The organism is Micromonospora sp. NPDC093244 (assembly GCF_040683695.1).
In the GTDB taxonomy this organism is placed as follows: domain Bacteria; phylum Actinomycetota; class Actinomycetes; order Mycobacteriales; family Micromonosporaceae; genus Micromonospora.
In genome coordinates, this window is record NZ_JBFBEO010000001.1 from 1,048,868 (window position 1) to 1,106,538 (window position 57,671).

The 57,671-nt window shown below is 70.2% G+C and carries 47 protein-coding genes (1 of these 47 cut by a window edge); 27 read left to right on the plus strand and 20 right to left on the minus strand.

Translation table 11 applies throughout. The features are described from left to right. Positions 1-22: 22 nt before the first annotated feature. The 3 genes from AB0N27_RS04685 to AB0N27_RS04695 are packed head-to-tail and all read left to right on the plus strand — an operon-like array spanning position 23 to position 3,040. The gene (locus AB0N27_RS04685) at positions 23-553 is read left to right on the plus strand and encodes a DUF5987 family protein (protein WP_364366065.1); all 531 of its coding nucleotides are present in this window, start codon (positions 23-25) and stop codon (positions 551-553) included. Continuing rightward, entirely contained in the window at positions 550-2,223 is a 1,674-nt protein-coding gene (locus tag AB0N27_RS04690; RefSeq protein WP_364363097.1) for a GMC family oxidoreductase, read from the plus strand. The genes AB0N27_RS04685 and AB0N27_RS04690 overlap by 4 nt, the downstream gene beginning before the upstream one ends. Positions 2,224-2,242: 19 nt before the next feature. Then, entirely contained in the window at positions 2,243-3,040 is a 798-nt protein-coding gene (locus tag AB0N27_RS04695) for a TIGR03084 family metal-binding protein (protein ID WP_364363100.1), read from the plus strand. Positions 3,041-3,185: 145 nt separating this feature from the next. Here the strand turns inward: AB0N27_RS04695 and AB0N27_RS04700 are convergent, their stop codons facing one another. Further along, positions 3,186-3,983, minus strand: a complete 798-nt coding sequence (locus AB0N27_RS04700; RefSeq protein ID WP_364363103.1) for a helix-turn-helix transcriptional regulator — start codon at positions 3,981-3,983, stop codon at positions 3,186-3,188. Between the two features lie 365 nt (positions 3,984-4,348). On the opposite strand from AB0N27_RS04700, the gene AB0N27_RS04705 reads away from it, so the two are divergent. From AB0N27_RS04705 to AB0N27_RS04725, 5 genes are all read left to right on the plus strand, one after another. Then, positions 4,349-4,729 (plus strand): YciI family protein, encoded by a 381-nt coding sequence (locus AB0N27_RS04705; RefSeq protein WP_364363106.1) that lies wholly within the window; start codon positions 4,349-4,351, stop codon positions 4,727-4,729. Then, positions 4,726-5,121 carry a YciI family protein gene (locus tag AB0N27_RS04710; RefSeq protein WP_364363109.1) on the plus strand — a complete coding sequence of 132 codons (396 nt, stop codon included), beginning with the start codon at positions 4,726-4,728 and terminating at the stop codon, positions 5,119-5,121. The genes AB0N27_RS04705 and AB0N27_RS04710 overlap by 4 nt, the downstream gene beginning before the upstream one ends. Beyond that, complete coding sequence (locus AB0N27_RS04715) at positions 5,118-6,362, plus strand: DUF6596 domain-containing protein (RefSeq protein ID WP_364363112.1); 1,245 nt, start codon at positions 5,118-5,120, stop codon at positions 6,360-6,362. The genes AB0N27_RS04710 and AB0N27_RS04715 overlap by 4 nt, the downstream gene beginning before the upstream one ends. A gap of 113 nt (positions 6,363-6,475) precedes the next feature. Beyond that, the gene (locus AB0N27_RS04720) at positions 6,476-7,162 is read left to right on the plus strand and encodes a DUF899 family protein (protein WP_364363114.1); all 687 of its coding nucleotides are present in this window, start codon (positions 6,476-6,478) and stop codon (positions 7,160-7,162) included. A gap of 176 nt (positions 7,163-7,338) precedes the next feature. Further along, a complete protein-coding gene (locus tag AB0N27_RS04725) occupies positions 7,339-8,535 on the plus strand; it encodes an MFS transporter (protein WP_364363117.1) in 1,197 nt (398 codons plus the stop codon). 259 nt (positions 8,536-8,794) lie between these two features. On the opposite strand, the gene AB0N27_RS04730 is transcribed toward AB0N27_RS04725, so the two are convergent. Continuing rightward, positions 8,795-9,598, minus strand: coding sequence for an alpha/beta fold hydrolase (locus tag AB0N27_RS04730; RefSeq protein WP_364363120.1), 804 nt, complete (start codon positions 9,596-9,598; stop codon positions 8,795-8,797). Between the two features lie 372 nt (positions 9,599-9,970). On the opposite strand from AB0N27_RS04730, the gene AB0N27_RS04735 reads away from it, so the two are divergent. The 3 genes from AB0N27_RS04735 (at position 9,971) to AB0N27_RS04745 (ending at position 13,036) form a co-directional block, all read left to right on the plus strand. After that, complete coding sequence (locus AB0N27_RS04735) at positions 9,971-11,347, plus strand: FAD-dependent monooxygenase (RefSeq protein WP_364363123.1); 1,377 nt, start codon at positions 9,971-9,973, stop codon at positions 11,345-11,347. A gap of 15 nt (positions 11,348-11,362) precedes the next feature. Next, the gene (locus AB0N27_RS04740) at positions 11,363-12,523 is read left to right on the plus strand and encodes an epoxide hydrolase family protein (RefSeq protein WP_364363126.1); all 1,161 of its coding nucleotides are present in this window, start codon (positions 11,363-11,365) and stop codon (positions 12,521-12,523) included. Positions 12,524-12,610: 87 nt separating this feature from the next. Further along, positions 12,611-13,036, plus strand: a complete 426-nt coding sequence (locus AB0N27_RS04745; protein WP_364363129.1) for an SgcJ/EcaC family oxidoreductase — start codon at positions 12,611-12,613, stop codon at positions 13,034-13,036. Between the two features lie 330 nt (positions 13,037-13,366). On the opposite strand, the gene dpgB is transcribed toward AB0N27_RS04745, so the two are convergent. From dpgB to AB0N27_RS04780, 7 genes are all read right to left on the minus strand, one after another. Beyond that, entirely contained in the window at positions 13,367-14,080 is a 714-nt protein-coding gene (dpgB, locus tag AB0N27_RS04750; protein WP_364363132.1) for an enoyl-CoA-hydratase DpgB, read from the minus strand. After that, a complete protein-coding gene (dpgA, locus tag AB0N27_RS04755; RefSeq protein WP_364363136.1) occupies positions 14,077-15,219 on the minus strand; it encodes a 3,5-dihydroxyphenylacetyl-CoA synthase DpgA in 1,143 nt (380 codons plus the stop codon). The genes dpgB and dpgA overlap by 4 nt, the downstream gene beginning before the upstream one ends. A 411-nt stretch (positions 15,220-15,630) precedes the next feature. Further along, positions 15,631-16,137: a pyridoxamine 5'-phosphate oxidase family protein gene (locus AB0N27_RS04760; RefSeq protein ID WP_364363139.1), complete on the minus strand. Its 507-nt coding sequence runs from the start codon at positions 16,135-16,137 to the stop codon at positions 15,631-15,633. A 178-nt stretch (positions 16,138-16,315) separates the two neighbouring features. Beyond that, a complete protein-coding gene (locus AB0N27_RS04765; protein WP_364363142.1) occupies positions 16,316-17,506 on the minus strand; it encodes a serine hydrolase domain-containing protein in 1,191 nt (396 codons plus the stop codon). Between the two features lie 172 nt (positions 17,507-17,678). Beyond that, the gene (locus AB0N27_RS04770; RefSeq protein WP_364363145.1) at positions 17,679-18,662 is read right to left on the minus strand and encodes an LLM class F420-dependent oxidoreductase; all 984 of its coding nucleotides are present in this window, start codon (positions 18,660-18,662) and stop codon (positions 17,679-17,681) included. Between the two features lie 50 nt (positions 18,663-18,712). After that, positions 18,713-20,077, minus strand: coding sequence for a condensation domain-containing protein (locus AB0N27_RS04775; protein ID WP_364363148.1), 1,365 nt, complete (start codon positions 20,075-20,077; stop codon positions 18,713-18,715). Continuing rightward, positions 20,074-20,454 (minus strand): phosphopantetheine-binding protein, encoded by a 381-nt coding sequence (locus tag AB0N27_RS04780; RefSeq protein WP_364363151.1) that lies wholly within the window; start codon positions 20,452-20,454, stop codon positions 20,074-20,076. The genes AB0N27_RS04775 and AB0N27_RS04780 overlap by 4 nt, the downstream gene beginning before the upstream one ends. 232 nt (positions 20,455-20,686) lie before the next feature. Here AB0N27_RS04780 and AB0N27_RS04785 point away from each other — a divergent pair, with 232 nt between their 5' ends. Continuing rightward, entirely contained in the window at positions 20,687-22,339 is a 1,653-nt protein-coding gene (locus tag AB0N27_RS04785) for a condensation domain-containing protein (protein ID WP_364363154.1), read from the plus strand. A 406-nt stretch (positions 22,340-22,745) separates the two neighbouring features. Here AB0N27_RS04785 and AB0N27_RS04790 read toward each other — a convergent pair whose 3' ends face one another. The 7 genes from AB0N27_RS04790 to AB0N27_RS04820 form a co-directional block, all read right to left on the minus strand. Beyond that, positions 22,746-23,981, minus strand: a complete 1,236-nt coding sequence (locus AB0N27_RS04790; RefSeq protein WP_364363157.1) for an acyl-CoA dehydrogenase family protein — start codon at positions 23,979-23,981, stop codon at positions 22,746-22,748. Positions 23,982-24,160: 179 nt separating this feature from the next. Continuing rightward, positions 24,161-27,709: an amino acid adenylation domain-containing protein gene (locus AB0N27_RS04795; protein ID WP_364363160.1), complete on the minus strand. Its 3,549-nt coding sequence runs from the start codon at positions 27,707-27,709 to the stop codon at positions 24,161-24,163. A 147-nt stretch (positions 27,710-27,856) separates the two neighbouring features. Beyond that, positions 27,857-29,107, minus strand: a complete 1,251-nt coding sequence (locus AB0N27_RS04800) for a PLP-dependent aminotransferase family protein (protein WP_364363163.1) — start codon at positions 29,105-29,107, stop codon at positions 27,857-27,859. 41 nt (positions 29,108-29,148) lie between these two features. After that, positions 29,149-30,384, minus strand: a complete 1,236-nt coding sequence (locus AB0N27_RS04805; RefSeq protein ID WP_364363166.1) for an enoyl-CoA hydratase/isomerase family protein — start codon at positions 30,382-30,384, stop codon at positions 29,149-29,151. Positions 30,385-30,449: 65 nt separating this feature from the next. Beyond that, the gene (locus tag AB0N27_RS04810; RefSeq protein WP_364363169.1) at positions 30,450-31,694 is read right to left on the minus strand and encodes a cytochrome P450; all 1,245 of its coding nucleotides are present in this window, start codon (positions 31,692-31,694) and stop codon (positions 30,450-30,452) included. A 195-nt stretch (positions 31,695-31,889) separates the two neighbouring features. Beyond that, positions 31,890-32,906 (minus strand): alcohol dehydrogenase catalytic domain-containing protein, encoded by a 1,017-nt coding sequence (locus tag AB0N27_RS04815; protein WP_364366068.1) that lies wholly within the window; start codon positions 32,904-32,906, stop codon positions 31,890-31,892. A gap of 272 nt (positions 32,907-33,178) precedes the next feature. Continuing rightward, on the minus strand, positions 33,179-34,360 hold the full coding sequence (locus AB0N27_RS04820; protein WP_364363172.1) for an acyl-CoA dehydrogenase family protein: 1,182 nt from the start codon (positions 34,358-34,360) through the stop codon (positions 33,179-33,181). A 408-nt stretch (positions 34,361-34,768) separates the two neighbouring features. Between AB0N27_RS04820 and AB0N27_RS04825 the strand changes: the two genes are divergently transcribed. The 12 genes from AB0N27_RS04825 (at position 34,769) to AB0N27_RS04880 (ending at position 50,352) form a co-directional block, all read left to right on the plus strand. Continuing rightward, entirely contained in the window at positions 34,769-38,026 is a 3,258-nt protein-coding gene (locus AB0N27_RS04825) for a condensation domain-containing protein (RefSeq protein ID WP_364363175.1), read from the plus strand. Positions 38,027-38,075: 49 nt separating this feature from the next. Beyond that, positions 38,076-38,366 carry a phosphopantetheine-binding protein gene (locus tag AB0N27_RS04830; RefSeq protein WP_364363178.1) on the plus strand — a complete coding sequence of 97 codons (291 nt, stop codon included), beginning with the start codon at positions 38,076-38,078 and terminating at the stop codon, positions 38,364-38,366. Next, on the plus strand, positions 38,363-39,946 hold the full coding sequence (locus AB0N27_RS04835) for an amino acid adenylation domain-containing protein (protein WP_364363180.1): 1,584 nt from the start codon (positions 38,363-38,365) through the stop codon (positions 39,944-39,946). The genes AB0N27_RS04830 and AB0N27_RS04835 overlap by 4 nt, the downstream gene beginning before the upstream one ends. Further along, positions 39,936-41,351, plus strand: a complete 1,416-nt coding sequence (locus AB0N27_RS04840; RefSeq protein ID WP_364363183.1) for a condensation domain-containing protein — start codon at positions 39,936-39,938, stop codon at positions 41,349-41,351. The genes AB0N27_RS04835 and AB0N27_RS04840 overlap by 11 nt, the downstream gene beginning before the upstream one ends. Then, positions 41,344-42,117: a thioesterase domain-containing protein gene (locus tag AB0N27_RS04845; protein ID WP_364363186.1), complete on the plus strand. Its 774-nt coding sequence runs from the start codon at positions 41,344-41,346 to the stop codon at positions 42,115-42,117. The genes AB0N27_RS04840 and AB0N27_RS04845 overlap by 8 nt, the downstream gene beginning before the upstream one ends. Before the next feature lie 196 nt (positions 42,118-42,313). Further along, on the plus strand, positions 42,314-44,176 hold the full coding sequence (locus tag AB0N27_RS04850; RefSeq protein ID WP_364363189.1) for an FAD/NAD(P)-binding protein: 1,863 nt from the start codon (positions 42,314-42,316) through the stop codon (positions 44,174-44,176). Beyond that, complete coding sequence (locus tag AB0N27_RS04855; RefSeq protein ID WP_364363192.1) at positions 44,173-45,756, plus strand: AMP-binding protein; 1,584 nt, start codon at positions 44,173-44,175, stop codon at positions 45,754-45,756. Before AB0N27_RS04850 ends, AB0N27_RS04855 begins: the two co-directional genes overlap by 4 nt. A 4-nt stretch (positions 45,757-45,760) precedes the next feature. Further along, entirely contained in the window at positions 45,761-46,816 is a 1,056-nt protein-coding gene (locus AB0N27_RS04860) for a phosphopantetheine-binding protein (RefSeq protein ID WP_364363195.1), read from the plus strand. A 111-nt stretch (positions 46,817-46,927) separates the two neighbouring features. After that, entirely contained in the window at positions 46,928-47,137 is a 210-nt protein-coding gene (locus AB0N27_RS04865) for an MbtH family protein (RefSeq protein WP_364363198.1), read from the plus strand. 69 nt (positions 47,138-47,206) lie between these two features. Continuing rightward, positions 47,207-48,172, plus strand: coding sequence for a 2,3-diaminopropionate biosynthesis protein SbnA (gene sbnA / locus AB0N27_RS04870; RefSeq protein WP_364363201.1), 966 nt, complete (start codon positions 47,207-47,209; stop codon positions 48,170-48,172). Positions 48,173-48,181: 9 nt separating this feature from the next. After that, positions 48,182-49,165 carry a 2,3-diaminopropionate biosynthesis protein SbnB gene (gene sbnB, locus AB0N27_RS04875; RefSeq protein ID WP_364363204.1) on the plus strand — a complete coding sequence of 328 codons (984 nt, stop codon included), beginning with the start codon at positions 48,182-48,184 and terminating at the stop codon, positions 49,163-49,165. 17 nt (positions 49,166-49,182) lie between these two features. Further along, complete coding sequence (locus tag AB0N27_RS04880; RefSeq protein ID WP_364363207.1) at positions 49,183-50,352, plus strand: pyridoxal-phosphate dependent enzyme; 1,170 nt, start codon at positions 49,183-49,185, stop codon at positions 50,350-50,352. Positions 50,353-50,402: 50 nt separating this feature from the next. On the opposite strand, the gene AB0N27_RS04885 is transcribed toward AB0N27_RS04880, so the two are convergent. Then, positions 50,403-51,281 (minus strand): alpha/beta hydrolase, encoded by an 879-nt coding sequence (locus tag AB0N27_RS04885; RefSeq protein ID WP_364363210.1) that lies wholly within the window; start codon positions 51,279-51,281, stop codon positions 50,403-50,405. A gap of 192 nt (positions 51,282-51,473) precedes the next feature. Between AB0N27_RS04885 and AB0N27_RS04890 the strand changes: the two genes are divergently transcribed. Together AB0N27_RS04890 and AB0N27_RS04895 are read left to right on the plus strand one after the other, a co-directional pair. Continuing rightward, entirely contained in the window at positions 51,474-52,841 is a 1,368-nt protein-coding gene (locus AB0N27_RS04890) for an extracellular solute-binding protein (protein ID WP_364363213.1), read from the plus strand. Between the two features lie 33 nt (positions 52,842-52,874). Then, a complete protein-coding gene (locus tag AB0N27_RS04895) occupies positions 52,875-53,735 on the plus strand; it encodes a MaoC/PaaZ C-terminal domain-containing protein (protein WP_364363216.1) in 861 nt (286 codons plus the stop codon). Positions 53,736-53,808: 73 nt separating this feature from the next. Here the strand turns inward: AB0N27_RS04895 and AB0N27_RS04900 are convergent, their stop codons facing one another. Then, positions 53,809-54,774, minus strand: a complete 966-nt coding sequence (locus AB0N27_RS04900) for a DUF1702 family protein (RefSeq protein WP_364363219.1) — start codon at positions 54,772-54,774, stop codon at positions 53,809-53,811. A gap of 258 nt (positions 54,775-55,032) precedes the next feature. On the opposite strand from AB0N27_RS04900, the gene AB0N27_RS04905 reads away from it, so the two are divergent. Beyond that, positions 55,033-55,839: an AfsR/SARP family transcriptional regulator gene (locus tag AB0N27_RS04905; RefSeq protein WP_364363222.1), complete on the plus strand. Its 807-nt coding sequence runs from the start codon at positions 55,033-55,035 to the stop codon at positions 55,837-55,839. 71 nt (positions 55,840-55,910) lie between these two features. On the opposite strand, the gene AB0N27_RS04910 is transcribed toward AB0N27_RS04905, so the two are convergent. Both AB0N27_RS04910 and AB0N27_RS04915 read right to left on the minus strand, forming a co-directional pair. After that, positions 55,911-57,311: a cytochrome P450 gene (locus AB0N27_RS04910; protein ID WP_364363225.1), complete on the minus strand. Its 1,401-nt coding sequence runs from the start codon at positions 57,309-57,311 to the stop codon at positions 55,911-55,913. 96 nt (positions 57,312-57,407) lie between these two features. Further along, positions 57,408-57,671, minus strand: the 3' portion of a protein-coding gene (locus AB0N27_RS04915) for an acyl-CoA thioesterase (RefSeq protein ID WP_364363228.1). The gene runs 210 nt beyond the window's last position; the window shows 264 of its 474 coding nt (coding positions 211-474); its start codon lies beyond the right edge, outside the window — the gene reads right to left on this strand; the stop codon is at positions 57,408-57,410.

Here is a 57,671-nt window from a genome sequence, read left to right on the forward strand (position 1 = left end):
CGCCCTGACCGCCGACCAGGTGATGACCCTGGAGGCGTACGCCGACACCATCATTCCCGGTGAGCGGCGTGATCCCGGCGACCGCGCGGTCGCCGGCGCGGCCAGCGGAGGCGGCGCCGTCGCCTCCGGAGCCGTGGACCTGATGCTCTCACCCGAGGGCGGGCTGGCGGGCACCCTGGACAGCCTGGCCGAGGGGCTCAACGAGCACGCCCGCGACTACGGCACCCGGACCGGTCTCGACCTGGATCCCGCGGTGCCGCCCTTCGTGGCGCTGTCCTTCGCCGACCGGATCGCCCTGGCCCGGGAACTGCTGGCGCCCGGCCACCCGGAGCAGGAGCTGTGGGTCGCGCTGGCCATGTTCAGTGCGATGGCCTGGGACACCGGCGCCCACATGAGTACGACCGACGCCCTGGCCTCGGGCCATCCGGGTCTGACCCAGATGGGGTTCATGCCACCCGACCCGGACGGTGCGTGGCGCTTCCCCCGATTTTCCTATGGCCGTGCCCTTGCCGCGATCCACCCGCGGACGACCCCGAGAGGAGATCCGCAGTGACAGCCCACGAACGGACCGATGTCCTGGTCATCGGCAGCGGCTTCGGCGGCGCGATCCCCGCGTACCACCTGGCGGCCGGCGGCGCCTCGGTCGTCGTCCTGGAACGCGGCCCGTGGCTGACCGCCGACGAGTTCGAGCACGACTTCAAGTTCGGTTCGTCGTCGACCCGGGTGTTCGAGTTCACCATGGGCGAGGGGATGAACGTGCTGGGCGGCAACTGCGTCGGCGGCGGCAGCGTCGTCTACTTCGCGGCCATGCCCCGCGCCCCCCGCTTCGTGTTCGAACGCGAGGGCAGCCTCGGCCGGCGGATGTGGCCGAAGTCCATCACCCGGGAGGCGCTGGAGCCCTGGTACGACCGGGTGGCTCAGGCCCTGCCCATCACCCAGAGCAAGTGGGACGACGTCACGTACGCCGGTGGCGTGTTCGCGGCGGCCTGTGACCACGCCGGTCGTACGGCCAACCCGGTCGCGGCGGCGATCGACACCGACCTGTGCACCAACTGCAACTGGATGATGTCCGGCTGCAAGTTCGACGCCAAGCGGTCGCTGCTGCTCAACTACCTGCCGGCGGCTGTCGACCACGGCGCCCAGATCCGGCCCCTGCACGAGGTGCAGCGCATCGAGCGGTCCGCCGACGGTGACTTCCTGGTCCGCTACACGGTGGTCGACCCGGTCGACTACCGGGTGCAGGTCGACGAGGGTGTCATCGAGGCGAAGCTGGTGGTGGTCGCGGCCGGCGCGGCGGCGACACCCGTCATCCTGCAGCGGTCCGAGGAGACCCTCGGGGCGATGCCACCAGCTGTCGGGCGTTACTTCTCCGGCAACGGCGAACGGCTCAACACGGCGATCCTCAACGAGGACCGGGTCGGTGACGTCCTGGGACTGGACCGGGGCGACGGCCTGGCGTACGCGGCCAACCAGATCGGCCGTGGGCCGTCCGCCGCCAGCTGGGACCGCCTCGACGGCTCGCTGCCCGAGTTCAGTCGCTACTCGTTGGAGCAGCTGTACTTCCCCCCGGGGTTCGGCACCATCCTCGCCCAGGCGCCCGACGCCCAGGGGCCGAGCTGGTTCGGGCTGGACAAGAAGGAGATCCTGCGGCGCTGGCAGTCCTGGCTGACGATCTTCATCATGTCCGAGGACGACAACGAAGGCGTCTTCGGTCCTCCTCCGGAGACCGGCAACGCCGACCGCATCTCCATGCAGATGCTCAGCCGGGGCAACCTGCGGTACGAGCCGACCGCCAACACCCGGCGCGGGTGGGCCCTTGCCGACGCGGACATCCGCGACATCCTGGAGCGTGACGGCCTCGCCCGGGTGATGCCCTGGACCAACGAGGTCATCGGGGCGTACACGGTGCATCCGCTGGCGTCGTGCCGGATGGGCGACGACCCGGAGACCTCGGCCCTGGACGACACGAACGAGCTGCGCGACCACCCGGGGATCTTCGTGACCGACGGCTCGGCGGTGCCGGGGGCGTTGACAGTCAATCCGGCGTTCACCATCGCCGCGATCGCCGAGCGCGCCGTGCCGCACATCGTCCGGGCCGCCCAGTCCCGCGGCGTCGACGTCAGGTATCTCGGGTCGCTGCCGCCGGGGGAGCGGGCCAGCCGCCGGACACCTGTGGCGGTGAACGGCCGTGACGGCCAGCCCGTGTCAGTCCCCTCGGTTTAGCCGAACATCAGGAGGATCCGTGTCGAACCAGACGAGTGTCTACGATGATCTGATCGCTGACGGCGACGACGTCGAGGCGTTGGTGACCGGGCTGAGCCCGGATCAGTGGTCCACTGCCACGCCGGCGCCGGGCTGGACTGTCAAGCACCAGATCGCCCACCTGGCCTTCGTGTCCCACCTGGCCGCGCTGTCGGCGACCGACCCGGACGCCTTCGCCGAGCATGTGGCCGACGCCAGGCGGGACTTCCAGGCGGCGGTGAACAACGCCCTGACCGCGTACATGGAGCTGCCCACCGACGCGCTCGTGGAGAGGTGGCGGCAGGAACGCGACACCGCCGCCAAGGCGCTCGCCGCAGTCGATCCGACGGGCACCGTCCCGTGGCTGGTCACCCCGCTACCGCCGTCGGTGCTGGCCGCGGCCGGCATGATGGAGCTGTTCGGCCACGGGCAGGACATCGCCGACGCGCTGGGACGGACCCGCGAGCTGACCGACCGGATCGGCCACCTGGCCTGGTTCGGCTTCCGTACCCGCGACTTCGGCTACCAGGCGCACGGGTTGACGCCGCCGACGCAGGAGTTCCGGGTCGAGCTGACCGGTCCCTCGGGCGTGGTCTGGGAGTTCGGGCCGCCGGACGCGACCCAGCGGGTGACCGGCCCGGCCGTCGACTTCGCCCTGCTGGTCAGCCGCCGTCGGCACCGCGACGACCTGTCCCTGACCGCGCAGGGCGAGGAGGCCGACCGCTGGCTCGACGTCGCCCAGGCGTACCGGGGCCCGGCCGGGCCGGGGCGCCGTCCCGGTCAGTTCGCCAAGCGGTAGGTACACAGAGGTCCGCCTCCGCGGGCGCCCCGAGGGCGCCGCGGAGGCGGACCTTTTCGTGTGTGCCTGCGTCACCGCCGTGGTGCGGCCCCGCGCGGCGACGGGACCGGCGCGCGTCGCGCCACCGGTCCCGACGCGCGTCGCGCTACCTGCCTCGGGGCGCCATTTCGGCGGTACGGCCCGCCGCAGCCCGCACGGGACGGCCCGGGCGGTGAGCCTCCAGGTCGGGAATCGCGTAGAGGATGGGCAGGTCCGTGGTGCGCTTCGGTCGCAACGCGATGCCGACCATGCTGGTGGACCGGTCCGCCACGGTGACCGGATCGACGTCGCCCAGGAGCAGCGAGCGTCGGGTCCAGGGCTCCGGGTCGACGCTGTCCGCCGTCGCCACAGCCCTGACGAACCACTGCCCGGGGGAGACGTCGGGCAGGCAGTAGCGTGCCTTCGTGCCGGCCTCGGCCTCGACGACGGTCCAGGCCGCCGGCCGCCGCTGGATGATCGGGGTGTCGAACGCGCCGATGTAGACACGTGCCGTGGCGTACCCGGCCGGCAGGGTGACGGTGCCGGTGATGGAGCCCGACTCGGGCAGTGCCTCGTCCTCGGGCTGGGGTGTCCCGCGGATGCCCTCGGTCCACATTCGTCGGAAGCGGCTGGGCGAGGTGCCCACGCTGTCGGTGAAGTGGTTGGTAAACGACCCCAGGCTGTTGAAGCCGACCGCCAGGGAGATGTCCGTGACGCTCATCGAGGTGGTGGCGAGCAGGCGTTTGGCCTGGTAGATGCGGACCGCAGACAGGTACCTCCCGGGGGAGACCCGGGTCGCGGCGCGGAACACGCGGGAGAAGTGGAACCTGCTGAGGATTGCGCTCTTGGCTATCTCGTCGAGCGACAGCGGCTCGCTGTAGCCCTCCCAGATGCGCGCGATGGCGGACTTGATGGCACTGTTCATGGGGGCCTCCGTGAGCAGAGCAACACGATCTGTCATCACTCTGCACGGGTGACCTCGAGAGCCGGTTGGGCTCGGATGGGGCCGTGGTCGAGGCCGGCTGGGGCCGCCGGCGGTGCTCCGGGGGTGCCCGCGGGCGGCGTCCCGGAGCACCAGGCATATGCCGTGACCAGGGCCGAGGGCCCTTCGGAGGACGGGGGGATGCCCTGCCTCAGGCTCTACTTCGAGGCTGCTTGAAAACGAGTTGCCGGGATGGTGTCGTATCAAGGTGCACCCGTTCGTAGAACTAACGTACGGCGGCGACGGCCGGACCGCCGTGCACGAGGAGTCGGGAGAGGCCCTCGTCCGGGCAATGAGAGGAGACGACCTTGACGGAGTACCTGATCGCCTTCAACGATGAGTGGGTGGGTCCGCACACGGCGGAGGAGATGGGCAAGAAGGGCGTGGCCGTCCTGGCCGTCATCGAGGAGATGCGGGCCGAGGGTGTCCTGATCTCCAGCAACGGCGGGCTCGACGAGTCCACCGCGGTGTGCAGTGTCGAGTCGGTCGACGGTAAGCCCGTCTTCAGCGACGGCCCGTACGTCGAAACCAAGGAGCACCTCGGCGGCTTCGCCGTCATCGAGGTCGCTGACGACGAGGCGGCGCGGCACTGGGCCGGCAAGCTGGCAACCGCGCTCGAGTGGCCGCAGGAGGTGCACCGCTTCCCGAATCCCGGGCAGAACCGGTTCAACGGTTCTGGAGACAAGTGAGTCTGGTGCCCAGGTACCTGCTGTCCGTCTACGGACCGGCAGAGCACACCGAGTCCGGCACCTGCCCCTCTGGGAAGGCCACACCGCAGGCGTCCGCCGACGCCGGCGCCTTCACCGAGAGGCTCCGCAGGGACGGTCACTTCGTCTTCGCCGACAGCCTGGAGCCCGTGACGACCGCCACCACCGTCGACGGACAGGGCGGCAAGCCGGTCCTCACTGACGGGCCCTACCTGGAGACGGCGGAGCAACTCGACGGCTTCTGGGTCGTCGAGGCGGCGGACCTCGACGTGGCCCTGGTGCTCGCCGCCGAGGGGTCGAGAGCGTGCGGTGGCGCCGTCGAGGTGCGTCCCTTCCGCACCGAGGGATCCGATCGGACGCTGCCGCAGCCGTGAGTGGCCCCACCGTCGAGCAGGCGATCACCGGTGCCCACCGCGAGGAGTGGGCACCGGTGGTCGCCAGCCTCGCACGCCGTTTCGGCGACCTCGACATCGCCGAGGAGGCCGCGGCCGAGGCGTTCGCGGCGGCGGCGGAGCGGTGGCCGCGCGACGGCGTACCGCCCAACCCGGGCGGCTGGCTCGCCACCACCGCGACCCGCAAGGCGATCGATCGTCTCCGCCGGGAGCTGCAGCGCGACGCCAAGCACCAGGAGGCCCTGATGGTGTACGACGACACCCCTCCTGAGCCGACCGGTCCGGTCGAGGACGACCGACTCAGGCTGATCTTCACCTGCTGCCACCCCGCGCTCGCGATCGAGGCTCGGGTGGCGCTCACCCTGCGGCTGCTCGGCGGCCTCACCGTCGCCGAGATCGCGCGCACCTTCCTGGTGCAGGAGACGACGATGGCGCGACGGATCACCCGCGCCAAGACGAAGATCAAAGCCGCGCACATCCCGTACCGGGTGCCCTCGGAAGACGACATCCGCGAGCGGCTCGCCGGCGTTCTCGCAGTCGTCTACCTCATCTTCAACGAGGGCTATCTCGCCAGCGAGGGCGACGACCCGTTGCGTGTCGACCTCACCGACGAGGCGATCCGCCTCGGCCGCCTGCTCCGGACCCTCCTGCCGGACGACGGCGAGGTGGCCGGCCTGCTCGCCCTGATGCTCCTCACCGATGCCCGGCGGCCGGCGCGCGTGTCCCGTACCGGGGAACTGGTGACCCTCGACGAGCAGGACCGCGGCGCATGGGACCGCGCCCTCATCGCCGAGGGCAGAGCCCTGGTCCACGAACGGGTCAGGGCGACGGCGACCGGCGGTGACCCACCCGGGTGCTACCAGCTCCAGGCCGCCATCAACGCGGTCCACACCGATGCCCCCTCCGCCCGGGACACCGACTGGTCCACAATCGTCGCCATCTACGGCCGCATGGTGCTCCTCGACCCGTCGCCGATCGTTCGGCTCAACCGGGCGGTCGCGGTCGCCGAGGTCGACGGCCCCCTGGTCGGGCTCGCCGAGATCGACCGGCTCGCCGGGATCCTCGACGGGTACCACGCCTTCCACGCCGCTCGCGCCGACCTGCTCCGGCGAGCCGGGCGCGGTGGCGAGTCGCGGACGGCCTACGACCGGGCCATCGATCTCGCTGGCAACCCCGCGGAACGGGCCTACCTCACCCGCCGACGCGACCAGCTCGCCAGCTGACCCTTCCCGTTGGACTCGGACGGGCGACGGCAGATGGCCCTGGGGTCGACGGGTCGGCAGCGGTCGAGGTTGGCCGCGTCTGATGGGCCCGATCAACCGAAGAGGAGATGCTCATGGTGTTGCCGCAGGTGGTCTCCCGCGATCAATGGCTGACGGCCCGTAGGGCGCTCCTCGCCAGGGAGGAGCAGCTCCCCCCGCGGCATGCCGCGGTGGTCGCCGCCCGCCGTCGTCTGCCGATGGTACGGATCGAGAAGGACTACGTCTTCGAGGGCGCCCGTGGGCGGGCGACTCTGCCGGAGCTGTTCGAGGGCTGCCGTCAGCTGATCGTCTTCCACCTTATGTTCGATCCGGACTGGGACGACGCGTGCCCGAGCTGCTCGGCGTTCTCCGGCAGACTCCATCCGGGACTTCTGGCGTCGATGCGGACGCGGGACACGGCGTTCGTCGCCGTGTCCCGCGCGCCGCTGACCAAGCTCAGGGCCAGCCCGGGATGGGAGCGGTGGCATTTCCCGTGGTATTCGTCGTTCGGTAGCGACTTCAACTACGACTTCCACGCCACGTTGGACGAGCGCGTCGCCCCGGTGATGTACAACTTCGACTCCAAGGCGGAGATCCTGGCTGCCGGCTCGCCGATCGAGCTGGTCGTGAGCGAGATTCCGGTCGAGATCGTCGGCCTGAGTTGCTTCATCCAGGACAGCGGAGACGTGTTCCACACGTACTCCGCCTATGACCGCCGCGTCGAAGAGCTGAGCCAGGCCGACAGCCTGCTCGAGCTGACTGTCCTGGGCGGCCAGGCGTAACCGACGCCGGGCGGGCGTACGGCCAGGCAAGCCCGGAGATGTCACCGTGAGGCCGAATCCGAGATCGTGTGCCAGCGACCGACACAGAGATCGGAGGCCGAGCCATGCCGCGATGGAATCCCGTTCGCGTTGTCAGCTCCCTTTTTCCCAGCGAGCCGGGCCCCAAGCGCTTGTACGTGGTGGCCACGCTCATCAACACGTTCGGAAGTGGGCTGCTGATTGGAAGCCTGCCGCTGTACTACACCCGCGTCGTGGGCCTGTCCGCCGCGCAGGTCGGGCTGGGCCTGACCATCGCGCTGACCGCCGCGCTGGTGATGGCCCTCCCGCTCGGTGAACTCGCCGACAGGCGCGGCCCCGTCCAGGTGATCAGGGCCCTGCTGCTGGTGGAGACCGTGTCGATGCTGGGCATCCTCTTCATCGGCGACTTCATCAGCTTCCTCGTCGCCTCCTGTGTGCACCTGGTGGCGTCGAATGCGCTCGGGACTGTCGAGGGAGCGCTGTTGCGACGGGTGGCCGGCGACGACGCGCCCGCCTTCCGATCCTCGATCTACGCGGTCACGAATGTGGGCCTGTCGCTCGGGTTGATACCCTCCGGCATCGCGATCCAGCTCGGCACCGCCAACGCGTATCGCACGCTCATCGTCATCAACCTGCTCAGCTTCCTGGTCGCCTGGTTGGTTCTCGACAGGCTGCCGCGTTACAAGCCGATTCCGAGGCCGGCCACGGGTCCGCGCTGGATCGCCCTGCGTGACAAGCCGTACGTCACGTTCGCGCTTCTGAAGGCGTTGATGCACCCGCAGTTCTACGTCCTCACGCTGTTGCTTCCGCTCTGGGTGGTCGACAAGACGAACGCCCCGCGGTGGACCATCCCGGTGTCCCTGGCGATCAACACTGTCTTCATCATCCTGCTCCAGGTTCGCCTCGGCAGTCAGGTGCAGACGATCCGGCAGGGCGGGCTCGCCTGGCGGCGGGCCGGGCTGGCCTTCCTCCTCAGCTGTTGCGTGCTGGCCGTTGCGGCCGGGCTGCCCAGCTGGGCGGCGCTGGTGGTGGTGATCGCGGCAGTGGTGCTGCACAGCTACGGCGAGATCATGCACACGGCCGGCCTCTTCTCGGTGGCCCTGAAACTGCCTCCGCCGCACGCGCAGGCACAGTACGACGGCTTCAGCGGGATCTTCGCCGGCACCGGCAACGCGGCCGCTCCGGCGCTGCTCCTCGGTGTGGTCCTGAGCCTTGGTGTGCCCGGGCTGATCGGACTCGGCGTGTTCTTCCTCCTGCCGAGCCTGCTGATGCCGGCCGTGACGCGGTGGGGTGAGCGGACCAGGCCGAAGGCGCAGGAAGACCTCGACCTGACAGCTGTCGATGCGGTGAAGTGATCCGGACAGGCCCTGGCCGGCGCCCCACGCGCCGGGCCGGGGCCGCGGAACCGGGGCAGGGCCGGCTGGACCGACTGACCGGTCCGGCCGGCCCTGCCGTCACCGCCGTGTACGTCGACACGTACGTCTCGGCCCTGCGGCTGTCGATGTGGTTACCGTCGGGACCGCCGTCCACCAGGCGGTCGACGACATGCGGGCCGCCCGTATCGCACAGGCGGCCCGCAACAGGGTTCTTGGTCGTCGCTCTCGGACGGGTTCGTCACGCCGTCCGAAGGCTCGGCACGATGGTCGTGGCGACAATCTCGGCCAGCTCGGGCGTGACAGTGCCGACCGGCTGCGCCGGCAGCTCCCGCACCAGGTAGGAGTCCTCGTTTCGGCCGGGCACCGTGAGGGTCGAGGGCGAGTCGGACAGCACGGTCACCGCGGCTCGTCCGACGGCCGGCCCGGCCTGCGTGTCGTTCCGGCCGGCCAGCACGAAGGCCAGCCACGCGCGATACCAGACCACCAGGTCGGAGAACGCTCCCGCCGAGCCGCTGAGACCCCTGCTCGCCGCCAGGGCGTGCACCTCGTCCAGGAGGGTCCGCTCCATTCTCGACACGACGAGTTCGGGGTCCGCCGTCAGGTCCGGGGGAGTGCGGGTGGTCGGACCGAACTTGCCGAGGAACTCGCTGAACTTCCCCATCACGTGATCGTCGTCGGGCCACGTCGGGTTCACCAGAACGGCGGTGACCGGACGGGTGGCTGACAGCAGGCCCGCGACCCGCAGGGCCAGCGGCGAGGCGCTGCAGTGCCCGACGACCTGCACCTGGCCGTGGTCCGCCCCGGCGTCCAGGAGTTCGGCCACGCAGGCCGCGGCCAGCTCCGGCAGCGGAAGGTACCGGCGGTCCTCGGACAGCACACCGATGGGATCGATCTGGAACACAGCCCGGCCCCGGATCCGCTCGCTGAGCATCTCGCTCAGGCGCGGTGACATGGACATCGCCTGGAAGTCGGCTACCAGGATCGGATCGGTGTCGCCGGGGCTCAACCGCTTGAGGATCCGCTCGTCGCCCGAATGCGTCATGCCGCTCCCTCGTGCACTCGCGCCGCCGATGCGGCCGGCGGCCCCGCCCTCCGAGGGCCAATCGCCGCCCAGGGATCGGTGCCGCCAGGTCATCGCCAGCTCATGATCGACTCGACTGACCGTCGTCCAGCCAGTCTTCGCCGATGAGCCCTCGGAGCCTTGTCGGACGGTGCTCGATCGGGTCCTGCGCACGGGGCGTCAGGTCCCGGTCCCGGAGCACAGCGCAAGGTGCCCGGCCCGCCGCCATCCCCGATTCTGGCTCTGGTTCCGCCGGGACACGAGGCGAATGACGGGCCTTCGCCTGCCCGATACGGCGGCCGCCGGTACGTCAAGGCGCACGTTCCTGGCCCCACAGGGAAGGAAGAGATCGCGATGCCTGATCAGCTCGGTAACCGGGCGGTGGTACTTGGCGGGAGCCTGGCTGGCCTGCTCGCCGCCGACGTACTCGCCGGGGTCTACCCGGAAGTGGTCGTGGTGGATCGGGACGAGCTGGCCGGTGTGACGGGCCCCCGGCGCGGCGTGCCGCACGGCCGCCACGCCCACGGCCTCGTCGGCCGCGGCCAGCAGATCTTCGAGAAGCGGTTCCCCGGCCTCATGGCGGAGCTGGAGGCCGCCGGTGTCCGGCCGGGCGACTTCAGCGGTGCCATCCGCTGGTATTTCAACGGCATGCAGCTTCGCCAGGCACAGACGGGCCTGCTCTCGGTGCCCTGCACCCGGCCTGTCATCGAGCGGTTCGTACGCGGCAGGGTGGAAGCGATCAGCAATGTCCGGTTCCTCCAGCAGTACGACATCGTCGGGCTGGAGACGACCCCCGACGCGGCCCGGGTCACGGGGGTGCGCGTGCAGGCCCGCGACGGAGGTTCGGGCCCCGAGGTGCTCTCCGCCGACCTGGTCATCGACACCACCGGCCGAGGGTCACGGACGCCGGTCTGGCTGGAGGAGCTGGGCTATTCCCGGCCGACCGAGGACCGGGTGAAGGTCGATCTCGCCTACACCACGCGCCACTACCGGGTACCTCGCGATCCGTTCGGCAGCGACATCGCCATCATCGCGGCGGCGACCCCCTCACATCCGCGTGGCGCCTTCTACTACCGGCTTCCCGGGGAGGACGGCCGCGTCGAGCTGTCCCTCACCGGCGTACTCGGTGACCACCCGCCAACCGACCCCGAAGGCTTCCTCGCCTTCGTCCGGTCGCTGCCCGTGCCGGAGATCTACGAGTCGATCCGCGAGGCCGAGCCGATCGACGACCCGGTGATGTTCCGCTTCCCGGCGAGCGTCCGCCGTCGCTACGAGCGACTGTCCCGGTTCCCCGAGGGCCTGCTGGTGATGGGGGACGCGGTGTGCAGCTTCAACCCGGTGTACGCACAGGGCATGGCTGTCGCCGCCATCGAGTCCCAGGTCCTGGCCGATCAGCTCACGAAGGCCAAGGTGCCACCGGCGCGTGAGTTCTTCCAGGCGATCTCCCGCCAGATCGACTCACCCTGGGATTTCGCGGCGATCGCGGACCTCGGCTACTCGGGAGTGGAGGGCCGCCGGACCGCCAAGGTCCGCATGATCAACAGCTACGTCGCCCGGCTCCAGCGGGCGGCGGTCCACGACGAGAGCCTCACCAATGCCTTCATGAGGGTCGCCGGCCTCGTCGACGAGCCGTCGGCTCTCCTTCGCCCCGGCAGGGTTCTTCGGACGTTCCGGCAGGCCGGTGGCCGTGCGCAGGCGGCCACCGCGCCGCTCGCAGAGGCCCGTGACTAGTTTTGGAGGTGCAGGATGCGCTCATTCCGTATCGAGGTTCCGCAGTCCCAGCTCGACGATCTGAAGCAGCGGCTCGCCAACACCCGCTGGCCGGACGAGATGCCGGGGGTCGGCTGGGACCGAGGCGTACCGCTGGGGTACCTCAGGGAACTGGCCGACTACTGGCAGAGCGGCTACGACTGGCGGGCGGCCGAGGCACGCCTGAACGCGTACCCGCAGTACGTGACCGAGATCGACGGCGCGAACGTGCAGTTCATGCACATCAGGTCACCTGAACCGAACGCGTTGCCGCTCATCATGACGCACGGCTGGCCGGGCACCGTGGCGGAGTTCCTGCACGTCATCGAGCCGTTGACCGACCCCGTGAAGCACGGCGGCGACCCGTCCGACGCCTTCCACCTGGTCATCCCGTCGATCCCCGGGTATGCGTTCTCCGGCCCCACGGGACAGGTGGGCTGGGACACCGGCCGGGTGGCCGGCGCCTGGAAGGAACTGATGCGCGGCCTCGGCTACGACCGCTACGCGGTCCAGGGCGGAGACTGGGGCACGCCGATCTCGCTGCGGCTCGGCCTGGCCGACCCCGAGCACGTCGTGGGCATCCACCTCAACATGTGCGTCACCTTTCCGCCGCAGGACCCGGCGGCGATGGCCGGCCTGGACCAGGCGGACCTGGCCCGGCTGGAGTTCACCGGCCGGTTCATGCAGGACGGCACCGGCTGGCAGCGGATCCAGTCGACCCGTCCGCAGACGCTGTCGTACGCGCTTACCGACTCGCCGGTGGGGCAGCTCGCCTGGATCGCCGAGAAGTACAAGGAGTGGACGGACTCGGCGAAGGTGCCCGAGGACGCGGTGAGCCGCGACGCCATCCTCACCGCGGTGTCGATCTACTGGCTGACGGCGACCGCCGGGTCCAGCGCGCAGCTGTACTACGAGTCGAGCCACATGGACGCCGACTTCGCCAGGACCTGGGGTGGGCCGTGGCCGTTGGCGATGCCGGTAGGTGTCGCGTCGTTCCCCAAGGACGCGGTGCGGCCGATACGCCGGTTCGCCGAACAGATCATGCCGACCCTCACCCACTGGACCGAGTTCGACAAGGGCGGCCACTTCGCGGCCCTGGAGCAGCCGCAGCTGCTCGTCGGCGACATCCGCACGTTCGCCCGCTCCCTCCCACGCTGACCGCGCCGGCGCCCGGGCCACCGGCGCCCGAGCGTTCACCAGCCCAGCAGAGCAGTGTCCGATTCGGTACGACGAAAGCGAGAGACCATGACGACCAATTCCTCCCCGGTCGCCGCGCCGTCCATCTCCGGCGCCGAGCAGGCCGAGATCGCCGCCGTCCCCGCGCGGATGGTCGCGGCCTGGGCAGCGCACGACGCCGACGCGTTCGCCGACCTGTTCACCCAGGACGGCACGTTGATCCTTCCCGGCGTCTACAAGAAGGGCCGCGACGAGATCCGGGAGTTCATGTCGGCCAGCTACGCCGGCCCGTACGAGGGCACCCGGGTCACCGGTACGCCCATCGACCTCAAGCCGCTCGCGGACGGCGCCGTGGCGCTGCTGACCACGGGCGGGGTGATCGCGTCCGGTGAGACCGAACTGGCGGACCGGGACGCGATCCGGGCGTCCTGGATCCTGGTCCGGCGCGACGACAGGTGGCAGTTGGCGGTCTACCAGAACTGCCCGCGCGACTGAGCTGTCCGACGGGACGTCACTGGCGACCGGTGCTCACCAGAGCACCGGTCGCCTTTCGTGTGACCGGAGCCCGTCACCGGACCAGGTCGGTTTCACAGTGCCAGGGACCTGCCCACCGACACGTCGACCGCCTGCTCAGCTCGGCGTAGCCACAGGTCCGCGGGTCCTGACGGCCGGGGGTGCCCACACACCGCGGTATGCCGGTCCGCCTCCGCCATCCCGGGCCGCCGGCTGCCCGCCCACATGACGAAGGGTGAGTTGGGGCCGTGGCTCGCCAGCCACGGCCCCAACTCACCCGGATTCCCGGCGCGGACTCGGGGTGGGTATCCGCTACGGCGTCCCGGCAGCGGCCGCCCGACGCAGGGCTCTGTCACAGGCTGCGAGGTGGCGACCGAGGGCGTCCTCGAAACTGGTGTTCGCCGCATCGAACATCAGTTGCCTGCGGATGGCCAGCTCACGGCCGGAGAGACCGCTGACCATCTCGGCGGTGGCGGCCAGGGCCGTGTTCGGATCGTCGGTCACCTCGTCGACGAGGCCCAGGTCGACACTCTCCTGGGCGTCCAGGTGGGCACCGAACAGAATCGCTCGGCGCAGCCGGGTCCCGCCGGCCTGCTGGGCGAGTCGATAGACCGCCATGCCCGGCCAGGTGGCCTCCCCGTCAACGAACAGGGACAGCCGGATGTCCGGCGTGGCGATGCGGTAGTCAGTCGCCAGCAGGACGTCCAGGGCGAGGCCACCGCAGTCGCCGGAGGCCACAGCGACAGTCGTGACGCTGAGTCGCTCGAGCCGGCGCAGTGACCGCTCCCACTTGCTGACAAGTGCCACGTCCAGGCCGTGGGCCCAGTCCTTGCCAGGCGTCCCGGTCACCTGCACCGGAAGCATGGTGGTGGACATCTCCGACTCGGCCGCCGCGCAGATGGCCTCCACAGCGGCGACGGACTCCATCGTCAGGGGTTTCGAGCCGTCGATGCGAAGCGCCACGTCATCTCGCGCGCCGTCGGCGTCCTGCTCACCCCTGCCTCTCCGGGCGGTTTCCGCGCTCACCACTGGACCAGCGCCGTCTCGATCGTGGAACCAGGACCCATGGTCATCAGCACTCCATAATCGCCCGGGGCGGTTACTTTCTCTTGCAGGAGCCGTTCATACGAGAAAATGAACGATCCGCTTGATACGTTTCCGTAGTCACGTAGAACGCCTGTGGTGTGCCGGACCTCGTGACGGTTCAGTCCCAGGTTGACAGTCACCGCGTCGATCACCTTCTTGCCTCCGGCATGCACGAGCCAGTGCGCGATGTCGCTGCGACGCAGGCCGGTGTTCGCCAGCAGGCGGTCCGCGACGATTTCCGCGTGAGCGCCGACGACGTACGGGATCTGTGGGTCGAGGAAGAAACTGAACCGGTTCTGGACGCTGTCCCAGTCGTAGCGCATGGCATCGACCGCGTCGGGAATGATGCAGCTGGCGAACTTGAGGATGCGCGGACGATCAGGTGTGCCCGCGGAGTCGCCGGCGGGGCGGCCCACCACGGCCAGCGCGGCGGCGCCGTCGCCGAACAGACTGTTCACGACCGCGGTGCGCATGGTCGAGTCCAGGACGTAGGCGGCGGAACAGGCCTCGGTGCACAACACCACGGCCAGTTCGCCCGGGTTGGCCACGGACCAGCTCGACACGACGTTCAGGGCGTTGAGACCGGCGTTGCATCCCATTCCGACGATGTCGGTCCGGCTGCAGTGCCTGTCGATGCCCAGTTCGCGGATGAGCAGGGCACTGAGCCCCGGCGTGAGAAATCCGGTGGATGTCACGCAGCACAGGTGGCGGATGTCGGAAATCGTCGCACCGGCGTCGTCCAGGCATGCCTGGAGGGCGCGCTTTCCCATGTCCACGGCGAGCTTCTTGTGCCGCCCGAGCAGGTCCGCCTGCGTCTCCGAAGACGGCGTGCCGTCCGGTGCCGGGAGCGGTAGCTCCAGGAAGCGCCGGCGGATCGCGCTGTTGAGAAAGACCGAGCGGATCTTCGGGTCGGAGATCGCGAAGGTGTCCAGTAGGTCCTGCTGGGAGTAGGACGTGGCGGACGAGGCCGTGCCCACCCCGACAATCGTGGAGTCGTACTGTGTGGGTGGGAGAATGGGAAACTCTTCTGCCAGTGTCCGATCGTATTGCCCCGGGGTGTTGGCGATGTCAACGGTCACACGCAGATCTTCCTTCCGCATCTCAGCTGCCCTGGCGTCCTTGACCAGGGCCGCATTGTGCTCGTTCTACGACAATGCGGCTTGAGCTGCAGATGCGGCATCTTTGAGATTGCCGGGCGCCCGGTGGAGATGTCGGCGCCCGCACGGTGCGGATCCCACGGCGGCCGGTGTCGCGAAAGGCGCCGGACGGCGCGCGTCAGGGCAGGCCGGCGAGGTGGTCGACGTGCTCACACCGCAGCCCAGCGGCGGTGATCACGGTGTCGCAGGACGGTGCCGGCCGGCCCGACGGGCGGGGCCGGCTGCCGCGAGCCGCATCGCGGCGCGGGTGTGTCGCGTGGTGATGCGCGGGGCTCATCGTCCGGCGCGACCGAGCGGCACGGCGCTCGGCCCGGCCGCGTCGGCGCCGCTGGGTCAGAGGCGGTAGTTGGTCTGGCTGAACGGGTCGCCCTTGGCGTGGCTGAACGCCCTGCTCGGCGTCACCTCGAAGGCCACGATCTGGGTGTCGGGCATATCCGAGACGATGGCGCCGTCCTTGATGTCGAGCTGCCAGCGGCCGTCCCAGCGACCGCGGTAGAGCTCGGCGAGCTTGCGCAGCAGAGCGTCGTCGGTGACCGGCACGGCGATCCCCTCGACGGCCACGTCGAGACCCTGCTCCCAGGCGGTGTCGCCGGCGAGCACGAGCACGTGGGGGTTGGCCTGGATGTTGGCGTACTTCACCTCGGTGCTGCCGGTGTGGAAGTAGACCTTCCCGTCGTGGAACACCGGCACCATCGGCGTCGCGTGGGGACGGCCGTCCGGTCGTACGGTCACCACCCAGGCGAGGTCCGCCGCGGCCAGCCTCGCCTCGGCCTCGGCCCACGGGACCAGCCGGCCGGCCTCATCGCTGTAGCGCCTGTCGACGCGTTCGCTCGTCGGCATCGTCAACCCTCCGAACTGGCCGCAGGATGAAAGTGGTTGGGAGACGTTAACACGATCGATTGGCTGGCACGGTCAACTCCATCGGCCGTTATGCGCGAGTCGGCGTACCTGTCGGCACCTCCGACCAACCTGACGACCGGGGTGGGGCGAGCGGTGGCTGCCGACGGTGCTGTGCGGCTCAGTCGTCGATGGCCTGGTAGATGGCGGTCCAGAAGTCGTTCCACAGCGGAAGTTTCTGATCCCCCATGTGCGCCCGCTGCATGACGACGACCATCGCCATGTCCTGGGCGGGATCGTTGTACCAGGCCGTGCCGTAGAAGCCGGGCCATCCGTAGCTGCCAACCGAGGGACCCAGGCGGGTACGGCGGGTGATGACGGCCATCCCGAAACCCCAGCCGAAATTGTCGAAATACCCGGGCTCGAATCCGGACACCGCCTTCTGCGCGGCTGTCAGATGGTCGGTCGTCATCAGGGTGACCGACGGCCGGGAGAGGACCCGCTCGCCATGGCGGGTGCCTCCGGCGAGCAGAGCCGAAGCGAAGGCGAGGTAGTCGTCGGCGGTCGAGACGAGCCCACCACCACCGCCCTCGAACGTCACCGGCCGGCTGAACCGACCGTCCGGACGGTCCTCGACGACCGCCTCGCCGGCGGGCCCGCTGTCCCGTTCGTACGCCGTCGCGAACCTGCCGAGGCTGTCACCGTCCACACTGAACCCGGTGTCCCTCATCCCCAGCGGCGCACACATCCGCTCGCGTAGGGCCTCCCCGACGGACATGCCTGTGGCCCGGGCGATGAGCGCACCCGTGGCGTCGGCGGCGGTGTCGTACATCCAGCGCTCACCCGGCTGATGGACCAGCGGCAGCGTCCCCAGGTCGCGCACCCACTCGTTGAGGTCCCGCCTGCCGATCGCGTTCAGCGCCTCGTCGATCGGAACCGTTCCCGGGTCGGCGATGATCGTGCCGGTGCCGAGGGTGAAGGTCAGCAGATCCCGCAGCGTTATCGGGCGGTTCGCCGCGACCGTGTCGTGCAGCGGCCCAGCCGGATCGGCGAGCACCCTCATGTCCGCGAGTTCCGGCAGGAGGTCGTCCACCGGGTCGTCCAGACGCAGAGTGCAATCCTCCACCAGGGTCATCGCGCACGCGGCGACGAGAGGCTTCGTCATCGACCCCAACCGAACGATCGTGTCTCCCGCCATCGGGATCCCCGCCCCGGCGCCCTGGAACGCGAGGGCTCCAGTGGCTTCGACAAGAACCTCGCCGTGGCGGGAGAGCGCCACCAGGGCGCCGGGAACGAAACCAGAGTCGACGAGACGCTCGAGCAGGTCGCGTACCCGAACCCATCGCTTCGCCGAGAACCCGCCAGCCGACACCCGCCGCCCCCTCAACTCACCCGATCGAAGACTCAGCTCGCCCGTGACGGTCTGCTCGACGGCCCCCGTTCGTGAAAGGGTCCAGCAGCGGTGACCGCGTCACCGCTGCTGGACCGGGTCGCGCGACGCGGCGGTGGCGCCGACCGCCCGCTGAGCCACCCTCGGGCGAGAGTTACCTGGTCAGTTCCGGCAGCACCTTGGTGGCGAACAGATCCATGCTCGTCCGATCGTAGGCGGCGTCGATGAATCTGGCGATCACGTACCCGACGCCGAGGTTGCCGGCCTTGGTCAGCTGCTCCACGATCTGTTCCGGTGTGCCGATCAGGCCCTCCGTCCAGTAACCGAGGAGAGCCTCGAGTTGCTTGGCCGGCAGCAGCGGCTCGTAGTGGGCCCGGACCCAGGCCAACCTGTCGGCGACGTCCTTCTCGGTCTCGCCGATTGTCACATTGAGCAGGACCGAGCGGACGATCGCGTCGAAGTCGGTGCCCACATCCTTGCAGTGCTCGGCCAGGACCTGGGACTTGTGGCTGAACCCCTCAAGCGACGCCCCGAAGTTCGTGTACTGCGCGTACTTCGCCGCGGTCCGCAGGGTCTTCTTCTCACCGGCGCCCCCGATCCACAGCGGGATCCCGCCCTCCTGCAGGGGCAGCGGCCGGCTGATCGCCCCGTCGATCTGGTAGTGCTTCCCCATCAGGGTGGCCGAGCCTGTCGTCCACATCTGCCGCATGATCTGAGCGCACTCGTCGAGCATGCCCAGCCGGTCCGCGACGCTGGGGAAGCCGTAGCCGTAACTACGCCACTCCTGCTCGTACCAGCCCGCGCCGATGCCCACGTCCAGCCGGCCGCCGGACATGACGTCGATGCAGGCCGCGACCTTTGCCAGGTAGGCCGGATTGCGGTAGCCCACGCACGTGCAGAGCTGCCCCAGCCGTACCCGTGACGTGCTGGTGGCGAAGGCCGCCATCATCGACCATGCCTCGAACGTCGACTCGTCGGACGGCGGATCGGTGATGAAGTGGTCGAACACCCAGATCGACTCGAACGGCCCGGCGTCGGCGGCCTTGGCGAGATCGAGTATCACGTCCCACTGCTTGGTCGCCGGTATGCCGGCCAGCTCGAAATCGCCACCCTGGGGGACGAACATACCGAATCGCATGCTGTGCGGGTTACTTGTCACGAAGCACGTCCTTCCTCGCGGCGCGGATGTCAGACCAGACCCGGTGAAGCGTCAGCGGACGAGCTGAAGGCGCGTGCGATCTCACCGAACTCCGCGGCCATGGAGGCGATGGTCTCCTCGTGGAAGAGGTTCCGCTTGTAGGAGACGGACCCGATGGCATCGCCCGACAGATCCTTGTTCACGTCCCACAGCGCGCCGTCCGGCACCGCGGACGCCAGCTCCTGCGACTTCAGCAGACGGGTGATCTGCACGTACCTCAGGTCACCGGGCGCGTCCACGATCGGGTTCAGGGGGACGCTCTGGAGGACCATCGCCGTCGCGTTGTCGGTCATCACCGGGCCCATGAGCTGCGGCGCCTCGTTGAAGATCTGAATGGACGGTATGTCGTGCGCGAACGCCTCGAGGCACGTCCGCCGGGTCCGCTGGAGCACCTCTTCGTACGACCTGCACCCGCTGAGGTCCGTTCGCAGCGGTACGAAGTTGTAGAGCGAACCGACTGTCTCGTCGAAGAGCCCTCCACCGCGGCCCGGCGTGAACGTCGCGATCACCACGTCCGTGGCGCCGGTCCGCCGATTGATGAGCAGTTGGTAGATCGCGGCGATGGCCATGAAGCGGCTGGCCCGGTTCGACCTGGCCACGCGGTCGACGGCCGACACCACGTCACCCGGAACCAGAAAGCGGTGCCGGGCCGTCGACTCGGCTAGACCCATCGAGCGCGGCAGGTCTGTCGGCATCGCCGTGAACAGGGCGCCGTCCAGCCGCCGGCGCCAGTACTCGCGCGCCGCCTCCGATGTGGCGACCTCACGCTCCCAGGTGCCGTACTCGCGGTACTGCGGGGCCGTTGGCAGGTCCGGAACGCTGTGCCCGGTCCGGGCGGCGTAGCGATTGGCCAGGTCCCGAATGATCACCGTCAGGGACTGTCCGTCGACGCTGATGTGATGCGCCATCAGGACCAGGACCGCGTCCCGGTCATCGAACCTGGCCAGCGTGGCGCGCAGGAACGGCGAATCGTACGCGCTTATCGTCTCCGTCTCGATCTCGTGGATCAGCGCCTCGGCCAGCTCCTCGCGGGACGCCTCGGGAACGGCGGGGAAGTCGCGGACATCCAACCGCACCGGGCTCGGCGGCAGGATTTCCTGGTACCTGTCGTCGGGCGGCCCGGCGATGCGCGTCCGGAGCGCCTCGTGCCGGGTCACGACGTCGAGCAGCGCATCGCGCAGGACGTCACTGTCGACGGGACCGCCCGTGACGCGCCACCCGGAGACCGCGTGGTTGCGGCAACCGAACGGGCCGTCGTCGCCACCCCCGTCGAAGAGGCTGTTGAACTCCTGGTTGAGAGATAGCGGGGCCACCGTGGCCGCTGCGGCCCGACCCTCGGCGTCGGTTGTGGTCACGCGTGCCTCCTGCTGGTTGCCGTCTGATGCTGAGTGGAAGCCCCGTACCCGTCGGTCCCGAGGTGTTCGTCCAGTTCGGCGACGGTCGGGAAGTCGAACAACTGGTCGATCGACAGCTCCGACCCGAGTTCCTTGTTGATGAGGTTGATCAGCCGGACGCCGTTGAGTGACTGGCCGCCGAGGTCGAAGAAGCTGTCGTCCATTCCCACCCTGGCCACGCCGAGGGCCTCCGCGAACAGCGAGCAGAGGGTCTCCTGTTGGCGGGTGCCGGGGGCCCGGTAGGCCGACGGGTTGGCGAACAGTGGTTCGGGCAGCTCCGCCGACGGTGCCTCAGTGGCTTGTGTGGCGAGCTGTTCCCGGTCGGAGCTGGATCCCATACCTTTCCCCATTCGCGATCCCGGAGCTGAAGGTCCTGTGCGGGTCCCAACGTGGCAGCCGGTTCGCCGGGACGCACCTCAGGGATTGCCCTGGGCCCGGCGAAGTCGTGGCGGGTGTCTGACGTGGGTGGGGGAGGCAACCCGAGAGGTGCGACACCGGAGAGGGTCGAGCGATCCTCGGCTTCTGGGCAACCGTTGTTGCCAGCCCTTGCCATCCCTTCGAGGAGTGGAAATGACGCAGCAAGAAGCCCTGGAGGCCTCCGATACCGCTGCTGGGTCCGGTGTTGTCGGGGACGAGAGCCCACGAGGCGAGACGGAGGTCATGGTCGAGCGCCTCTTCGCCGAGATGCTTGACGTTCCTGGCCTGCCGCGTACGGCTTCCGTATTCGATCTCGGGCTCGACTCGGTGTGGGTGACTGTCGCCTGTGCCCGGCTGGAGCAGATGACAGGGGTGCGGGTCAGGTTCACCCAGGTTTTCCGGACTCCCACCGTGGCCCAGCTCGCCGCCTGGATCGATACCAACCGAGCCCCCGCGAGAATCGAACCGGACGTCCCCGCCACGCCCTCCGCCGCCGAAGGCGACGAACTCGTGGCCATCACTCCGATCCAGGCCGAAACGGTTCCGCAGAAGATCGTCGTCGAGATCGCCTGGTGGTTCGACGGCGAGATCGACGTGGCCGCCCTGGAGCGTGCCGCAACCGATGTCCACCGCCGTCACCAGGCGTTGCACGCCCGGTATCTGCACGGTCCGGAGCTCGGCCTCGCCGAGGTGCCTGCCGATCCGGGACAGGCGGAGTTTCATCGGCTGGCCGACGAGGACAGTGACAAGGCAGCGGCCGATGCACTCAGGCGGACCCTGCGGATACCGCTGCGGGTCGACGAGGGGAAGGTCTGGCGGTGCGTGCTCGTACGCAGTGGAGAGAGCGGTCGCACCCTGTTCGGGGTGGCGGTGGACCACTCGGGCTTCGACGGTCGTTCGTGGGACATCCTGACGGCAGAACTACCTGTGGCCTACGCGGCGCGGGTGGCCGGAAAGGCGCCGCAGTGGCCGGGCCGGACGGCTTCCCTCGCCGAGATGGCCTGCGACTTCCGGCACCAGCTCGCGTCGTCGGACATCGAGGCTCAGCGTCAGTACTGGCGCGACGAACTGCATGAGCTGCCGACCTGCCAGTTCCCCGGCCGCAGCGACGGGGCCGCACAGGCAACCCCGATGCATGACGGATCGCGGTACTCGCCCGCGGGTCCTGCCGTGTTGCGCAGCTTCCAGGTACCGGAGTCGCAACTACGGTCCTGGAACGACTACGCCCGAGCCAACGGCATGCCGCCGTCCGTCGGTGTAGCCGCGGTGTACGTGGAGTCGATCGTCCGGGCGGGCGCGTTGCCGGATTTCGCGGTGATGGTGCCCATCGCGAACAACTCCGGTGAGGTGATCGACAGGACCGTCACCAACAGGGTGGGCACCATCCTGCTGCGGCCGAATGGTCCGAACCGCTCGGGTCAGCACCTCCTCGCGCGGATGCGCGGCTCGTATCAGCAGGCCATGTCCGCGCGTGACGCCCTGCTCGCCCCGAAGGATCTGGCCGACGCGCTCAGCGGCTCCGAGGGAGTGATCCCCCTCGACCGGATGGTGGCGCTGAACTACAACTCGACGCCCAGCCTCAGCCTCGGTGGCATGGACGGGGTTCTCGTGAGCGAGGGCACCGCGTTCGCCACGAAGTCCTTCTTCGTCGTCATGCTCCTGGTGACGCCGACCCCGGAGGGGCTCCACGTCGCCGTGCAGGTGCGGACCGACCTGCACGATTCCAGCCTCGTCGATGACATCAAGCAGCACTTCCTCGACATCATCAACGACGGGCCCGAGCGGCTCGAGCTGTTGACCGCGTGACGCGATCCGGGCGGCGGCCGGTCGCACCCGCACGGACCGGGTTCACCGGCGGTGGCGCCGGGACGGCATCCGCATCGGCCGCGAGCGGGTCGAGCGGCTGACGGTCGAAGGGCCGGCCGGGCGTTCGTGCGACCGGCCGGTCGATGCCGATCGTGCTCCGAACTCCACAGGAATGGGCAGCACCGCCGCGCGCCGGGAGTCCCCGCGCGGCGGTGCTGACTCGTGCGTACGCCCGGTACGGCAGCGGCCACCAGACAGCTGGTGAGGACCACCGGAGATCCTGCGACCATGGGCACGCCTGACGATCCCTCCAGGCCGTGGTGCACCGGGTCGGGATCGTCGTCGGCGCCGACTCAGGGATCGTCGTGCACCAAGGGCAGGCGGCGCGCCAGGCTCTCGCAGCGCGTCAGCGCGCCAGGGTCCTGGCGAGCCCGCGCAGGGCGACAGTGGGCAGCAGGACCGAGAGGCCGGCGTGGGTGCGCAGCGTGGACATGTCCCGCCACACCCGCTCGAGGCGCTCACCGTGCCGCAGGGCACTCGAGCCGGCCGTGGGGATGATGTACTGCCCCATCGCTTCCCAGCACAGGTTGGCGGCCTGGCGGCAGATGGCCGAGAGGCGCAGGTCCGATTCCCTGGTCGCGGCGGCCGGACCCTGGGCCGCCACGTGGTGCCACTGCTGAATCGCGTTCAGCAGGGCCGCCTCGGCGGTACTGATCATCCCGAAGGCGTCGCTGTACCAGAGTTGGTAGTCCGGGTCCTGATAGCGGGGCACCATCGGCGGCGCCAGAGTCGTCCGGTCGCGCAGCAGGTCCTCGTACGCGTCGAGCGCTCCCCGCGCCATGCCCACCGCCATGGAACAGTTGAGGAGGCTGATGAAGGCATGCAGCGTGCCACCGTACTCCGGGTTGCCGTGCAGGGTCCGCCCAGGCGTGCCCGACGTCGCGTCGTGCTCGACGATCCGTACGCCAGGTTGAGCCAGGTGGTCGGGGATGTGGCTGTTCTCCATAGTGATGCTGTGCGAACCGCTACCCCGCAGGCCCAGAAGCTGTCCCCAGTCGTCCAGCCGCACCCATTGGCGCCGCGGTGCGACGAAGAGCAGCGTCGACGGGGGGCTTCCACCTTCACCGGGCATCAGTGCGTGTGCCATGAAGTGGGTCCCGTACGGCGCCCCGGAGCAGTATGACCAGGTGCCGTTGACCGTCCAGCCGCCGCCGGCAGCGGGTACTGCGGATCCGCTGGGAACCGCGGTGCTGGGACACACGAAGTCGCCGCCGCTGAAGAGTTCCGCCTGCGCCCGCTCGTCGAACATCGTCGCGGCCATGAGCGCGTGCGAGGCCCCGAGGCTGTACATCCAGCCGGTCGAGGAGCAGCCACGTACCAGAGTCATGGCGACACGCAGGAAGGTCTCCACCCCGAATTCGTACCCACCGTAGCGACGGGGCACCAGGATCCGGTAGAAGCCGTTCCGGACGAAGCGTTCGTGGATGTCCTCGGCGTAGAAACCGCGCTCCTCAACCTCGGCCTGGCGTTCGATCAGCTCGGGGACCATCGCCTCGGCTCTCGCTATCACCTGGGCCGGGGTGAGGCCCGGCTCGGGCAGCGGGGGGAGGTCGAGTTCGGCGGTGTTCATGTTCGCGGTCATTGACCATCCATCTCTGGTGTACTGACGATCGCCGCTGGCACGGGGACGACTGGTCGCCTCCACAGGTCCACCGTCGTCCCTGACCGCCGTTGTCGACCACTTCGCGGTTGCCGGGCCACCGTCCGGAACGGTGGTGGTCGCACCACCGCTGGCCGGACGGGAGTCGTGTGAGGGCCGGGTCAGCTCATCCCGGCGACGACGGACGCCAGCAGCGACCAGTCCATCGGCGCGTCGTGGTCCAGGGCCACCAGCACGACGTCGGCCTCCGCTGCCGTCGCCCGCCACGAACGGAGCAGCTCCCCGTCGCGGCTCGCCACCCACTGTGGAGCGTGCTCGGGCGGGTGCGGTCCGCTCGGCGCGGCCGGTTCGACGGCCAGCACCTTCGGCCCCACGCCGATCCGCCCACGCACCGTCTGGGCGAACTCGGCCGCCTGTGTCACCAGTTCGCCGTACGCGGCCAGAACGGTGCCGCCCGGAGCGTCGACGGTCGCCAGCCACGCCGGCACGTCCTGTGGGCGCCCGTCGGGCACGTCGAGGACCGCCACCTTGAACCAGCGCTCGAATTCCGCCACAGCCTGCACCGGCCAGGCCGCGTCCCCCTGCAGCAGCACCAGCGCGGCCCGGTCCGTACGACCAGACCAGCGCAGCGGCGGCGCGCCGGCGGCGAGCTGCTCCTGTCGGATCCGCTGTGCCTGGTCGGCGGCGGTGGCCGCGGCCACGATGTCGTCCAGACGGAGCTGGACGCCCAACTCACGTCGTACGTGGGCGCGCAGCTTCCAGGCGTTCGGCAGGTTCCCGGCGAGCAGGCCGTAGTCCTCATCGTGGTCGACGCGTTTCCCGGTCACCGACTCCCACGCCTCGTGGACCCAGCGTGTCTCCTGGTCGCTCTCGGCGTCGTCGCGTCGCGGTGGCCTGATGCGGGAGAGGGCAGTCCGATCGATCTTGCCGGTCGCGGTCAGTGGCATCGTGCCCATCAGCGCGTACGAGGACGGCACCATGTACGCAGGCAACACCTGGCGGGCGTGCGCCGCGACCCGGCTCACCAGCTCCTGGCCGGCCCCCGGCTGTCGTGGCTGCAGGAACGCCACGATGCTTCTGCTGTCGCGGTCCCGGCCGGCCACCACAGTCGCGGCGACCGCGATGTCCGGGTGGCCGCTGAGGACGCGCTCGATCTCGTCCGGTTCGATGCGATGCCCGCGAATCTTGACCTGACGATCGTTGCGTCCCCACAGTTCCAGTCGGCCGTCGGCGCGCCACCGGGCCAGGTCACCCGTGCGGTAGAGGCGGCCGCCCTCGCCGGTCGGGTCGGGCACGAACCGCTCGGCGGTCTGCCCGGGCGCACCGACGTAACCCCGGGCCACCCCGACGCCGCCGATGTAGAGCTCGCCGACCACACCGGGTGGCACCGGCAGACCCGCGGCGTCGAGGATCCGCAGCCAGACGCCGGACAACGGACGGCCGACCGGCACGATCGACTGCTGCGGCTCCCGCGGCAGTCGTTCGCACACCGCGTACATCGAGGCCTCTGTGGGCCCATAGGTGTGCCAGAACTCCTTCGTGCAGGCGACCAGGCGGCTGGCCAGTTCGGGCGAGACGACGTCGCCGCCACACGACACGGTCAACCGCGGATCGCCCGGCCAACCCGTCGCGAACAAGATCCGCCATGTCATAGGCGTCGCCTGCATGACATCGGGTCGATGCCGTTCCAACACGGCCTGCAACTCGGCTCCGTTGCGCGCCTGGGCGCTGGTCGCCAGGATCGTCCGTCCGCCGCTGGTCAGGGCGAGGAAGGTCTCCAGCATGGCGATGTCGAAGGAGATCGTGGTCACCGCGAGCAGCGACTGTTCCGGCTGGAAGTCAAGGAGCTTCCGGGTGGCGACCAGGCAGTTCGCCAGGCCGCGGTGGGTCACCGCGACGCCCTTGGGACGGCCGGTGGACCCGGAGGTGTACAGCACGTAGGCCAGCGAGTCCGGGTGCGGCGGCCGGCGGATCGGTGCCGGTGTGGCCGCCAGCAGGTCGCCCAGCGGCACCACCGGTACGCCGAGCGCCGTCACCCGGTCGGCCGGCAGGGTGCCGTCGGTGATCACCCCTCCGCATCCGCTGTCGCTGACGATGTACGACAGGCGTTCGATGGGATGGTCCGGATCCATGGGCGCGGCGGCCAGACCGGCGCGGGCGACTCCGAGCAGGATGGCCGGTAGCTCCACACGACGGGCCACGAGAATGCCGATCGGTGTTTCCCTGGGGAGCTGGAGCGCCGTCAGCCCGGCGGCGATCCGGTCAGCCGCAGCGTCCAGGTCCGAGTAGGTCTGTGTGACGTCGGCCATCACCACTGCCGTTCGCTGGGGCGTACGCCTGATCCACCGACCGACCAGCTCGACGAGTGTGTCGTCACCGCTCGCGCCAGGGGTTGCCGCCTCCCACGTCGCGAGCCGGGCCCGGTCGGTCGGGTGGATCACGTCGAGCGCGCCGATCGGTCCGGCGGGGGACCGGACCAGCTCGTGCAGCAGGGTCGAGTAGCTGCGCCCCATCCGATCGAGGGTGTCCTTGTCGAACAGCCCGACCGCGCCTCGCCACGCCCCGACGACACGATCGTCATCGAACGTCACGTCGAATTCGAGCTCGTACGGCGAGTGCGTGACCTGTAGATCGATGTCCCTGGCCCCCATGGCGGCCCAGGTGGTGGGCCGGTCAGTCGCCGTGTCACACCGGAACCCGACCTGGACGTCGACCCCGGCGTCCCGTTCGGATCGCAGCGCCCGCGTCAGCAGCGCATTCAGCACGCCCGGATGGTCCACCGGCCGCGTCGCCGTGGTGTGCTCGGCCTGGACCGCGTCGACGACCGACGTGTGCGCGTCGAGGGCGTGGCGAAGGATCTGGATGTCCTCGGGCGTGACCTCGGTGTCGCCGGTTCGGGTGGGCGTCGGTGAGCCGATCGGGACGTCCGACTCGCCGGTCTCGCGCAGGAGAAGGACGCGCAGGGCACACCGCAGGACGGTGGCCGGGGAGACGCCTACCCGGTCGGCGAACCGTCGTACCTGCGCGGTCTGGCTCGGTTCCAGCGACCAGGGCGTCGTGATCGACCGACCGTGACTGCGCCCACGGCCACGGCTGGCGGGCCAGGCGATCGCCTGCGGTGCCGCGGTCAGGGCGCCGACGCTGTCGAGCGTGGCGGCAGCGTCGGCGACGCGGTCAGGGTAGTCCTGCTCGGTTAACGGCGTGCCGGTCGACGGCCAGGGTGGACCGGTGAGTGCCGCGGGATACCGTTCGCCCAGCTCGTCGAGCAGCCGCGCCGCTGCCGACCGGCCGCCCACCGCCGCGTGGATGGTCAGCGCCACCAGGGTGCCACCGCCCTGCACCGGATACCCGCCCACCCTGATGGCGGGCCCGTCGTCCAGGTCGAAAGGACGGCTCGCGTCGGCGGCGGCCACCGTGAGCGCGGTCGCCAACGGTCCCGGAACGCCGGCGACGAACTCGACAGGCCATCCTTCACTAGGCACCAGCAGCGGTTCTCCGTCGACGTCGCGGAAGTGACGGCGCAGCGCGGCGTGGCGACGCTGGAGATCCGCGCACGCGGCAGCCAGCGCCGCGAGGACCACGTCACCCTCCACCAGGACCGCCCGGCTGTCGTGCAGACCGCCGGCCCAGAAAGCCGTCTGTTCGCCCAGATACAGGCAGAGTTGGTTGGCTGTCGGTCGCCGCGCGGACGACGGGATGTCGTTGCTCATTGCTCCTCCTTCGCCTGCGCGCCGGTCGTCGCCGACACCGGGTGTCGTCGCCGGACCGGGCATCCGTGTCACGACCGGTCCCGCAGCCGGGCGACCGGCGCGGCCGCTCCAGCGGCGTGTCCGCGCCGAGCGCGACCGGCATGTGCCCTACAACGCGTTGACAAAGTCAGCCAACCGGGCGGTGCCCTCGACGATCTCGTCGTGCTCGAGCGCGGAACACGACAGCCGGATGCGTCGTTCGCCACCCCCGGCGAGGTGGAAGCCGCGCATGGGGGTCCAGAGGACACCGAACGTCTCCGCGGACTGCCGCAACAGCGCGTCGTCGGCCTCGACCGGGAGTTCGACCTGGACGAAGTAACCGCCTTCGGGTGCCCACCAGCGAACCCGGGCACTCCGCTGGCCGGGCTCGCCGAAGTGGTGAGCAAGCCGCTCGAGGAGGACGGCCCGGTTGCCGCGCAGATGCGCCGCCTTACGCTGGCCGAGCGCGGCGATGGAGCCCCCGTGTTGAATGAGGAGCCCGCCGATCAGGGCCTGAGCCAGCGGGGAGGTGTTCAGGGTGACCGCGTTCTTGGCGGCGGCGATCATGCTGGCCAGTCGGACCGGTGGGCCGGACGGCGACGTGACCCACTGGTCAGCCACCACGTAACCCACCCGGGCTCCCGGCACCGCGACCTTCGCGAAGGTGCCGGTGTGCACCACCCGACCCTCGCGGTCGAGCGCCTTCAGACTGGGCAGCCGGTCGTCCGAGGCGGCCGTGAAGGCATACGGATTGTCCTCGATCAGGATGAGGTCGAGGTCCGCCGCCGCCGCCAGCAGACGCTGTCGGGCGGCGAGCGAGAGCCGGCACCCCGACGGGTTCGCGAAGTCGGGGGAGACGTACAGCGCCCGCAGGCGCCGGCCGGCCGCCCGCTCCCGCTCCGACGCCGTACGGAGGGCCGCCAGGTCCGGGCCGGTGCCGTCGTCCGGCACCGGGTGGACCACTATGTCCAGCGAGTCGGCAGCTGCGACAGCGCCGACATAGGACGGATCGGGGACGGCCAGGCTGGAACCAGGCGGATGAAGGACACGCAGGGTGAGAAAGAGCGCCTCCTGGCAACCGACAGTCATCACGATCGCGTCAGGCGAGACGTCGATGGCCTCGTCCGCCCGCAGGGCGGCGGCGACCAGATCGTTGATGATCCCCTTGCTCGGGCCGTACTGGAACAGCTGTCGGCGTACCGCCTCCTCGCCGAGGCCGGCGGCCCGCCGGGCCTCGACGTAGGTGTCCAGCAGCGGACCGACGGCGATGTCCGCGAAGAACGGCTCGTAGGGGGCGCCCGGCGCGAACGAGATCGCGTCCGGGAACGCGGCCACGATCTCGTTGAGCATGGTCATCGCGGCGACCTGCCGGCTCGACACGCTGCGATGCAGGTCATCAGCGTGGAGATGCGCGCCGGTGCTCACCGTTGCCGTTGCATCCACTGTTGCTCCAACCGGTGCAGGACGTCCTGGCTGTACAACCGCTGAACCTGGACCTCGGCGAACTCGGCGAGGTAGCCGCGGAGGTGATCCTCGGGCTCCTCGAAGGCGGTGATCATGTGTCGATTGGCGAGCACGGCCGGGTTGTCCATGGCGTGCACGGCCTCGTCGATCGCGCCGTCGACCTCCTCCTCCGCCACGACGGCGTCGCACAGCAGGGCTGCGGCCGGCTCGCGGGCCCCGATCCGCCGGCCACCCAGGAGTACCTGTCGGGCCAGCCTGGGGCCGAGGACGCGGCCGAGCCGGAGGTTCGCCGCACCGGGCACGATGCCCTCACGCGCCGCCGGCAGCGTGAAGTAGGCCGTGTCCGAGCTGATCACGTAGTCGAAGGTCAGCATCAGCTGCATGCCACCGCCGATGGCGAACCCGTCGACGACCGCGATCCACGGCTTGCCGCCCCGAGCCGTCGGATCCGCCTGCTGCCGGGGATCCCACAGGCCACGCTGGATCTTGCTCAGGTAGCCCATCTCACGTTGCATGACGAAGCCCAGAAAGGGGATCTGCCCGGCGCACAGCAGGCTCAGGTTGATTCCCGAGCTGAAGACCCGACGGCCCGCGTATCTCGGGTGCTCCATGACGGCGCCCCGCAGGATGCCCACGCGTACCCCCGGATCCAGCAGAGCCAGGTCGACCGCGATCTCCAGCTGCTGGCCGAGGGGCTCGTCCTCCGCATTGAGGTACCGCTGGTTGGCGACGGTTATCTCGGCCACCCCGTCCGTGCGCCGTACCGACACCACAGGCATCTCGACCGCGCCGGTCCGTTGGAACTCCGCCAGCCGCGAACGGGCCTCGTCGGTCGGCAACCGCTGCGAGCGCAGCAGGTCGCCGCCGGCACCGGATCTGAGCAGCGCGGAGGACGCGATGCCCTGGTCGATCTCGAGGCCTTCCTTGGCGGACTGGCGGCGGCCGCGTTCCACCTCCATCTCCGCCCGGTTCGGCGTCAGGCCGGGAACGATGTCGGCCAGCAGGTACGACAGATCGGTCAAGGACAGCCGTCGCGAGCTCGCTCCGACGGCCTCGCGGTAGAGCAGCTCCGACTGATCGCGCAGAAGCCGACGCCTCGCGGTCCGGGCGCGTACCTGTGCCGAGGTGGCTCGGGCCTGCTGGTCGGGGCTGCGGTCAGCGGGATCGGGCAACGTCGACACCAGATCGGTCACGCGCGCGGCGGCATCCGTCACCTCGGCCCGTAAGCGGTCCCGCACCTGGGAGGTGGCTGGTGGAGTCACGCCGACTCGGCAGGGGTCGTGGCCAGCAGGACTGGCAACTCGTCACGGCCGTTCATGATGAACGTGCTCTGCGGCTTGATGTCCGACGCCGGAACCGCGAGGACAAGGTCGGGGAAGCGGGTGAACAGCGCGGAGACCGCGATCTCGGCCTCCACGCGGCCGAGGGCCTTGCCGATGCAGCTGTACGCGCCGTGGCCGAAGGACAGATGGTCCTTCGACGGCCGGGTGATGTCGAAGGACCCGGCGCTCGTGCCGTGGATGGCGGGATCGCGTCCGATGGCGGCGAAATTCATGAGGACCGGATCGCCCGCGCTCATCGTCACGCCGCCGAGCTGAACATCCTCGGTGGGAAACCGGAATGGCAGATGTGCCACCGGCGCCTCGACGCGAAGGGTTTCCTCGATCGCGTCCTGCCACGAGGCCTTCCCGGACCTGACCAGCTGCAACTGGTCGGGATGGGAGAGCAGGGCGAGTACCGAATTGACCACCAGGTTCGTGACGGTTTCGGTGCCGGTACCCAGCAGGAACGACAGATTGCCGATGATCTCGCCGTCGCGCAGCTCCGAACCGTCCTCCTGCTGGGCGGCGATCAGATCACTCATGAGGTCGTCCGCGGGGTGTTGGCGCCTGGCCTCCACCACCGCGGCCAGCTCCATCAGTCCCCGTTCGACACTCGCCGCGATCTCCTCGCTGGTCTTTGTCGTGTCGATCTGCGCCTCGCCGTCGCCGAGGATGGTTCCCCGGGCCGCCTCGGGAATACCTACGACATCGAAGATCACGCGGGCGGCGAGGGGGTAGGCGTACCTCGCCTTGAGGTCCACCACCGTACCGGCCGAGCTGCCCGCGAGGTCCGCCAGCAGGCTCGCAACGATCTTGTCGATCGTCGGCCGCATCGCCTCGATCCGTCGCGGCGTGAATCTCTTCGCCACAAGCGCCCGCATGCGACTGTGCGCGCTTCCGTATGTCGTGTTCATGTTGTCCATGAGCGCCCAGTCGATGAGTGGGAAGCTCGGGTCGACCTCGCCGTGGACGTACGCGGTCCAGTGCTGATGCCCGTCCTTGGACAGGCGATGGTCGCTCAGCGCCTGCCTACCAGCGTCGTAACCGGTGATCGACCACGCCCGCACACCGTTCGGGAGTTCGACCTGGGCGACTGGCCCGTGCTCGCGAATCCTCGCGTTCTCCGCATGGATATCGACACCTGAGGTGTCGATGACGACCGGAGGGGTTTCTTTCTGCATAACGCCGTCCTCGCTGCTCAGTTAGACCAGCCCTTGCGCCCGAATTGGCGGACATTCTTCGATGACGATGACATGACATTCCCACGGACACATCTTGCGGAATGCTGCCGCTGGCGCCCGGTTGCCGTTCCCGGCCTCCCGCCCACGGCCTGCCGGACCGCCCGAGTGGCCGACGGGTCCTGGACGGTGATCCGATCAGTAGGTGACGACGGCCCGGAAGCGGACATCTCCAGCGGCTACGCGGTCGACGGCCTCGGCGATCTCTTCCTTGGGAAAGACCTCGATGTGAGCCGTGACGGCACCGCTGGCCGCCAGGTCGAGGGCCTCGATGAGATAGGGCAGGCCATTGTGGGTGGCACCGAGAATTGTCTGACCCTTGGCGAAGAACTGTCGTGACGGGTCGATGGTGAAAGAGCCCGCCGGGTCAATTGTCGCGAGCACCATGCGGCCATTGACCCGAAGGCCGGAAAGGCATTCGGCGGCGGCCTCGTAGGAGGTGCCGGTGACGACGACGACGTCCGCGCCGCCGATCTTCGCGAGGCCCTCCCCGTCGGACACCACGTGGTCGGCGCCGAGCCCGCGGGCGAGTTCGGTCTTGTCCGGACTGCTGGTCACCGCCACGGTCTCGAAGCCGCAGGCCCTGCTGAACTGCACGGCCAGGTGGCCGAGGCCGCCGATGCCGAGCACGGCGACCCGCTCGTGCGGCTGCGGGTTCCCGGCCCGCAGGGCCGACCAGGACGTGTACCCGGCACACAGCAGCGGCGCGGCCATCTCGTAGGGCAGGTCGTCCGGCAGCAGCACCGTGGAGGACGCCGGCACCGCCAGATACTCGGCATGACCACCGGGCCTGGTCAGCCCGGTCATCGCGGGGGAGACACAGTTCATGCCCGTGATGCCGGTGACGGGGAGGTTGAGTCGGCAGTGGTCGCACGAGCCGCAGCCACCCTGGATCCAGGTGGCGCCGACCCGGTCGCCGACCCTGCGCGAGGTCACCCCGGCGCCTACCTCGACGACCTCACCGGCGGGCTCGTGCCCGACGATTGTCGGCTCGATCGGCGGATACGGATACGTACCGTCGGTGAGCCACACGTCGTTGCGGCACAGACCGCTCGCGTGCACGCGGATGAGCACCTCGCCTGGACCCGGCACGGGCGTGGGAACCTCGCGCAACTCCCAGGCCTGACCGACTGCGGGACACACTGATGCCAGCATCACGACGACGCCTTTCGAGTATGACCGGCCAGGAGAGCCGGCCGTTCCTGACAATGAGGGGCCGCAGCAGGACTCAGCGGCGCGGCGGGCGCTCTGAGCTGGCCGCGCCTGGTGGTCGCCCCGGGAGGCCGCCCGCTGTCCACAGCCGGCACCACGGTGCCGTGCGGCGAACGGCGGACGGCCTTCCGGGGCGGTGAGATCAGGCGCCGCCAACCGTCCAGCCACCATCGGTGGCGGTGTTCACGGTCGCGGCACGGTGACGGACGCGCCGATCAGACGAACGGCGTGTTGCTGTCCAGCCCGCAGACGATCCGGCCGTACAGCTCCAGGTTCGTCTTGGGGTGCAGGATGGCGTGCAGGTTGAGCGCCTGCACGTCCCGCTGGATGCGCTGGATCGGCACGTCCTGGTGGATGGAGGAGCCGCCGCTCGCACCCTGCAGGATGTCGACCGCCTCCTTGGCCCGCTGGCAGGCGGCGCCCAGGTCGAGTCGTACGCGAGCCCGCTCCTCGAGCGTCCAGGCCTCGCCCGCCCGGCCCTTGGTGTCGATCATGTCCGCCGCGCGGCGGGCGTGGAAGCCGACCTCGTCGATGTTGGTGATCGCCTCGGCGATCTCCAGGTGGGTGATGGGCGCCTCGGCCTGGTTCTCGTAGTTGGTGTAGGTGATCTTCCGGCCGGGCAGTCGTTCCAGGAAGGCGTCCTTCGCGGCCATGGCCAGACCGAGGGCCGGCGCGCTGATGGTGGCGCACGCGGTAGGCATGAAGGGGGCCTGGTAGATCGTCGCGTTCGCGTTCCGCTCGGACCGGTGCTGACCCTGCAGCACCGGGCCCATCTGCAGCACCCGCTCCGCCGGGATGAAGACATCCTTGGCGATCGTGGTGATGCTGCCGGAACCGCGCAGACCCGAGGTGTGCCAGTCGTCGATGATCTCCAGGTCGGCGATCGGGACCGCCACCATGACCGGTGCGAAGCCACCGTCACCGGTAGGCGTGACTGCGGCGTTCGTGTTCCAGGTGCTCTGTTGAGCGCCCGTGTTGAACGACCACTTCCCGTTGATGACGAAACCGCCGTCGGCCGGGACGGCCACGGCGCCGGGACTGAGGATCCCGCTGATCCGCACGTCAGGAGTCGCGAAGATCTCGTCCTGCACCTCGTCGGGGAACAGCCCCGTCATCCAGGTGCTGATCGACCACACCGCGACCGTCCACGCGGTTGAGCCGTCGCCGCGCCCCAGCTCCGCCAGGACGTCCACGACAGTGCCCATGTCGGACTCGTATCCGCCGTAGCGGACCGGCACCCGCATCTTCAGGATGCCCGCGTCGGTGATCGCCTCGATGACCTCGTCGTGGATCCGCCGGTTCTCCTCCATCCAGAGAGCTTTTTCCCGCAGGAGCGGGACAAGCGCGGAGGCGCGACGAACGAGCTCATCCTTGGGCGGCGCCTGGGTAATCTCCATCGAGTTTCTCCATAGCAGGTGTCCCGCTGCCGCGCTGCGTCACAGGGCCCGAGATCGGAACCAGCGGCCTTCCAGACGTTTCCAGGCCGGACGGTCCGCCGCGCCTTCCCGGTTGCTGCTCGGCCGGCCTGGCTGACCCACCTCAGTGTGGAGCAGCACCGGAGATGCCGGGGGACGGCGCGGCGGCCCAGATTCGAACACTGTCCGGCACTGACACGAGCGTTCACGGCGCCCGGCGGCCGACAACGGTCGCCTGATCCCGTCGAACCGCCCGAGCAAGATCGGAGGTGGAGTCGGGTGGCGCGGCTGCGACGCTCCCAGAGCGCTGCACGCAGCGAACCTGCACCTGCTTCCGCCTGTCGGTCAGCCAGCGCGGATCGATTCGTTCCAGCCAGGATGGGGATGACCATGGCTAATCGCTTCGACGCCGATGGTGGGAAGCCTGACGCGGGGGTACCGCCGATTCCGGCGCCCGACGGCCCGGTTCGCGGCCGGGAGCCGGCGTCGCCGCGCGAAGAGATCCTGTGCGAGCTGTTCGCACAGGTGCTGGGCGTCGACCGGGTGGGAGTCGAGGACAGCTTCTTCAATCTGGGCGGCCAGTCCCTGCGGGCCATCCGGCTGATCAGCCGCATCCGCGCGGTGTTCGGCGTGGAGGTCCCGGTCCGTGCGCTGTTCTGGAATCCGACGGTGGCGCAGTTGGCCAAGGCCATGGGGGAGGCCGGCAGTTCCCGGCCTGCGCTGGTGGCCACGTCGCGGCCCGAGCGGCTGCCACTGTCGTTCGCCCAGCGGCGGCTGTGGTTCCTGGCCCGGCTCAACGGACCGAGCTCGGTCTACAACATGCCGTTCGCCTGGCGGTTGCAGGGCCGGTTGGACGTGGACGCGCTGCGGGCGGCGCTGCACGATGTGGTCGGGCGGCACGAGTCGCTGCGTACGGTCTTCCCCGAGGTGGACGGCCAGCCGTACCAGCAGATCATCGAGGCCGCCGAGGCGACGCCGGACGTGACGGTGGTGGAGGCGGATCCGGCGACCCTGCCCAGCCTTCTCGAGCAGGCCACGCGACACGTCTTCGACCTGGCGACGGCGCTGCCGGTCCGGGCCTGGTTGTTCCGGCTGGCGCCCCAGGAGCATGTGCTGCTGCTGATGACCCACCACATCGCCTGCGACGGGTGGTCGATGGGCATCCTGATGCGCGACCTGGCCGAGGCGTACCGGGCCCGCGCGGAGGGCCAGGCGCCACGGTGGGCCGAGCTGCCCGCGCAGTACGCGGACTACACCATGTGGGAGCGTGACCTGCTCGGTGACGGCGTCCAGGCGAGCAACCTCCTGTCCGACCAGGTCGACTACTGGACCTCCGCGCTGCGGGGCCTGCCCGACGAGCTGAGGCTGCCGTACGACCGGCCGCGCCCGATCGAACCGACCGACCGTGGCGGCGCCGTCGGGATCACACTGGACGCCGGACTGCACCGTGGACTGGAGGCGCTGGCGGCCGCGCACAAGACGACGCTGTTCATGGTGCTGCATGCCGGGCTGGCGGCCCTGCTGGCGCGGTGCGGCGCGGGCACCGACATCCCGATCGGTACGCCGGTGGCCGGCCGGTCCGACGAAGCGGTCCACGACCTGGTCGGCTTCTTCGTCAACACCCTCGTGCTGCGCGCCGACCTGAGCGGCGACCCGAGCTTCACCGAGCTGCTGGCCCGCATCCGCGAGACCGACCTCGCCGCTTACAGCAACCAGGACGTGCCCTTCGAGCGCCTGGTGGAGATCCTCAACCCGGCCCGTTCGGTGTCCCGGCATTCGCTGTTCCAGGTGATGCTCATCTCCGACAACGCGGTGACCCGCCGGTGGCAGCTGCCCGGCCTGCGGATCGAGCCCGAGGCGGTCGGCCACGAGACGACGAAGTTCGACCTGTCGCTCTTCGTCCGCCCGCTGCACAACGCCGACGGCTCACCTGCGGGCATCCGTGCCACCTTCGAGTACGCCACCGACCTCTTCGACGAATCGACTGTCGAGGCCCTCGCCGAACGACTCACCCGACTGCTGCGCCAGGTCGCCGACGACCCGGCCCGGCCGGTCAGCGAGCACGAGTTGCTGGACGATGCCGAGCGGCAGCGGATCCTGCACGAGTGGAACGACACCTACCGGTCGGTGCCCGAGCACACCCTGCCGCGGCTGTTCGAGCAGCAGGCGGCCCGGACGCCGGACGCCACGGCGGTGCTCTCCGGCGGGAGCAGCCTCTCCTACGCCGCGCTCGACCACCGCGCCAACCAGCTCGCCAGGCACCTGGCCGCCGGCGGGGTCGGCCCGGAGCAGTCGGTGGCTGTCGCTCTGCCGCGCGGCGAGCTGCTGGCCGTCGCGCTGCTGGGCGTGCTCAAGGCCGGTGCCGCGTACCTGCCGGTCGATCTGGGCCGGCCCGCCGGGGAGGTCGACCTCGTCCTCGCCGACGCCCGGCCGGCGGTCCTGCTCACCGACGAGGCCACTGCCGCCGGCGTACCCACGGCGGATGGCCCCCCGGTGATGATTCTGGACGACCCCGCCACCCGCGCCGCGCTGGCGAGCGTGCCGGGGACCGCCCTCGCCGACGACGAGCGGGCCGCCGCGCTGCACCCCGACCACCCGGCGTACGTGGTCCACCCGGCCGGCCCGACGGACGCCCCCCATGGCGTCACTGTCACCCACCGCGGCGTCGTCAACTACTGCGCCTGGGCCGCCGACACCTATCGCGTCGAGGCGGGAGGCACGGCGCCGGTGGCCGTCCCTGTGTCGTCCGGCCCCGACATCAGCTCGATCCTGGTGCCGCTGCTCGCCGGGGCCACCGTCGCGCTGCTCCCGCAGGACGGCGGACCGCTGACCGCAGTCCACAACGGCGCGGCGGATCCGGTGGCGCCGGTCCGGCTCAAGCCCTCGGACCTGCGGGCGATGGCCGGGCAGGAGGACCGGGTCGTCGAGCGGCAGACGGTGCTCGTCGTCGCCGGTGAGACCCTTCCGTCGTCGCTGGCACACAACTGGTCGCGCGGCGGTGCGGAGATCCACCGCGAGTACGGACCGGAGGAGTGCACGGTCGGCTGTGTCGCGCACCGCGTTGGCGACGACAGCGGTCTCGTCGTACCGATGGGGCGTCCGATCTGGAACACGCGGGTGTTCGTGCTCGATGACCGGTTGCGGCCGGTGCCGCCGGGAGTCGACGGTGAGCTGTACGTGGCCGGTGCGCCGCTGGCCCGGGGATACCTGGGTCGGCCGGGGGCGACGGCGGAGCGGTTCGTCGCCTGCCCGTTCGGCGTGGGTGAGCGGATGTTCCGGACCGGCGATGTGGTCCGGTGGCGTCCGGACGGAACCCTGGAGTTCGCGGCGCCTGTCGAGGAGCAGACCGCACCAGCCGCGGAGGCGGATGCTGGTGACGGGGCGCCGGCCTCGCCGCAGGAGGAGATCCTGTCCGAGCTGTTCGCGCAGGTGCTCGGCGTGGACCGGGTGGGGGTCGGCGACAGCTTCTTCGACCTGGGCGGGCACTCCCTGCTGGCGGCAGTCCTCGTCGCGCGGATCACTGATCGTTTCGGTGTGGAGTTGCCCCTCAAGACCTTCTTCGCCAACCCGTCGGTCGGCGCGGTGAGCGCGCACCTGGGCGATGTCCCCAGCGGCGCGCGGGTCGGGTCGTCCGCCACGGGTGAGTAGTACCGGTACCACAGTCAATCGACAATCGTGGCTCGACCAGAGGATCTCGATGAGTGAATCCAGGGAACAGTTCGTTGACAGTGCCTATGTAGCGCCGGATGGCGAGGTGGAGCAGTCGGTCGCGCACATCATCGCTGACGTGCTCGCTGTCGACCGGGTCGGTCGTACCGACAGTTTCTATGATTTCGGTGGCACCTCGCTCGCGGCCATCAAGATCTGCGCCCGCCTCGAACAGGAGCGTGGCTGGCGGGCGGAGCCGGCCTGGCTGTTCATGAACGACGTCGTCGCGGATTTCGCCCTGCGGGTGTGGTCCGAGTCCGCGCTGGCGGCCGAGGCATGAGCGCACCGAGCAGTTCCCAGCCGCTGATCCACGAGGCCGTCGCCGCGCACGCGACGCGCGACCCCGACGCGCCCGCACTGATCTGGCAGGACCGGGCGATCAGTTACCGCACGCTGGACACGGCCGCGAACACCTACGCCGCCGACCTGGCCGACAGTGGCGTCGGGCCGGGGCAGGTCGTACCGATCCTGCTGGACCGCTCGCCGGAGATGGTGGCGCTGCAACTGGCAGTCCTCAAGACCGGCGCGGCCTACACGAATCTGGACCCGAGCTGGCCGGCGGAGCGCCAGAAACTCATCCTCGATCTCATCTCGCCGGCGGTGACGGTCACCACGGACGACAGGTGGGACGGCCGGTTCGACAGGTACCAGCCCTCGGGCGGCGGCATCGACGACGCGGCGTGGCGCGCCCGTGCGTACGACCCGGTGTCGGTGCCACCGGACTCGCCCGCGACGGTCTTCTTCACCTCCGGCACGACGGGCGTCCCCAAGGGCGTGCTGTCGCCGCACCAGGCGGTGACGCGGCTCTTCGGCCCCGAGGGCCTCGACGGCTTCGGTCCCGGCCACGCGACGCCGCAGTTCGCGGCGCTGCCCTGGGACATGTACGCGTTCGAGCTGTGGGGGCAGCTCACGACGGGCGGCACCGTGGTGCTGGTCGCGGAGAGCCACCTGTTGCCGAACACGCTGCGGCACGTCGTGTCGAGGCACGGGGTCGACACATTGTGGATCACCACCTCGGTGTTCAACCTGTTCGTCGACGTGGCGCCGGGCTGCTTCGACGGCCTTGCCCACGTCTACACGGGTGGTGAGAAGGCGTCGCCGGAGCACGTGCGGGGCTTCCTGACCCACCATCCCGACCTTCCGCTCTGGAACGCCTACGGGCCCGCCGAGAGCTGCATGATCACGACGCTGCGGCGGCTGGTGCCCGCGGACTGCGACGTGCCCGGGGGAGTGCCTGTCGGCACGCCGGTCCGGGGTACCGGCGTGGTGCTGCTCGACGAGCGCGGCACGCGCTGCGGCCCCGGTCGGGAGGGCGAGATCTGCATCGTTGGTCAGGGCCTGGCGAACGGCTACCTGGCGCAGCCGGAGTTGACCCGGGAGAAGTTCCCGACGGTCGACATCGACGGGGTCCCGGATCGGATCTACCGGACCGGCGACATGGGGGTGTGGGACGACGACGGCGTCCTGCACTACCGCGGCCGGCGCGATCGCCAGGTCAAGATCAACGGGCAGCGGATCGAACTCGCCGAGATCGAGTCGGTGGCCGGCTCGCTGCCGGACGTGCGCAACTGCGTCGCCTTCGCGGTGACCAACAGCGACGGTGTGCCGGTCCGGCTGGCGCTGGTGTACCAGGTCCCGAGATCGGAGGCCGATCCGTCCGCTCCGTCGGACGACCCCCTGCGGGTGCACGATCAACTGCGTCGGCTGTTGCCCGCGTACCTGGTGCCGCAGACCATCCGCGGCCTGACGCAGTATCCGGTGACCGCGAACGGCAAGGTCGACCGCGCGGCGCTGCACGAGATCGCCCGGATCTCGCGGCCCGCCACCCGAGTCCGGGCGGGGCGCAACGATGAGCGGTGAACTGGACGCCAACCCCGGCGCGGGCACGCGCTCGCGGATCTTCCCGATGAGCCGCGAGCAGCAGGGGCTGTGGATCGACGACGCCCTGTGGGACGGATCGTCCCGACACGTGGAAGCCTGGGTGTGCCGGATCACGGGACGACTCGACGTCGACGCGCTCGAATGGGCGCTCAGTCAGATCGTCGCTCGTCACGAGGTGCTCCGTACCCGGCTGACCGAGTGGAACGAGGAACCGGTGCAGTTGGTCACCGGCCCGGATCCGGTACGCCTGGAGAAGCTCTCCTGCCCGCCGGTGGCGCTCGACGACGAACTGGGCCGGATCGTCGGCAAACCGCTCGACCTGGGCGAGTCGCCCATGCGCTCGTGGCTGGTCCGCGTGTCCCCGGACGAGGTCGTCCTGGTGGTGCAGCTCCACCACGCGGTCATCGACGACTGGTCGCTGAACATCTTCCAGCGGGAACTGAAGCACTTCTACACCGCCCGGGTACGCGGCCTGGAGCCCGGCCTGGAGCCGCTGCCTGTGCAGGCGGGCGAACTCGCCATCGCCCAGCGGGCCGCGGGGCTGGACCCGACGAACCTCGACTACTGGCGCGAGCGGGTGCGGGACGCTCCCCGGTCGTGCACCATCCCGCCGGCCCGGCCGGTGTCCGGGGCGGCGACGGGCGACGACGAGCCACTCCCGGGCACGCTCCCGGCCTGGTGGCCGGAGTACGCCCGACGGCGGAACGCGATGGCCGGACATCACGCCTTCGAGATCAGCCCCGAACTCGGCCAGGCGGTACGCGACGCGAGCCGGGCACTGCGGACCACACCGTTCGGCGTCTTCGCGGCGGCGATGGCCGCGATGCTGTGGCAGTACGGCGAGTCCGATGAGGTGATCTTCGGGACGCCGATGTCGCTGCGCGGGTCAGCCGAGGTCGACGACGTGATCGGCGTCCTCATCGGCCTGCTGCCGATGCGGCTGGCCGTCACGGCCGACATGTCGTTCCGGGCGCTCGCCAGGGCCGCCAAGGCGGAGATCCTGGGCGCCATGCAGCATCGCGGCGTCCCGTACCCGGTGATCGTCCAGCTGGCGCGCGAGGGCACCGCCCCCGACGCGCCGCCGCCGTGCGATGTGGCGATCGTCGTCGACGACATGGAGTGGGAGCCGTTCTCGCTTCCCGACGTCACCGCGGAGGTGATCCGCCTTCCGGAGCGGTACGCCAAGTTCGCGCTACAGCTCAACCTGGTGGCCGGCCGGGACGGCGGGTACTCGGGCGAGTGGAACTACGAGGCCGAGACCTTCGACCCGGCCACCGTGGCGGAGGCGGCCGGCCGGTTCCTGTCACTGCTGGCGTACGGCGTCGCCGCGCCCGACGAGCCGCTCGGCCGGATCTCCGCCGCCGCCGGGAGCGAGCGTGCGTAGCGGCGCGGGGAGCAGCGCCGGACGGGTGCGGCCCAGAAACCAGTGGTTCCCGTTCGGGACCGGCGAGGACGCGGCGGTCCGCCTGCTGTGCCTGCCACATGCCGGCGCCGGTGCGGCGGTCTACCGGGCGTGGGGCCGCGACCTGCCGCCGGCGATCGCGGCCTGCCCCGTCCAACCGCCAGGCCGGGAGACGCGACGCTCCGAACAGCCCCTGACCTCGGCCGTGGAGATCGCCCGGCAGCTCGCGCCGGAGGTGCTCAGGACGGTACGACAGCCGTACGCCATCTTCGGCCACAGCACCGGGGCGCTCTGCGCCTTCGAGGTCGTCCGTGAGATCCGCCGTCTGGGCGGTCCCCTGCCGGTCCACCTCTTCGTGGCCGGCCGGCGTGCACCGAGCATCCCGATGATCAGGACCGAGCTGGCCGGGCTGCCGGCGGACGAGCTGGCGGTGGTGCTGCGCCGGCTGGGTGGAACGCCCGAGGAGATCCTGGCGGAGCCGGTGATGCTGGAGCTGATCCAACCGTTGCTCGTCGCCGACTTCCACGTCAACGAGATCTACAGCTACCACCCCGAACCGCGTCTGCCGGTCCCCATCACGGCGTTCGCCAGCACGCGTGACCATTTCGCGGCGCCGGAACAGGTCGCCGGCTGGGAGCGGGAAACCAGCGACAGGTACGCGCAACTCGTGCTCGACGGTGACCATTTCGCGATCTTCGAGAAGTCCCCGGCGGTGCTCGAGCGGATAGCCGCTGACCTGCGGGTGTAATCGCCGCGCGATGGCGGGCCAGCAGCGCTGACGGCGGCAATCGCGAAGGTGTGACGGATCGTACGGGACTGGAATTGTCAGTGACGGCCGCCGATGCGGTGTGCGGTCGTCGGCCCATTGCCGCTTATTTGGAGGGTCTGCGATGGATGAGCAGTACGCGCCGGACCAACGGAGAAAATCGGTCACTGTTGCGATCGTGGGCGTCGGTGTCCGGGGGCTCAGTGTTCTGGAGCGTCTCATCAGCCACGCGGCCCTCGTTGACGAGGAGTTGACGTTCGACCTGCACCTGGTCGACCCCAACCCCGCCCAGCCCCAACAGTACGACGTCCACCAGCCGGACTACCTGCTGCTCAATCACGCCTGCGCGTACGTCTCGATGTACCCGTCTCCCAGGTCCGTCTCCCAGGCGCCTCCGCTGAGCGGGCCCACCCTCTTCGACTGGGCGCGTGAACGAGGGCTGCGGGTGGCGCGGGACGGCTTCACGGTGGGCACTCAGGGGCGTCTGGTACGCCCGAACGACAATCTGCCCCGGCGGGTCTTCGGGGAGTATCTGCTGTCGTTCTACAGGCGTCTGCGGGACAACGCCCCGGAGAACGTGCGACTGATCCCGCACGTGTCCGCCGCCGCGGATCTGCGGCGAAAGGGTGACACGTCGATCCTGTCGCTCGACAACGGCGACCACATCGAGGCCGACTATGTCTTCGTGACGGTCGGCCAGCGCCCCTCCCGGCCGCCAGACGACCGGGACGGTTCGGCGGGGCGACTGATCGGCAGGCCCTACCCGCTGCCCGGGCAGCTCGCGTCCGTCCAGCCGTCGGAGACCATCGCCATCGCGGGCCTCGGTCTGACGGCGACGGACGCGATCCTCGCGTTGACCGTGGGGCGGGGCGGCAGGTTCGACCGGACTGTCACACCGGAGCGGTACGTGCCCAGCGGCCGTGAGCCGCGGATCGTCGTGTTCTCCCGGTCCGGCCTGCCGTACCGCGCGCGGCCCGCGCCGTCGTCGGTCGTGGCGTACGAGCCCGTCGCGTTCACCCGTTCGGCGATCGACAGGCTGCGGGCCGCGACGCCGCAACTGGACTTCGACAGGGACGTCCTGCCGCTGCTCATGCTCGAACTGCGGGTGGCGTACCGTCGGGCGACGATCCTCCAGCAGACCGGCACCGAGGACGCCGAGGCGTTCCTCCTGCGTGCGCGTGCCGCGGTCGCCGACGGTCGCCTGCCCGCGCTCGACGACCTGCCCGGGCCCGACGAGTTCGACCCCGAGCTGGCGTACCACGGGACCGTGACGCCGAGCGCCAAGGACCTCGCGCCGCCGGCGGACGGGGAGGCGTACCAGCGGTCGCTGGAGTCGTGGATGGCCGCCGACATCGCCCAGGCGGCCCGGGGATTCGAGGGGAGCCCGTTCAAGGCGGCGACCGAGATGTGTCGCGAGGTCCGCGACACCATCCGGTACGCGGTCGAGTTCGGGGGACTGACTGACGCGTCGCTGGACCGGTTCTACCGCTACCACGCCGAGACGATCAACCGCCTGGTGATCGGCCCGGAGGAGGAGCGGTCCGCCAACATCCTGACGCTGCTGCGGTCAGGTGTGGTGTCGATGTCCCTGGGACCGAACCCCCTGGTGAGCTGGGACGATGACAGCCGCTCCTGGGCCCTGTCCTCGACGGCGTTGCCGGACCGCCACACGGTCCACGCGGACTGGCTCTACCGGGGCTACACCGACCGCCTCAGCTCCCTGCACGACGACACGACAGTGGTCGGCGCGATGGCCAGACGGGGTGTGCTCCGGCGGTTCCGGCCCGACAGCCCGGTCGTGGCGTCGATCGACGTGGACGCGCTGGGCCATCCCGTCGCGCGGGACGGCACCCCCGCCGCCCGGATCTGGGCGTTCGGCCTGCTCTGCGAGGGCGCGACGTTCTACAACGGCTACCTCACCTCACCCGAACGCTTCGAGCGCGCACAGTCCGACGTGGACCGCGCGGTGCACGAACTCGTCGAGGACGTACGGCGTGCGGGACAGATCGTGAGCGCGTTCGAGGGAGGCACCTCGCGATGATCACCGAAACCGGACTCTGGGGTGGGACGGCCGATCCGTCCTGCGTACTCGACTCGTTCGAGCGATCGCTCGACCTCCGGCCGGCGACGCTCGCCGTCGCCGACCCGGAACACCAGCTGACCTACCGCGAGCTGGCCGCCTGGATCGCCCGCATCGGCGAGCTGCTTCGGGACGCGGGTGTCGGCCCGGGCGACACGGTCGCCGTCACCGGACGCCGGTCCGCGGCGATCGTCGCCGCGGCCTGGGCCGTCATCGGCGCGGGCGCCACCTACCTGCCGCTGGACGGCACCTTCCCGCGCCGACGCCTGGCCTACATGCTCGCCGAGAGCGGAGCCAAGGTCCTGCTGCACACGGGACCCGACCCGGAGCTGCCGGCGCCGCGCCGGGTCACGATCCCGGCGTGGAGCGAGGTGGACCCGCTGGCCGGGACCGACCTGCGGTTCGTCCGCTGCGCTCCGGAGACGCCCGTCTACGTCATCTACACCTCCGGGTCCACCGGGAACCCCAAGGGGGTGGCCCTGCCGCACAGCTGCATCGACAACATGGCGTCCTGGCAGCGGCAGCACTCGGTCCGCGAGGACCTGCGGACGGCACAGTTCGCACCGCTGAACTTCGACATCTGGTTCCAGGAGACGCTCAGCACGCTCGGCGGCGGCGGATCGCTCGTCATCATGCCCGAGGAGCTGCGGCAGGACCCGATCGAGCTGCTGGACTGGCTCGCCCGCGAGCGGATCGAACGGCTGTTCCTGCCCTGCGTCGCGCTGCACATGCTGGCGACGGCGGCGACGGCGTTCGACTCGTTGGCGAACCTCGCCCTCCGTGAGATCAACACCGCTGGCGAGCAGTTGGTCTGCACGCCGGCGATCAGGACCTTCTTCGACAGGCTGCCCGGATGCGTGCTCAACAACCACTACGGGCAGAGCGAGTCGCACACCGTGTCCGTGCACACGCTGACCGGACCGAGCAGTTCGTGGCCAGCGCTGGCACCGATCGGCCTGCCACTGCCGGGCTGCGAGGTCCTGCTGGACATCGTCGACTCCGGTGACTCGAACGTCGGTGAACTCCTCGTCGCCGGCTCGCCCCTGGCACTGGGCTACCTGAACCAGCCGACGTTGAACGCGCAGCGGTACGTGCGGATCCCGCCGACCGCGCACGGGCACACCAGGGCCTTTCGCACCGGTGACCTGGCGAGCGTGGAGAACGGGGTGCTGCACTTCCTCGGCCGTACCGACGACGAGGTGAAGATCCGTGGGTACCGGGTCAACCCGCTCGAGGTCGAGGCATGCCTGGGCAGACAGCCCGGGGTGGTGGAGGCCATCTGCGTCCCGGTGAGCCTGGGCGCCGGCTCCCGCCAACTGCGCGCCGCCGTCACCGTCACTGGCGACGCGGAGTTCGACGGGACCGCAGCGCTCGCCGCGCTCCGCGAGGAACTGCCCTGGTACTCGGTCCCACCGTCCATCTCGGTGCTGCCGTCCCTGCCACGGACGTCGAGCGGAAAGGCCGATCGTGCCGCCATCGCGCGGCTGCTGGCTCCGGCGAACCGCACCACAGCGGTAGCCGCCGACGCAGGGGAGCGATGAGACCGTGTCCGACAAACCACTGCTTCTCATCCTCGACTACCCGGGCCGGCGGCCCGAGGCGCACATCAGCGAGCTGCACCTCGACCGGTCCGGATTCGAGTGCCAGGAGGTCCTGACCTCGCCGATGCCGACCGCGCTCACGACTCCGGCGTACGCCCGCGACCTCTTCGCGCGGCTGGGGCCGGACCGCCCGGTCGCGCTGATCGCCTACTGCGCGACCGCGCCCCTGGCGGTCGCGATGGCCGCGCTCCTGGCCGGTCCCGCCGGTCCGGTGCCCATCGTGCTGCTCGACCCGCAGCGGACCCCGCCGTCGGAGATCCTGCACGAATACCACGAGGTCGTGCGGCAGGTCGAGGGTCGCGCGCCGAACGTCGAACGACCCCCGCTGCTCGACATCGAGGGGCTGCTCACCACCCCCGAGACCCTGGTGCGGCGCATCGGGGAGGACCTGCGCCTGCGGGCGAGGCTCGCGCTGGCCGCCTTCGGGTTCGGTGACGCCGACGTCAGCGGCCCGGTGGAGAACGTGGTGGGCGTGTACGTCGAGTGGCTCACCTTCCTCGTGTCGGCCCACCACGACGAGCAGCCGCCGCCGCGTGGCCCGGTCCTCCAGGTGATCTCGCAGGGCCATCCGGCCGACGCCGGCTGGCTGGGCGCGACCGACCTGCGGACCGTACGCGTCCCCTGCGACAGGCCGGAGCTGGCGGCCAACGACCAGGCGCGTGCCGCAGTGCTCGAGTTCCTGCACGGCGTCGCGCAGCCCGTACCCGCCGACGGGGGAGTGCGGGAGCGCGACGCGCAGGCCGACCCGCTCACCGACACCGAACTCGCCCTGGCCCGCATGTGGGCTGAGGTCCTGGGCGTCGACGCGGTGGGCCGTGGCGACAACTTCTTCGACCTCGGTGGCGACTCGATGCTCGCGACCAGGCTGGTGCTGTCGGCCCGTCGCACCTGGAACGTGGAGTTCAACGTCCGGGTGCTCGTCGACACCCCGGTGCTCAAGGACCTCGCCGGTCGGATCGACGTGCTTGTCGACGCCTCGACCAGCGGATCCCGTCGATGAGGGCGTCGGCAACGGGCAAGATGCCCCGCCCGCCTGCGACGCGGACGATCGATGCAGACGGCCGGTCCGCCAGTCGAGCGAAAGTGATCAACGACGAAACGAGGAGTGCTCGTGTCCAACCCGTTCGAAGACGCCGACGCTCGATATCACGTTCTGGTGAACGACGAAGCCCAGTACTCGCTGTGGCCGGCCGCTGTCGCAAGTCCCGACGGCTGGGTCGTCGTCCACGACGACGACTCCCGCTCCGCCTGCCTCGAGTACATCGAGAAGCACTGGACGGACATGCGTCCGGCAAGCCTTGTCCACTCCCAGGATGGCTGAGTGCCCAGCGGATACGGAGCCGGCCCACCGGCCGATGCCGACCGCGCACCACTGGCGTAGCGAGGCCCGATGATCTTTGACGCCGCGTACGAGATTGTCACCGACGACATCTTCCTCGACCTGGCCGGATTCGTGCCCGGGGTCGACCTGAGCCTGAAGTTGGAGGGTCTCAACCCCGCCGGGTCCATCAAACTGAAGACCGCCGTCGCGCTGATCGAGGATCTGATCGACAGATCCGGAATCGGACCTGGCGACCGGCTCATCGAATCGTCCTCCGGGAACCTCGGTATCGCACTCGGAACCGTGTGCGTCAACCGGGGGATCAGTCTCACGATCGTCGCCGATCCCAACACCAACGCGGCAGCCATCCGCACGATGCGGGCGCAGGGCACCACTGTGGTGATCGTCACCGACCGGGATGCCAACGGCGGCTTTCTGCAGACCCGGATCGACTACATCCGGTCCCAGCTCAAGCAGGACCGCAAACTGTTCTGGCCCAACCAGTACGCCAACCGGGCCAACAGTTCCGCCCACTACCGGCAGACCGCCCGGAGCATTCTCGAAGAGCTGCCCGATGTCGGCGCGGTGCTCGTCGGGGTGAGCACCTCCGGCACGCTGATGGGCTGTCTGGAGTTCTTCCGCGAGAACCGCCCGGCCACCCGGATCATCGCCGTCGACTCCGAAGGATCGATCCTCTTCGCGGATCACGGCGCCCCGCGCCTCATCCCCGGCCTGGGCGCGAGCCTCCGTCCCGAGCTGCTCGTCGACCGGGGCGACTACGAGCGGGTGGTCGTACCCGAGGTGGAGACGGTCTCGGCGTGCCACATCGTGGCGCGGCGGTACGGCCTGCTGGTCGGCGGGTCCACAGGTACGGTGCTCGCCGCGGTGCGCCGCCTGGCGCCGACGTTCCGCAACGGCGAACCGGTGGTGGCCATCTCGCCGGACACCGGCGAGCGGTACGTCGACACCATCTACTCCGAGAAGTGGGTGGCTGAGCACTTCCCGGGCATCGACTCGGTCCTGGCGCGGTGGTGAGGAGTCCGAATGTTTCAGATCGTGCCGCACGCGGTCGCCGTCGACGCGCTCGACGGCGCCCGTGACGCCGTCCTGACGGCCGTCGAGAAGGCGTATCTCGCCCACGACCGGGGCGAGACAGTCAATCCGTCCAGCCACTTCCTGCGCTTCCCGGACCGGCCGGCGAACCGCATCATCGCCCTGCCCGCCTACCTGGGCGGCGAGGTCGGGATGCCGGGGCTCAAGTGGATAAGCAGTTTCCCCGGCAACCACGACCTCGGTCTGCCCCGGGCGTCGGCGGTGCTCCTGCTCAACGACGACCGGACCGGCCGGCCCGTGGCCTGCCTCGAGTCGGCCCACATCAGCGCCGTGCGTACCGCCGCCTCGGCGGCCCTGGCGGCGCGGGCCCTGCGACCGTCGGGTGGGCCGGTCAGTCTCGGCTTCGTCGGTACGGGCGTGATCGCACGCACCATCGCCGACTACCTCAGGCACACGGCCCTTCCGGTGACCCGGTTCGTGTGCCACGATCTCGTGCCCGAGCGGGCGCAGCGGTTCGTCAGCGACGTGGAGAAGCACTGGCCGGGATCGGGCGAGGCGGTGGACCTGGACGCCGCGCTCGGCTGCGACGTGGTCGTCTTCGCCACGACCGCGGGAACGCCGTACCTGCCGGAGAGCCTGCGCTTCGCGCCGGGACAGACAGTTCTCAACGTCTCCCTGCGCGACATCCACCCGCGGACGCTGCTCGCCACGCAGAACATCGTCGACGACGTGGACCACTGCCTGCGCGCCCAGACCTCACCGCACCTGGCCGAGCAGCTGTCCGGCGGACGTGGGTTCGTGACCGGCACCCTCGCCGACGTCCTGCGGGGCAGGTGTGAGCTGAAGCCGCACGAGGCAGTCGTGTTCTCGCCGTTCGGACTCGGCGTTCTCGACATCGCGGTCGGCGCCCTGGTCCTGGACCGCGCGAAGAGCGACGCGCGCACCGTCTCGGTGACGGACTTCTTCGGGAACTGACGTGCTGGGAGGCACCTGTGGGTGAGGCACGGCTGGAGTCCGTCGCGCACGGGCACGAGACGTACACCTATGACTACGACCAGTCGCTGCTGCCCGGGCCCGACTCCGGGACCGGCATGTGGCGGTACCGGGGCCTGCTGCCCCGACCCGACGTGCCCACCCGGTATCCGCTGCCGGTGGGCGGCACGCCGTTGCGCCCCGCGCGGGGACTACGACGGCGGCTCGGCCTGCCGGGGCTGTGGCTCAAGGACGAGACCGCAGGTCCCAGCGCCTCCAACAAGGACCGGGCGACGGCTCTCGTGATCGACGAGGGGCTGCGGCTCGGCGTCGGGGTGGTCTCCACGGCGTCGACAGGTAACGCCGCCCTGTCCACCGCCATCGGCGGCGCGGCCGCCGGCGTCGCAGTCGTCATCTTCGTACCCGAGGACTGCGCGCCGGCGAAGGTCGAGCTGATGACGGCGATGGGGGCGTACGTCTTCCGGGTCCGCGAGGGCTACCGCGCCGCGTTCGAGCTGTCCCGGCGTGCCGCCGCCCACTTCGGCTGGCTGGACCGGTGCACGGGGCTGAACCCGCTCACCATCGAGGCGAAGAAGACGGCCTCCTTCGAGGTCTGGGAGCAGCTCGGGAGACGCGCGCCGGACGCGGTGGTCCTGCCCGTCGGCGACGGGGTGACGCTGATCGGCGCGGCCAAGGGCTTCCGCGAACTCGTCGCGTGCGGCGTGCTGGCGACGGTTCCCCGGATCATCGCGGTGCAGGCGCGGGACTGCGCGCCGCTTGCCGCGCGGTGGCACGGCGCCCAGGAGCCCGCCCGGTGGCCGGGCACGGTGGCCGACGGCATCGAGGTCCCCGAGCCGATGCTCGGCGACTGGGCCATCGACGAGGTCCGTCACGCCGGGGGCGACTTCGTCACGGTCAGCGATGCGGAGATCCTGGACGCGGTGGCGCTGCTGTCCGACGTGGCGCGGCTCCCGACCGAGCCGGCCGGGGCAGCCGCGGTCGCCGGTCTCTGTCGGGCGAGCGCCACGGGTCTGGTCGGCCCGGAGGAGACGGTCGTCGCCTGGGTGACAGGTGCGGATCTGCCGGCGGTGCCCGTCGAGGCCGCGCGGCCCGGCGCCGTGTTCACCATCTCGGCCAGCCTCGACGCGGTGGCCCACGCCCTGGCCGGCACATCCGTTCCAGCGGCCTGAGCCCGGCGCCGGGCGGCTGCGGCGGTGCCGCAGCCGCCGAACGGCGGCCGCTACCGCCGATCGGACAACCACTCCTGCGCCGCGGGTACGCGCTTTCGCGCCAGCGTCCCGTGCCCGTCCTCGTCGAACCACCGGGCCTCGACACCCGGGATGTGCCGGGCCAGCCATCCGCCGTGACCGGACGGCACGAACACGTCCCGCCGTCCGTACATGAGCAGGACGGGGACGGCGGCGTCGGCGACGTCGAACCCCCACGGCCGCAGCTGGGTGCCGTTGTCGTCCCACCAGCCCCGGATGCCCGACGTCAGCCCGGCGGTCCGGCAGGAGGAGTGGAACTCGTGGAACACGCCAAGCGTGTCCACCGCGTCCTCCGCCATGAACGGTGATCCGTCCGCGCCGGACATCTCGCCTGTCGACGCGAGCAGGAACTCGTCCCGGTCCTGGCTCATCTTCTTCCACGCCGCGACCGGATCGGCGAGGTACAGCTGGGTGTCCTCGACGTCGTCCCGGTACATGCCGTCGAACCAGTCGAGGCCCTCGGCCTCGAACGGCGCCATCCCGGCCAGGACGGCCGCGGCGGTCACCAGGTCGGGTAGCAGGGCGGCGCACGCCAGCGCGTGCGGACCGCCACCGGAGAAGCCCCACGTGCCGAGGCGGTCGATGTCCAGCTCGGCGCAGATCGCGCGGACATCGGCGGCGGTGTCGGCGGCGGTGCGGCCCGGCCGGGGCGAGGACCCGCCGTAGCCGGGCCTGTCGTAGCTGATCAGCCGGAGCCGGCGCGCGGTGGCGTCGCGTACCCACGGCCCGTAGAAGGCCGCTCCGCGGGAACTCGGGGTGCCGTGGTGGACCAGGATCGGCCAGCCGGCGGGGTCACCCCGCTCCTCGACAACCAGCAGCCGACCATCAGGAGTCCGTACCGTGCGCTGCATCCTGCCTCCTCACGCGGTGCGTCGCCGCAACCGCAGCCATCAGAGCACGGTGCCGCGCAGCGGCCAGCTTCCCGATTGCCCGACCTGCGCTCCTGGTGAGCAAACGCGAAGGCGCGGCCCGCCGCGCATCGCTGACACGGTGGACGTGCGCGCCCGCCCGTGACCCGCCGTGCCGGCAAGATGGAGGCTGACATGACAGCAGCACACAGTTCGAGTGACGTCGCCGAGGAACGACCGATCAAGATCAATGTCTGGCTGACGGACCCGGCCAGTTGGGCCACCAACGAGGCGGACATCGCCGTCACCGCCGCGGACGAGTTCAACGCGGCCCACCCGGAGTACCAGGTCGAGATCAACAGGTACGACTTCCGGACGATGCCCGCCGAGGTGGCCCGCGCTGCGGAGCGCGGCGAGGCGCCGGACATCGCCGAGTACCACTTCACCGCCACCCGGGGCGCCATGGACACCCTCGGGAAGGACGGGAACCCCCTGTTCACACCCGTCGAGCGCGCCATCGCGGGCCGGTCCGAGATCCTCGGTGAGGCGGTCGTGCTCGACGACATGGTGCCGGCGGCCCGCGACTACTTCCGCTACGCCGGCGAGCTGGCGGCCATCCCCCGTACGGCCTCCGGGATCGTCCTGTACGCCAACATGAACCTGCTGGCCAAGGCCGGCGTGACCGAGCCGCCGCGCACCTGGCGCGAGGTCACGGCCGCCTGCGAGGCGCTCGCCAAACTGCCGAACGGGCCCACGCACGGCATCGCCTGGCCCAACTTCTACTGGGTCTTCCTCCAGGCGGTGGCCCAGCAGGGCGGGCTGATCGCCGACCACGACAACGGCCGTTCCGGCCGGGCCGAGAAGGTCGACCTCGCCTCGACCGAGATGATGAACTACGTCCGGTGGTGGCAGGGCCTGCACCGGGACGGCCACTACCTGTACACGGGCAAGCTGCTCGACTTCCCGGGCGGTTACGAGGCGTTCGAGGAGCAGCGGATCGCACTCTTCCTCAGCTCCTCCGTGGACGCGTCGCACCTGCTGGACAGGGGCGACCGGCACGGGTTCACTGTGGCGGTGGGTCCGCTGCCGTACAACGACGAGGTTCCGTTGGCCGGCAACATGATGGGCGGGTTCGCGCTCTGGCTCGCCGCCGGTCTCAGCCCGGCCAAGCAGGACGGCGCGCTGGCGTTCATGCAGTACCTGAACCGGCCGAGCAACGCCGCCGAGTGGGCCAAGCGCCACTACCGCATCCCGATCACCCGGAAAGCGGTCGAGATCCTCCGCAAGGGCCCGTACCGCGACAATCCCCGCCTGCGCGTCGCGGGCGAGCAGCTGGAGGCCGCGGACGGGACGCCAGCGGCGCTCGGCCCTCTGCTCGGCGGGCAGGCCGGCATCATGGGCGAGATCACCAGTGCCATGCACGACGTCCTGACCGCCGGCGCCGAGCCCCACGCCAGGTTCGTCGAGGCGACCCGCCGGGCGCAGAAGCACCTCGACGCCTACAACGCGTACTGCGACGGCCCTCCCCGCCGCACCCCGGAGGACCTGGCCGTCAGCCTGTAGCCGCCGTACCGCAGTCAGCACCTGGAGGTCACGATGTCGCTCGAGCACAGTCTCGTCGGCGTACCCGGGGAACCGTGCGAGCGGTCCTGGACCTCGAAGGACGCGCTGCTGTACGCCCTCGGCGTCGGCGCCGGCCTCGACGATCCGTTGCGCGAGCTGGAGTTCACCACCGAGAACAGCGAGGGCGTCGAGCAGAAGGTGCTGCCCACCTACGGCCTGGTGATAGCGCAGATCCCACCGGCGCGCAGCATCGGTGACTTCGACCGCGCCCACCTCGTCCTCGCCGAGCAGTACGTCGAGCTTCATCGGCCGCTGCCGGTCGCCGGCACGGTGCTCACCTCGTCGACAGTCACCGGGATGTACGACAAGGGCGCCGACGCGCTGGTCCGGTTCGAGAGCGTCGCGATCGACCCCGCCACCGGTGAGCCCGTCATCACCACCCGGTCCGGCATGTTCATCCGGGGCGAGGGCGGGTTCGGCGGCGACCGCGGCAGCTCCCCGCCGTGGTCGCCGCCGGACCGGCCCCCGGACCACACGGTGGTGGAGCGCACCAGGCCGGAGCAGGCGTTGATCTACCGGCTCTCCGGTGACCGGAACCCGCTGCACGCCGACCCCCGGTTCGCCGCGCGAGGGGGATTCAGCCGACCGATCCTGCACGGCCCGTGCACCTTCGGGTTCACCGGACGCGTGCTGCTGCACGAGCTGTGCGGCTCCGACCCGGCGAACTTCGTCGCGATGTCTGGTCGGTTCACCGCTCCCGTCGTTCCGGGTGACTCACTGGTCGTCTCGATCTGGCGGGGTCACGACGGCACGGCCTTGTTCCGGACCGCCACGGGGGACGGGACCGTGGTTATCGACCGCGGCCGGATGACCTGTCGCGTCCCGTCCGGGTAGCGGGCCGTCGCGCCGGTGACCGGTACCGGCTCGCCCCGCGAGCCGGTGCCGGTCATTGTCGTCCTGGCGCCGGTCAGGCGTTGTCGAAGTGCGCCCGGATCCGCTGCCGCCACAACTCGTAGGCGGGCTCGGCGCCGGGGGAGTGCACCGCGGTGGCGTCGGCGAGTGCGACAGCCTTGTCCACGGTGAGGCCGGCCAGGGTCTGGCAGGCGGCGGTGGTGTAGTCAGGAACCAGACCGGAGTAGAAACGCGCCTTCACCGCGAACACCACGCCCAGTGCCACCTGCGGCCACTCGTCACCGGCGGCCCGCCGCAGCGCGTCCAGGCCGTCGGCGTCGCTTCCCCCGGCGAACGTCGCCGCCAGCCCCACACCGCTCCACAGATCGGGCTGGCGGTGCTCGGCGAAACGCCGCACCGCGGCGGCGACATCGGGGGCGCGACCGCCGCAGATGAACCACAACGCCCGCCCCACACCCTGGTCGACGGCGCGCAGGAAATAGTCAGGTGAACCCTCCCACGGGTAGGGCTTCGGCACCTGTTGCGCATCGATCCAGCGCGGTTTGTCGAAATAGGCCCGGTCAAATCCGTAACCGTCGACCGCGAGCCAGCTCATGGTCGGGTGGTAGGGGTCACCGGCCAGATCGGGAACGGCCTTGCTCCACAATTTCCTGGGCAGTCTGGCCATCGCGAAACCCATACCGATGTACGCGAGAAAAATGTGCGGACGCCCCGGCCCGAGGAGCAGATCGCGGGTACGGTGGCCACGCCCCATGGCGTCGAGAACGGTGAAGGCCATCGTCACCCCCTCGTAGGCGAAACCGCGCAGCTCCTCGTTCACGAGGTCCAGCCGGCGTTCCACCTCCCACTGGTCGCGGGCGTCGATCCCCCACTCGAATCCGCAGATCACGGCCTGGGGCACGGCCTCCAGGTGACGGCTGCCCGGGGAGGGCTCCGCCGGGAAGCCCCGTTTGGCGAAGGTCACGTCGGCGAGCTGAGGGGTCAGCATGAGCCTGCGCATCGATCCGAAGACAGTTGGCACCTATCCACCTTCCGGGTGACACCGACGGGTCACCCTCCATCGTGGCGCGGTAAATGCGGGACCGCTTACTCTCGGTTGCTGCCGGTCGTCCGACTTCGTCACAGTGTCGGTCATTGATGCTCGCACATTGCGATGTCATGTTTGTGGGGTGAGTTCTTCACCCATCGGGTCATGACCATGTCTCTGGAAGCTTGGGTTCCGCTCGAGGCAAGATCGAGCAACGGAAAGTCACCCGGTACGAGCCCTTGGAGCAGAGAAGTGATCAATGTAGACGAAAAGCTCGTCGTCCGACTGCTGGGCCCGGCATCCGCGTACCTGAACCACCAGCCGGTGATGCCGAGCGCGCCCAAGCAGCGGCAGATCCTCGTGCTGCTCGCGCTCAACGCCGGGCGGGTGGTCACCACGCAGACACTCGTCGAGGAGCTCTGGGGTGACCAGCCGCCGCGCAGCTTCGCCACCACACTGCAAACCTACATATTCCAGCTCAGAGCCAAGCTGACCGGAGCCGCGCGCAACCGCCAGTGGGCGAGGCGGCTGCTGGAGACCCGGCACTCCGGCTACCAGCTCGACGGGCAGCTGTGCGAGACCGACGTGGCGGAGTTCGACAACCTGGCACGCGCCGGCCGCCGCGCGGTGGACGTCGGCGACAGCACCGCCAGCTCCGACCTGCTGGGACGCGCGCTGGGCCTGTGGCGCGGGCCGGCCCTGGTGGACGTCCCGGCCGGGCGGATCCTCCGTGCGGAGGTGGCGTCGCTCGAGGAGAACAGGCTCGGCGTGGTGGAACGCCGGATCGAAGCCGACATCGCCCTCGGCCGCCACGCGGACCTGCTGGGCGAGTTGACGATGCTTGTGGCCCGGCACCCGATGCACGAGAACTTCTACGCGCTGCTGATGACCGCGTACTACCGCTGCGGGCGGGCCGGGAACGCGCTGGAGGCGTTCCGGCAGATCGGTACCGTGCTGCGCAGCGAGCTCGGAGTGGAGCCGGGCCCCCGACTGCAACGACTGCACCAGGCGATCCTCGCCGGCACACTCGACTCCGAGCCGGTCTGGCTCGCCTCGTAGACCGACAGCCGGGCGCCCCCGCCGCTACGCCGAGACCACCAGGGCAGGGCGGGACGCGGGCGCCGCGGCGCTCAGGCCTGTCGTACCCGCACCGGTAGGCCACCGCGGATCCGCAGCGACAGCATGGCCTCGGGCACCGGATCGGTCGGGCCGGCGAACTCGAACCGGAAACGACGCGCGACCATGGCCGCGATGATTGTCGCCTCGAGCATGCCGAGATGACTTCCCACGCAGACCCGTGGGCCCGCCCCAAAGGGGATGTAGGCGTACCGGTGTGCGACGGCCGGAGCGTCGGAGGCGAACCGCTCCGGCCGGAACTCGTCCGGCTCGGACCAGAAATCGCGGTGCCGGTGCAGCGTGTAGGGGCTGATCATGATGTCCGCGCCGGCGGGAACCTTGTATCCGCCGATCTCGTCCGCGGCCAGGGCAACTCTCGGCAGCCCCCAGACCGCCGGGTAGAGCCGCATCGTCTCCTGGATGACCATCGTGGTGTACGGCAGTCTGGTCAGGTCGGCGTACTCGGGTGTGCGGTCGCCGAGCACCGCGACCGCCTCGGCGCGCAGCCGCTCGGCCGCCTCCGGATGACGGCTCAGCAGGTACCAGGCCCACGACAAGGTGCTGGCCGTGGTCTCGTGCCCGGCCAGGAGCATCGTGATGATCTGGTCCCGCAGCCCGCGCCAGCGGGCGTCGGTGTCCTGTTCACGCTCGGCGACGCGGAGCAGCACCGACATGAGGTCGGACCCGTCCGTACCCGTGCCACGCTCGCGGGACGCGACGAGCGTCCGTACCGCGTCCTCGATCTGTCGTTTCGCGGCCCGGAAGCGGCGGTGGCGCGGCAGCGGCATCCACAGCGGCACCGCGCCCAGCGTGACCATCTCGAACATCGCCTGCTCCTGGGCGGCCTCGAAGGCCGATCCCAGGAAGCTCAACGGGCTCAGATCGACGTCGAGGAGAGTCCTGCCGAGCACGTCCATCGTGAGCGCCGTCATCTCCTCGGCCACGTCCACGACGGTCCCGGACCGTGACTCGAGGCGCTGGGTCAACTGGGCGCCGGCGTCGGCCACCACCCCGGTGAATCCCGCGATCCGCTCCCGGCGGAAGGCGGGGGAGATGACCCGGCGCTGACCGCGCCACGTATCGCCCTCGCTGGTGAGCAGGCCGTCGCCGAGAATCCGCCGTCGGGCCTCCGCCAGGCCCAATCCCTTGTGGTAGTTGGCGGCGTTGTCGGCGAGCACGTGCCGGGCGTGATCCGGGTGGTTGAAGAAGTAGAGGGTCTTGGGACCCATGGCGAACCGGACCACGTCGCCGTACTCGCGCGCCGCGTCGGACAGCAGGCCCAGCCGGTCGCCCCACAACTTGCGCAGCAGTCCCGGTGTCGCCCACGGCGGCGGTCCGGGGTATCTCCGCCGGCCGCCCGCGGCCCGCCGCGCCGGATTCTTCGGCGTCCGGTCGGCGCCGTTCGCGATCGTCATGTCAACTCCCGAGGTGGTCGGATCGCGAGAACCTGGGCGCGGGAAGCCCGGATGTCCGTGGCGGACGGGGTTCGGGTGCGTGTTGCCCGGCCGAACTCACGCCCGGCCCCCGGTGCCGGTGCCCCTGGCCTGGGTGGCGGGGACGACCGCGTAGACGCTCAGCGCCGATGCGAGCTGTTCCGGTACCTGCGCCGGGGTGCAGGCGCCGTTGACGTCACGGACGCACGCCACCCGCTGACGGCACCTGGCGATCAGGTCCTCCACCCCGTCGCGCACTCGCACGACGTCGAAGGCGAAGCCGATGTGGGTCTGGGTCAGCTCGTCCAGCCGCATCCGGATCGACACCTCGTCGAAGGCGGA

Bases quoted from the DNA above. Each gene is read 5' to 3' on its own strand.
- AB0N27_RS04685 (WP_364366065.1), top strand. From the start codon at position 23: ATGACCCTGGAGGCGTACGCCGACACCATCATTCCCGGTGAGCGGCGT.
- AB0N27_RS04700 (WP_364363103.1), bottom strand. From the start codon at position 3,983: ATGAACAGTGCCATCAAGTCCGCCATCGCGCGCATCTGGGAGGGCTAC.
- AB0N27_RS04720 (WP_364363114.1), top strand. From the start codon at position 6,476: ATGGTGTTGCCGCAGGTGGTCTCCCGCGATCAATGGCTGACGGCCCGT.
- AB0N27_RS04730 (WP_364363120.1), bottom strand. From the start codon at position 9,598: ATGACGCATTCGGGCGACGAGCGGATCCTCAAGCGGTTGAGCCCCGGC.
- AB0N27_RS04735 (WP_364363123.1), top strand. From the start codon at position 9,971: ATGCCTGATCAGCTCGGTAACCGGGCGGTGGTACTTGGCGGGAGCCTG.
- AB0N27_RS04740 (WP_364363126.1), top strand. From the start codon at position 11,363: ATGCGCTCATTCCGTATCGAGGTTCCGCAGTCCCAGCTCGACGATCTG.
- AB0N27_RS04745 (WP_364363129.1), top strand. From the start codon at position 12,611: ATGACGACCAATTCCTCCCCGGTCGCCGCGCCGTCCATCTCCGGCGCC.
- AB0N27_RS04760 (WP_364363139.1), bottom strand. From the start codon at position 16,137: ATGCCGACGAGCGAACGCGTCGACAGGCGCTACAGCGATGAGGCCGGC.
- AB0N27_RS04770 (WP_364363145.1), bottom strand. From the start codon at position 18,662: ATGCGATTCGGTATGTTCGTCCCCCAGGGTGGCGATTTCGAGCTGGCC.
- AB0N27_RS04780 (WP_364363151.1), bottom strand. From the start codon at position 20,454: ATGGGATCCAGCTCCGACCGGGAACAGCTCGCCACACAAGCCACTGAG.
- AB0N27_RS04785 (WP_364363154.1), top strand. From the start codon at position 20,687: ATGACGCAGCAAGAAGCCCTGGAGGCCTCCGATACCGCTGCTGGGTCC.
- AB0N27_RS04790 (WP_364363157.1), bottom strand. From the start codon at position 23,981: ATGACCGCGAACATGAACACCGCCGAACTCGACCTCCCCCCGCTGCCC.
- AB0N27_RS04795 (WP_364363160.1), bottom strand. From the start codon at position 27,709: ATGAGCAACGACATCCCGTCGTCCGCGCGGCGACCGACAGCCAACCAA.
- AB0N27_RS04810 (WP_364363169.1), bottom strand. From the start codon at position 31,694: ATGCAGAAAGAAACCCCTCCGGTCGTCATCGACACCTCAGGTGTCGAT.
- AB0N27_RS04815 (WP_364366068.1), bottom strand. From the start codon at position 32,906: ATGCTGGCATCAGTGTGTCCCGCAGTCGGTCAGGCCTGGGAGTTGCGC.
- AB0N27_RS04820 (WP_364363172.1), bottom strand. From the start codon at position 34,360: ATGGAGATTACCCAGGCGCCGCCCAAGGATGAGCTCGTTCGTCGCGCC.
- AB0N27_RS04825 (WP_364363175.1), top strand. From the start codon at position 34,769: ATGGCTAATCGCTTCGACGCCGATGGTGGGAAGCCTGACGCGGGGGTA.
- AB0N27_RS04830 (WP_364363178.1), top strand. From the start codon at position 38,076: ATGAGTGAATCCAGGGAACAGTTCGTTGACAGTGCCTATGTAGCGCCG.
- AB0N27_RS04835 (WP_364363180.1), top strand. From the start codon at position 38,363: ATGAGCGCACCGAGCAGTTCCCAGCCGCTGATCCACGAGGCCGTCGCC.
- AB0N27_RS04840 (WP_364363183.1), top strand. From the start codon at position 39,936: ATGAGCGGTGAACTGGACGCCAACCCCGGCGCGGGCACGCGCTCGCGG.
- AB0N27_RS04855 (WP_364363192.1), top strand. From the start codon at position 44,173: ATGATCACCGAAACCGGACTCTGGGGTGGGACGGCCGATCCGTCCTGC.
- sbnA (WP_364363201.1), top strand. From the start codon at position 47,207: ATGATCTTTGACGCCGCGTACGAGATTGTCACCGACGACATCTTCCTC.
- sbnB (WP_364363204.1), top strand. From the start codon at position 48,182: ATGTTTCAGATCGTGCCGCACGCGGTCGCCGTCGACGCGCTCGACGGC.
- AB0N27_RS04885 (WP_364363210.1), bottom strand. From the start codon at position 51,281: ATGCAGCGCACGGTACGGACTCCTGATGGTCGGCTGCTGGTTGTCGAG.
- AB0N27_RS04890 (WP_364363213.1), top strand. From the start codon at position 51,474: ATGACAGCAGCACACAGTTCGAGTGACGTCGCCGAGGAACGACCGATC.
- AB0N27_RS04895 (WP_364363216.1), top strand. From the start codon at position 52,875: ATGTCGCTCGAGCACAGTCTCGTCGGCGTACCCGGGGAACCGTGCGAG.
- AB0N27_RS04910 (WP_364363225.1), bottom strand. From the start codon at position 57,311: ATGACGATCGCGAACGGCGCCGACCGGACGCCGAAGAATCCGGCGCGG.